Here is a 57671-nt window from a genome sequence, read left to right on the forward strand (position 1 = left end):
GCCGGCAATGAACGCCCGGCCACGCCCATACGCAGATGCAATACGATGGCTCACCCGATAAACCGATGACCATCGCATCGACGATAGCTGCGTGCCTTCTGGCAAAGACGGCAACAGCAGGCTGTAGATCGTTTCGGGGTCCGCTGTTCCAGTGCTTGCGAGCGAGGAGGCATGTTCATCGGGCACGATCATCGAGAGCCGGTAGCGCTTCGCGGAGGAGCGAACGGGCACAGCTACGAGGCTCGCTTTCGCCCGCGCGGGATCAGTCCATTCAAATCGATACAGGGGCCCGCGCGGATACGGCCAGTCCACGTCCACATCTGCAAGTGCAAAGGTCTGCGGATATTGATCGCCTTCGAAGCTTAGCAGGCTGTTGAAAAGAGCCTCGTCATGACGACCGAAGCAGTGTTCACGAGATTTGCGTATGCGATTTGCTGCTGAACTGCAGGTTCGCCGGGTGGTTTTTGCAGGCAATTCGCATGCTTGCAGCGCTCACGCTGCGGCGTCGCCGCGCCTTCGCGGCTCATCGCACCGCTCCTTGCAGCACCACACCTGGCATTCGCGCCAGGCGGGTCAGATTGCTCGCAACCATCGTCAGCTTGAAGTGCTGGTCGACGCGCCTGATGCCCTTATAGACCGTCTGCCGTATCCGGCCGACTGTTTTACCCCAACCGAAATGCTCTTCGATACGTTTGCGGATGACCTGACTGGCCCGGTAGCCCGCATGCCGCGACGTGCGACCGTCGATTGCGCTGCCGCCGTGGCGATCGTCGTTGCGCGCGACATGCGGCGTCACGTTACGGGCCCGGCAATCGTTCACGAAGTCGCGGGTGTCGTACGCCTTGTCGGCACCGACTGTCTTCGCGTGGCCGCCTGGCACGCAGTCGAGCAGCCGCAACGCGCTGGCACGCTCGGCGAAACCGTCCGCATGACTGACCACAGCGCCGACCACCAGCCCCGAGCGGTTCTCCATCAGGATGTGCCCGTGGTAACACAGGATGGCCGGGCTCTTGCGGCTCTTCTTGAACAGCCGCGCATCCGGATCCGTGCTCGACTCATGCGTATCGTTGCTGCGCCGCGTGCCTTTCCAGTCCGTGTCGGCATTGCGTCCGCCGCTTGCCGGCGGTCCACCGTCCGAGCCGTCCTTCGCGCGGAAGCTCTTGTGGCTGGCCCATGCCTGAATCAGCGTACCGTCGACCGAGAAATGGTCTCTCGAGAGCAGGCCCCGCTTGTCCGCCAGACCCATGACTTCCGTGAAGAACGCTTCCACGACATCATGTTCCAGCAGCCGGTCGCGGTTCTTCGAGAACACCGAGTGGTCCCACACGGCGTCCTCGATCGCCAGCCCGACGAACCAGCGAAACAGCAGGTTGTAGCGCATCTGCTCCATCAGCATGCGCTCGCTGCGCACCGAGTAGAACACCTGCAACAGCAGCGCACGCAGCAGCTTCTCGGGCGCAATCGAGGCCCGGCCGGTGTCTGCATAGATCACGCTGAACAGCCCGTTGAGCCGTTTCAACGCATCATTCACCAGCAACTGGATCGGTCGCAACGGGTGATCAGCCGGAACGAAATCCTCCAGCCTGACCGTTGTGAACAGGGGTTCCTGCATCTCATCGATTCCGCGCATCGTATCGGCTGCCAAAGATCATGAACATGATATCCATAACGCCTGTCCCTCAAACCCCGTTTACACGGGGCCCAAATTCAACAGCCTGTTAGGCGCAACGCCGACCGAACCTTGCTGTGCGCGCCGTCGCATCCGACCAGCCATCTGCAACGCACGGTGAGCGCCTCTCCCTGCGACCCCGTCATACGCGCCTCGACAGCCTCGCCGTTGTCGGTGAAGCTGTCCAGCGTACAGCCGTAATTCACTCGCCCCCCATGCTCTGCGAACGCCGCTTCGAAGAGCCGCTCCGTCTCGTACTGCGCGAGTGAAAGCGAGCCATAGGGCAGGCCGTCTTCCGGTATTCGCATCGAACGCTCGGGCACCATTGCCCCGTCGACCCACGTTTCAACTCCGGTGAGCCATGTACCGGCCTCGATTGCACGATCAGCGATTCCGAGGTCGTCGAAAATCTCGAGCGTGCGAGCCGTTATGCCGAGTGCTTTACTGAAAAATCCCCTGTTTGGCATCCGGTCGACCACCTTTACCGCGACTCCGTCGCGCTGCAGTTCGGTGCCCAGCAGCAGACCCACCAGGCCCGCGCCAATAACAAGCACGTCCACGTCTTCCATAGCTTGCTCTTACAGGGAATCGCGCTGTCGGCGAGACGGACGCGCACGGGCAGAGATCTGCGAGTTCGCTCAAGAGGATACTGACGCTTGACGCCGGGCATATTAGCTATGCCTGGAAGATAGCACCGCGGATTGTCGGCGATTCAAGTGATGATGGCGAATGACTCTTGTTGGCCGATCACTGACGGCTGTTTCGGCGATTGATGCTCTCTAAACACTGACGGCGGCTTTGGCTGGACGGTTTCCCGCAACGGCAGCGGACAGACCTCAGCGTGCATCGCTTGGACTGTGTAGATTTGCATTGCACGTCGTATGCGGTCTTTAAGAATGCCGCTCTTAGGTCACTGGAAGCGAGGGCGGAGTTCCATCGTTAAGAAGTTGACGAGTTAGCCATCTTGATTTGTCTTTACACCGGGTGCTGATGTCAATCTGTGAATCAGCCGCTCGATGGAAGGGTGTCCTTCGTCGACCGCTTACTGCACGTCACCCAGTCCGCATATTCCGTCAGCGGCACGACTTGAGCAGAACACTTTCGTCGTCATGCCTGTGAACGCGCTTCATGAGCGGATCGCAGCTATCGACGGTGCACAGAACATCGGCGACTTCGATGGCTGCGCCACAGTCCATCTACGATGACCTCAGCTTCCGAACCGGCCGCTCCGCACTGCATATCAGCCGGCTGGTATGCAGTGCCTGAGCCCAGCGGCTACCCATGCCGCAAACCGTCTACATCGGTCGAATGCGCCAGTTCCTTTTGGGCCTCGAGCATGGTGAGACGCTCAGTCAGGGCTTTATGAACGAGTGCGTACGCGTCACTCCCCAACGTCAGCCGCTTCGGCGCCGGCTGCTGGTCCGCCGATGCGATGATCGCCGAAGCAACCTTGCGTGGATCGCCCGGAAACATGGCGAGGCCGGCTGTCGCCGTCATGCGGCGAAATTCTCCTGCAGGCGTCTTGTCATACACGTCCAATGCCTGCGCCATGTCCGCGCTCGATGAGGCGAAACTGGTGCGCGATGCGCCAGGTTCGACCAGCGTCACTTCGATGCCAAACGGGGCGATCTCCGGCCTCGTACCTTCGAAAAAGCCCTCAATGCCCCACTTGGTGGCGGCGTAGACGCCCATGGTCGGGTACGCCGCCTGGCCGACTGACGACGAAATCTGGATGATTCGACCGCCACCTTGCCGCCGCAGGTTGGGGATCGCCGCACGCGCAACCTGAATCGAACCAAGCAGATTCGTATCGAGCTGCCGCTCGATCTGCGCGTCTCCGACTTCTTCGGCGGCGCCGAACAAGGCATAGCCCGCGTTGCTTACGACGACGTCGATACGCGCCAGCTCCGAAAACGCGCGGTCGATGACCCTACGCACCGCTGAACTGTCCGTGACATTAAGGATCGCGACCCAAAGACGTTCGCCATGTTGCGCGGCAAGGTCCTCGAGAGCATTGGGTTTGCGAACCGTCGCCGCGACGCGGTCGCCGCGCTGGAGAAGGAGCTCTGCAAGCTCGCGTCCAAAACCGCTACTTGCACCTGTGATGAACCATGTCTTCGACATTCGATTGTCCTCCGTATGGTTAAGTCGTTCCCGCTGTCAGTCTGCCCTTGCAAAGCTGACCCGCTGCAGGGCTACGTTTGAGATCGCAACGCAAGGTACTGTCGATTCGAACCGCACAGTCGACGAAACAGCCAGAAAAGCGATCATTCAAGCGAAGATGCCGTCCCATTGTCGACCTTCATCTGCGCAAGACTGCGACGCAGCACGGCCACATTTTTCGGCCCGTTCATGACGCTGAACTGATGCTGCGCCTCACGCCAGAGCGGCGCCGCCCGTTCAAAAAGATCCGTTCCCTCCGGGGTGAGTTCGACGATACGAATGCGACCGTCCGTGGGAGACGGCCGCATCGTCACAAAACCATCGCGCTCCAGAAAACCGATCATTTTTCCCATCGCGGTCCGTTCGATGTCGAGGCGTTCGGCCAGGGCATTGACCGAGGCGCTCCGCTGTTCATTCAAGGTCGCCAGGATAAGAAATTGCGTGATGCGAAGGCCGGATGGCTGGAGACAGGCGTCGTAAAGACGCGAGATCTGACGTGCCGCCTTCCTCACCGCAAAGCAGTTGCATTGATCGACCCCGGGTTGGTTTTCCGGCGGCATCTCGTTTCCTCCTCAACGTTAGTTAAATTGCCCACGCTCTTTGCGCGTTCGTCAGGCGAAAGCGCTGCGATACTTCTCAATGAAAGCTGGGACGGAAAGCGCCGGCGTGCCGGTGATCTTCTCGACGGCATCGTTAGTACCCTGAAACACCCCTTCCCGATAGTGCTGCGCGACTTCGACAAGGTGCTGCACAAGGAACGGAGGGAACTTGTACACCTGCTCCATCTGTCGCTTGAAATCTTCTATCGATGTCGGAACGTATTCGATCGCCACGCCGAGCACCTCGCTCATGGCTGCAGCGATTTCCGTATGGTTCATCTCCACCGGGCCGTGGAGAGTGTAAGTCTTGCCGCCATGGCCTGCGGGATTCGCCAGAATGTGGGCAATAACCCGTCCCTGGTCGTCGGTGCTGATCGGGGCATGGCGGCCGTTCGCAAAGGGAAAATCAATCTTCTTTCTGGCCCAGATTTCCTTCGCGAAATGCGGGTAGACGAGCCAATCCGCAAAGAAGGTGGGCCGCAGATGCGTCGTAGGCACACCCGACCAGTCGAAGACCTGCTCCGAAATCCAGTGGTCCTGTGCCGCATGGCTGGTCGACTCTCGCCGCGCCGAAATCTGCGACATGTTAACGATCGCAGTGACGCCAGCTTCCTTCGCTGCCTGCGCGAAATAGGCTGCAGCGCCAAGAATCCCAGGTGCGATCGGGTGAAGGAAGTAGGCGGAACTGACACCCTCCATAGCCGCACGGATGTCATCGATGTTGGAGAAATCTCCGACGGCGATTTCAACGCCACGTGCCCTCAGCGCCGCTGCCCGCTCGTCGTCCGAGCGCACGTAAGCGCGTACACGCCTGCCCATGTGGAGCAGTTCGTCGATGGCCGCACCGCCGGTACGGCCGGTTGCTCCGCTTATAAGAATGGTCGCTTCGTTCATGATCTTCATCCTTTAAAATTAAGAGCATATGCTCCTTTCAGTCAATATAGAAGCATATGCTCCTAGTTGCAAGTTCTTTTTGACGCTGATGGCTGGGCAGGCAATTTTCGGGCGGAATCGTAAGACCTTGCCGTTCTTGAATGAGAGCCGCGCTAGGACGCTCCCCTGCCACGAACGACGCCGGGCCGAGCGTTGATCCTCGTGAGCCAGGCATTGAGCAACGGCAATCCAGGCCAGTCGATTTCATACCGCACTGCAAAGGCGCTCGTGTAGGCCCCGATGTCGACGAGTGTGAAGCCGTCGCCCGCCATATATGGGGCGTCACTGACGAATCGTTCGGCCTGAACGAGAGCCTCGAGCGAGCGGCCGGCTAAAAATCCGGCGCTGTGTTCGTCACCTTCTCGTGTCAGGGAAAAAGCGCTGCGGTTGGGTGCGATAACTTCAGTGACGAAATAGAACAGGCGCTCGAAAAACAGGCCTGCTGCCGGGCCCGAATCAGGTATTAGCCTTTTGCGAGATCGACTCGCTGCATACAGCATCATCGCGTTTGACTGGGCGAGGATGAAATCCGCCTGCGCCAAGGCAATGGCCGCTCTTCGGCTGTTGCCTGTTTGCGCTCCGTGAAGACGGACTGCTGCCACGAGCGGATCTCCCACAACGTTCAGGGTCAGCGCCTTAGTTCATAAGCGCGCCCTTCCAACATCAACTGACACCGTGGCCGAGCGCGAAAGAGAGGAGCGCAGAAACGCGCTTCGCGCGCCACATCTGTCGTGTCCCAGGCAGAGTGCGCGCTAGCGACGCGTGATGTCAGCTTTCAAACGGAGCATGATTTATCAGATCGCACACGTTCGGAATGTCGAAACCATGTACGTGGCGACGCCCGATATCGGCGATGCCAGTGCCCACAGTCGTATGGGGTTTCTTTCTCGCAACTTCAGCCAACGCTTCCGTAAACGCCGCTTTAAATCCGAGGCGGGGGTAGAGCGCGAGCGTGTCATCGATGAGTGAGGGCGTGACTTCGTCCAGAAAGAGTCCAAAGACATCGAGATGGGCGCCCATATAGACGAGAGCGATTTCTGGCTGCTTGCGGTCGGCGAGGCCGCCAGCAGAGTGAAGCGCGATTGCGTCCCACACGAGTTCGGTTTTCGATTCCGGGTAGCCATGGGCCAGCAAAAGGCGGCTGGCCGCATCGGCGCCGTCTACTTCAAAGCGTTGGTCTGCGGCAAATTCATCTGTAAGGCCCAGATCGTGAAGCAGGGACGCGAGGTACACCGCTTCGCGATCGTATTTCAGACCTCGCCTCCTGCCGAGGAATTCGGCGAACCACCATGTCCGATGCACGTGATGCATCATCGCTGTGGAATGGACCCTTTCGACGAGCGAAGCGGCTTTGGCGGCGATGTCCGAGTCCGGAGCACTAACTCCTCCGACAATCACAGGTTCACGCATGGCATGCCCTCCGGACATGTGAAGTTGCATAGCAGGTCCAGTCTAGATAGTTGGAGGACGGCGGAAATGACAGTTTCTGGGCGATTCGTGCCACAATTGCTGCCTATGCATGAACATGCGAATGCGCCTCTATGAGCAAACGGACGAAGCCGCTCGACCCGCCTGCAGGCGCAACGGCCAAGCGGGTTGTGATATTGGGCTTGCCTCCGGTGGACGCGCTCGACGTGATCGGCCCAGCGGAAGTATTCGCGTGGGCGAATCAGTTGCACGGCGGCAAAACTGCCCCCTATGCACTCGAACTGGTCTGCGCGGCTGCCGATGTGCATCTGGAGAGCGAAACAGGTATTGGGCTCATGGGGCATCGCACTCTCGAACAGGAGCGTAGTGCGAACAAACCGATCGACACGCTGCTCGTGACTGCGGGCTCCAGAACATTCGATCAACTTGATCAGACAGCCATAGAGTGGATCCGAATGCGTTCGCAGACAGTACGGCGCGTGTGCTCGATATGTGTCGGAGCGTTTGCCCTGGCTGCTGCAGGCGTTCTGGATGGACGCAGGGCGACGACTCATTGGGGCATGGCACGGCGCCTGGCGGAGCGCTATCCCAAGGTACAGGTTGATCCGGATCCGATCTGGGTGAAAGACGGCAATGTGTACACGTCGGCGGGCATATCGTCGGGAATAGACCTCGCGCTTTCCCTTGTGAGCGAAGACCTGGGAAATGACTTCGCTTTGGAGATTGCCAAAAATCTGGTCCTGTTTTTACGCCGTCCCGGAGGACAGGCGCAGTTTAGCGTCGCACTTCAGTCACAGCGTACGCATAATTCAAGTCTGGACGAATTATGCCTCTGGATCGGTGAGCATCTGCATATGGACCTTACGGTCGAGATTCTGGCAACCCGCCTATCAACCAGCGTCAGAACGCTGATGCGCATCTTCCAGCGGGAATTGCAGACCACTCCCTCGAGATACGTCGAAGGCGTCCGGCTCGAATCGGTCTGTCGTTCGCTTGAACTCGGGGAGCGATCGATGGAAGAGATCTGTCGTCGGAGCGGATATCACAGCGTCGACGTCCTAAGGAAGGCATTTGCACGCCGCTTCGGGGTAAGCCCAAAAGATTACGCGCGGCGGTTCGCGACAAGCAGCGAGCTATCTCAGGTCGGCTAGCATTGGCCGGTTGGGCGTGAAGATGCTTAAGTTCTGCGCAGCGCATGCTACGGAATCGGCGCTCGTAGCCTGCTGTATGGCCCGATCTGATAGCTACCCGGAGCTAATCGTTCCCGCGAGCACGCGAGTGCTGCCGCGACAACTCCGCTATGCAAACGCTCACGCCGCGAATGCAAAAAAAGTAGAAATGCTATTAGCTCATCGGAAGCGGATCCTGAAACTGGACCGTCTGCGACGACGAGGACTCAGCGGTGCGCGCGATGAGTTCTAGTTGGCAGCAACAGCAAAATCGGCGACGAATGATAAAGATGTTAATGTCGGTCAGCAAAAAGGCAGAAGCAGCGGGCATCGACATCGAAGGCGAGCTTCTTCCAGGAGGATCGACCGGTCGCCAACGTGCAGGCGTTCGCCGCCTTTCTCACGTCGGCCGCACAAGCCGAGTGCTTAGCCTATGCGAAGCCTCCCTTAAGCGACACCCGACACGTACTCGACTATCTGGGCCGCTACACCCGACCCACCGACGCTTGGCTATCTGGTCATGCTCTAGCAATTCGTCGTTCAGCTTTCGCCAGCCGGCGAGTGTACGATCGCTGTCACGTGGAGAGTTCGCGCAATCCGGAAGCCAAGCTCTCTGTACAGGCGAATAGCAGGAGTATTCGTCGTGAAGACGTGCAAGAACGGGATGCGGTCGTGTTGCTGGATCGACGCCGATACATGCTCCACCAGCAGTCGTCCCAACCCCTTACCACGCCAATCCGGATGCGTACATACGGCGCTGACCTCCACGTGCCTGCCCGCGGCCATGCGCTCTCCCGCCATGGCCACAAGTCGCCCTTTCTCGCGAATACCGAAGAAGTTGCCCAACTCATTCGTGCGCGAATTGAAAGGACCCGGTCGAGTAATCTCGACCAGCTGCAACATATCCGAAACGTCGTCGGGCCCAAGGCGGACAACTCGGGCGTCGGAAGACTGCCGAAATTTTTTTTCTGCAATCATCTGGTGGCCGTTGGCGTCGAGCGTCACAGCGTAGCCAGAAGGTATCTCTGGTTTCATCGCAGTAAAGAGGATAAGGCTCTGACCGGGCGGCAACATGGCTGCGATTTGGGCGACGCTCTCTGCACTATATTCACGCGCAGCGCCGAAGGGCGCAAATTCTCGCCGGTATCTCGCGCCACCTTTAAAACGTTCGACACACTCCTGCGGCGCTTCCGACAAAGACGCCCAGACTACGTTGGCGAGATACTCATCGGATTCGAAATCTGCTGCTCCGACTACGTCAGTTTTAGGTGGCTCCATGGCGTACTCTTGAGGTTTGATGGATTTTTTGAATTCGGTCGGTATCTTTGATACGGCTTGCATCCGCTCAAAGGCAGCGGCGCGCTCCAGAGTAGAACGCTGAAGGGCGTCGGCCGCTCGGTCGATCTCAAAGAGGCCTCACACGATGACTCAACGCCTGGCAACTTCAGTAGCCCGATCGATCTTTCCTTTCTGAATCAACGTCCGAACATGTCACCAGCCCTCAGAACGAGCCGGATGCAGCCCCGCCAGTAGCTTTCCGCAGTCGCCCGAGTACCTCTCTCACTCCAATTCGGCCAGGCTTGGCTGAAAGTGAATGACGGTTTTAGGGGCACGGCGCGAAATATGCCACCGTCAATGCCGGACTCGCGGCCATCGGGGCAACCGCTGAGTGACCGGAATCGGACCCCTGAGAAGATAGATGGGCCCGGTAGGCAGCGCTTTGCCGGACCGTCACGCCCGCTTGTTTATGCTGGCTTCCGGGCTGGAACGTCTCGCACTACTTCAGTCAACTCGCCGGTGTCAATGTTGTAGAACAAGCCATATAGATTGAAATGTTTCGGCACACCTGGGCTAGCGCGAAGTAGCTCAACGTCGTATTTGAGCGATTTCTCGTAATCCTCAATGCAGAGGCTATCGTGATCGTACGACTTCGAGATATCCGCGCCATGATCGTGATGGAACGCGTCGATAATGCCATCCGCGGTGAAGGCCGTCGCGCCGCAGAAAGAGTGGTGCACCACGACGACATTCTGCATCCGGAAGAGAAACTCCATTGTCGAAACCGATTGCAGCGCGGCGACAGCCCGGCCACCCGCGTTAGATACGGTAAATAAGGTTGCCGTATGTCCGACCCGGCTGCCGTGTTCGTCGATGATGTTCTCGCCGGGGTAAACCTCCCCAAAATACTCGGCAACCTTCTTCGGAATTTCGCTTGCCCGAGGATCGAAGCAGTAGACCACGATCGTCTTCATCGGGATGAACGTGGGTATCAGGTCACGGATAGTGGATGCGTCGTACCAAGGCTGCTTCCTGAATTGGAAATCATTGAAGTTCGGCATATATTTGCTCCAGTTACCTGCTTCTCAGTGTGTGGTGAAGGCAGTCGTACCCTCTTGTGTATCGATAATCTCCATGCTCCGCGTTTGCTGCAATTCGATCGCACGCAGAACGCAGCCGACGCGCGCCTTTGCGACCGTGCAAACGTCAAGGTCGCTACCGCGGCAAGCGCAAGAAACGGCAAAATCGTTGCGTTCACTACCGACCAGCCGAAGCGCGCCAGCATCTGTCCCGCGCCCGGCGATCGAGCGCGGTGGCATCGGATCGTATTGATAGGGCTGCTGAGGTCCCAATCGTCGCATTAACGGCATTGGCTGAAATGACAATTTCGCGTCAGTTCCTGCCTACTGCTCCCGGCGTCGTGTCTACACTGCGGCCTTCTTCGCTCAACGGATTTCTGCACTTTTCGCCACTTGGTCATAGCCCGCGACAGATGCTGGCGAACATCATGGGATCCTTGAGAAGAGGCGCCGTCCCGGGGGATACGGCGATCCAGATTCCCATGACGCACAAGAAGGAAGCGATCGGAATTGCCAGCTTCTGGCCCTTCGGCAGGATTTTTTCGGCGAACATGAACAGCGTCAGCAACGCCATCCAGGTCAGGCTCATTGCGCCGACAGCGAACATCACTGCCATGAGCGCCCAGCAACAACCGACACAAACCAGTCCATGCCGGAAGCCCATCGTGACAGCACCGAAATTGCCTTCCCGCCAGTAGCGCGCGAAGAACGAGAGAGGCGTGCGGCATCCCGTCAGGCAAACCTGCTTCAGGGGCGAGACCTGAAAAAGACCCGCAATGATCAGCACCGAGCCGGCCAGCGACGGTCCTGCGCGATTCCACGCAATCATCTCCGGGCTGACGGCCCGAATGGCCAAGTCCAGAAGATAGGCACCAAGGCCGTAGGCGACCCAGGCTATGCCGTAGCCGGCGACAAAGCTGGTCATGACGCTCGGACGCGCGGTGGATGCCCTGTCGCGCGACCTGAGCACCGCACCGAACGCTGCAATGTAGTTGAGTTCGGACGGTAGCATCATTGCGGTCAGCATCACCACCCAGCCTGCGAGAAAGACCGGCAGATTGTGCAGCGGCGTTCCCGGCCCTTCGTCCATGCCACCCATGAGCACTAGCGCGCAGAGCCAGGCCGAAAGGCTGAGTGCCAGGACAGCCATCGTCCAGCCGAGGGCCGGCTGTCCCCGTCCCAGCGCGGACGCCGCAGATCGCGAGGCGGAGAGTACGGCCCTCATGGCGCGTCCGGTCCATGCCAGTTGAACGGGATATGCTTGCTGGCCTGACCGGCCGGGATGTTCTGATCAAAGCCGAACGCCTTCCAGCGGCCCGCCACGCTCTTGCCCCAGGTCACCGGGGCGTCGGTCGGACCCACCTCGCTCCCCGGCGGGTTGTAGCTCTGGAGACGTTTCGTCGGATCGGAGGTCGGGCCGCTCATGGCCCTGCCGCTCGCCTCGACCTTGTCCTCGACCGCCACGCTCCACCGTTCGAGCGCACTGTCGACCTCGACTGAAATGTTGGCAAACTCGACGCCCTTGATTCCGCTCACATGTGTCGGCACGAACTGCTTCATCCACCCCCCGGCCTGGCCGGTGAAGATCGCCACCAGCGCCTGCCGCTGGTCCTCGTCGGCCGCGGCGTCGAAGAACACGCCGGGGTTCAGCATCGCGCCGTCCCAGAGATTCCCGGTAAATCCGGCAATCAGGACAACCTTAAGGCCCGCCATCGGCGTCGCGCCGTAGTGCCCCTCATTGATCCTGTAAGCCCAAAGCACCTCGCAATGATTATTGGTCGGGGGCTGGGCGAAGGTGCAAGGACACGGCGAATTGCACGAGCACACGTCGAACCACTCACCGGCGATCTGCCATTCTGGAATCACATCTGTGTTTTCAGATATCTGGTCTGTCATTGCCTGCCCCTCTGGCTGGTCCAAGAAATTGTCTGGACATCATGAGGCTGACGCCTGATTATCATCAGTGGCGAAATCGACATTAACCAAGGCAATATCGACATATGGCATCACATCCTCCAATCGAAATTGGCATCGTCGAATTTCCAGGCGCGCAGCTCGCAGCCATACATGGTTTGATCGATTTATTTGAGGTTGCAGAGCGGTTCGCCGCGCAGCATCACGAAGAGCAAACGGCCTTCCTTAGGGTGAGCCAATGGCGTCCTGATGCGCCCGGAAAAGCTCCAGTCAGAAGCCACAATATTGCCGGGGACGCTAACAGGTCACCCGCAGTGCTCATATTGCCGCCGCGCCTTGGCGGACCGCTGTCACGGGAAGACGCAGTGCCATTCGTTGACTGGCTGCTGAGCCATCATCGTGCAGGGGCAACGCTCGCCTCCATATGCGGAGGCGCGTTTCTGCTGGGTGAAACTGGCCTTCTGGCCGGACGATCGGCGACGACACATTGGGCTCATGCAGAGATATTCCGGCAGCGGTTTCCCAATGCACGTCTGGATACCGACAAGCTCGTCATCGATGACGGCGATATCATCTGCGCCGGGGGAATGATGGCGTGGATTGATCTTGGTTTAAAACTGGTCGACCGTTTTCTAGGGCCGACCATCATGGCTGAGACTGCGCGCTTTTTGCTGGTGGATCCTCCCGGCCGCGAGCAACGCTACTACAGCGTTTTTTCTCCCAACCTGACCCATGGCGATGCCGCCGTACTGAAAGTCCAACATTGGCTTCAGGCCACCGGCGCCAAAGATATGGCTCTCGCATCGCTCGTCTCGCGAGCCGGATTGGAAGAACGGACCTTCCTGCGGCGATTTCGAAAGGCGACCGGCCTGACAGCCATCGACTACTGTCAGAGGCTGCGCGTTGGAAAGGCGCGCGAGATGCTCCAGTTCAGTAATTTGCCTGCGGAGACAATTGCCTGGGAGGTCGGTTACGGCGACGCGGGGGCGTTCCGCAAGATTTTCAACAGGGTTACAGGGCTCACACCGGGCGAATATCGTCGACGATTTAGCGTAAACCGAATCTAGAGCCGGGGATCCAGAAACGGGATTCACGGCACGGGATGTAATTCGCTTTCCCGTGATCGCGAAAGTGGCTTGCCACAGGCGCGCGGAACGGGGTCATCGCGGCGCCGACTCGCGCTCGGCGTTCGCCGCATTCATATCCTCGACGGACGTCGGGCTGGCTGGCACCGCAATGAGGCCTCTGAGCCCTTTGATGCACCGGTTGGCAGGAGGTGCTGACGTAATGCCCGGTTCATCGTTCGCGACGAATTCGATTCGATCGCCAGTGGCAAGTCCGAGCTGGTTGCGCACTCCCGGAGGAATCGCAACGCGTCCCTTCAACCGCAGTTGCTGATGTCATAGCGGTCCTTACGGCCCTTGCCCTGCTCGATGCGCGTCATACGTTGGCTGTCGACATCTCCGACCTTCAGCCCGCCATTTCGCTGACGCGTAGCCCGGCGCCATAGGCGACCGAGAGGGCCGTCTGGTGCTTGAGGTTGCCGTTGCGGCGATCAGCCGCCCACTCCAACGGGGCTGAGCACAACGGGCAGTGGGCGGGGCACGCGCACGGGTTGCATCCGGGCCATCAGTTCCGCTTCGTGGAGCGTGGTCTCGAAGAAAAACTTCAGACCGGTGATCGCGGAGTTCAACGACGCCGGTGACGTGCCGTGATCGATGCAGCTGGTAACCCCGCAGGTCCCGACGGTGGCAGTATCAGGCGAGCGTCCAAGATATCGGCAGAACTCGCGCACGGTGCGCTGATAGTTGGCCTGCGTCTTGGGGGAAAGCTGGCGCATGCGCATGTCGTCGATCATGCGCTGACGCAGCGGGCTGCCGTTCGGTTGGCAGGTCATGATTCGGCTCCTGCTGGGGAACGAGGCGAATCGCCTCATTCTCCAACATACAGAACCGCGCAGCCGCCCCTCCACGAACCACCGCGCTTAGCCGGAGCCCCTACCGCGCGAGCAGTTCCGTTCTTTAACCCACAACGATCCCGCGGGACCGCGCGCACTCAACCGCAGCTTCCAGGCTACGACGACCATTCGGGCGATCATGTTGGTCGGCGGTTCATCGGTCTCAACCGACGGTGGCCGATCAGGAAGGTGCGGCCGGTACAGGTCGCGCTGCCGACATTCGCGACTACATGTCCGCGAATGTCAGTTTTCGATATTGACGAATGAGTCTTCTCGACCCTCAGCAGCCAATTGCGGCCAGCCTGCCAGCGTCCCTTGACAACAACATACCGGACGCTCAACTCGAACATTCCGGTTGGCTCAACGATCTGTGATTCGATCGGCTGAGAACCTCGAATGACCGTCAACTTGTCGATGTCCAGTCGTCCGCCTGGAGCGCGTCAATAATCTTCGATACCTGGACGAAGACCGCCAAGGTATATTTTTCGTGTGCGTTTGCTAATCACCCTGGAGTTCCTGCGCGGCTTTCGCAAGATCTCTGGAGGGCGGCAGGCCGAACAAACGCGCATATTCCCGGCTGAACTGGTTTGGACTTTCGTAGCCGACGCTGAAGGCGATCGATGTCGCGCTGCCCTGACCGGAGATCAGTTGTGACCGCGCGTGCAACAACCGGATACGCTTCTGATACTGCAACGGACTCAATGCCGTTACCGCCTTGAAATGGCGATGAAATGCCGAAACGCTCAACGCCGCCATCTCGGCCAAGGCATCAACCCTTATCTGTTCGGTGAAGTTGCGTCGTATCCAGTTAATCGCAACGCCGATACGCGAAAGCGCCGTGTCCGGCGATGCGATATCTCGCAGCATCCAGCCGAGCGGCCCCTGAAGCACCCGAAACAGAATCTCGCGCTCGTACGAGGGAGCAAGCACCGCGATCTCGTCCGGCCGCTCCATCAACCGGAGCATCCGAATCCAGGCGTCGAGCAGTTCATCATTGACCGGTGCGACTGAAAATCCAGAGTCGAACAGCGTCCTGCAGACCTGCACCGGCAGATCGCGGATGAGCGCCGCGACGATGGTGGGATCGAGCGTCAGGCTGACTGCAAGATACGGTTCGCCGGTCGCGGTCGGATGGACGGTACCGACCGCGGGTAGATCCACGGACATGACGAAGTAGGTCGCCGGATCATAGTGAAAGGTCCGGTCACCGACCGTCATCGTCTTCGATCCCGTCAGGATCAGGTTCACCATAGGCTCGTAGACGGCAGCGAGCAGGTGCTCGGGGATTTCTCCCTGGACCATGGCGACACGCGGAATACCCGTCTCGGTGCGCCTGTTTTCAGCCCGGGACGTTAGTGCTCTTAGTTCCTGCAGTTGCTTTTCCATGGCCCCACGCTAGCAGAGGCCATCCGGGCATGCAATCCAAAAGCAGAAATAGGCAAGTTTCGAGGAGGATCGGGTGAGTGCGCGGTGCTCGATGGTCGTATCTTCACTCTCACCAGACAGACGGGAGAGACCCAGTGAAGATTGTCATTGTGACCGGAAGTAGTCGTGGCATTGGTGCCAGCACCGCACTCGAATGCGCCAGGCGTGGAATGGGTGTGGTCGTCACCTACAACAGCAATCCGGAACAGGCGACACAGGTTGTGAAAGCAATCGCCGGGATCGGCGGGAAGTCGGTTGCCCTGAAGCTCGACGTCGGCAACAGCAGCTCGTTTCCCGAGTTTCGCGAAGCGGTCTCCGCACGGATTAATGCCATCTGGGGCAGGCAGACCTTCGACTTCCTCGTGAACAACGCCGGGCACGGCCTCTACGCTCCAATCACCGACGTGACCGAAGACCAGTTCGATGGGCTGTTCAACGTGCATCTCAAGGGACCGTTCTTTCTGACCCAGGCACTTCTGCCGCTGATCGAGGACGGCGGCCACGTCGTCAACGTCACCAGTGCGACCAGCCGCGTCGCCACCGCAGGCGTCGCGCCCTATGCCGCGTTCAAGGGCGGACTGCAGGTTCTGACTCGCTACATGGCCAAGGAATTCGGGGAGCGGCGCATCAGAGCGAACTCGATTGCGCCGGGAGCGATCCGCACAGAGCTGGGCGGCGGATTGAACGATGAATTCGAGGCCATTCTTGCGGGCCAGACGGCGCTCGGGCGGGTGGGCGAGCCCGAAGACATTGGCGGCGTCATCGCAAGCCTGCTATCCGACGAGAGCCGCTGGATCAATGCCCAGAACATCGAAGTGGCGGGCGGTTACATCATCTGAATCGGGGAGAAATCATCATGCTCGACCACGTCTTCATATCCGTCAGCGATATCAATCGCTCGATCGCTTTCTACGAGAAGGCGCTCGCACCGCTCGGCATCGTACATGCGATCGACTACGACGGCAGCCAAGGCCCCGCCGGCCACCCTGATCTCAAAGGTTTTGGTGCGAACGGGCGCGTGTTCTTCTGGTTGCGCGAAGGTACGGTCGAAGGTCGCGCCGCACACGTCGGTTTCATCGCCGATGGCAAGCGCGAAGTCGATGCGGCTTTCTCAGCGGCGATGTCCGTAGGTGCCACCGAAATCCATCCGCCCGGGCCGCAGCGTCACTATGACCCGCGCTATTACGCCGCTCAGGTGCGCGACCCCGACGGCTACAGCCTCGAATTTGTCTATAAGGAATGGCAGCACTGATATGAAGAAGCTCATGATTTACGGCGCGACGGGATATACCGGTCGCATGGCGGCAGAACATGCCTCAGCAGCAGGTACGTCGATAATCCTCGCAGGACGCAATGAAGCGACGCTCGTACCGCTTGCTGCGAGGCTCGGGGTGGAGTATCGGGTCTTCGCGCTCGAAGACTCTTCTGTGATTGACCGATCACTCTTTGACGTCGGTGTCCTCCTCAACTGCGCGGGGCCATTTTCCAGGACCGCCAATGTCCTGATGACGGCTAGCATCTGCAACGGCGTGCACTATCTCGACGTCGCCGCGGAACTCGACGGATATCGTCTGGCCGAAGTGCTCGATGCAGAGGCCAGAACTGCTGACGTCATGCTTCTGCCCGGCAGCGGCGGCAGTGTCGCAATGCTCGGGTGCCTTGCCGAGAATGCTGTTGCGAGAACGAACAATCCCTCGAGCATCAAGGTGGCGATGCACGTCTCGGGCGGTCTGTCACGAGGCTCGGCCGTCAGCGCCATGGGGAGCGTCACCGTCGAAACTCTGGTGCGGGCCGACGGGAAGCTGGTCCCCCGGCCTGCAGGAGCCATCCGAGGGTTCGACTTCGGAAAGGGTGCCGTCGACTGTTTTCAGGTGACACTCCCCGATCTCATCACGATCTGGCGATCGACGAACGTGCGAAACATTGAGACGTTCGTCCACGTGACGGGCGATGGATTTCCACAAGGTGATCTCTCTGCACTGCCAGACGGACCGAGCGTGGAGGAACGACTGGCCAATCGGTACCAGGCGGTCGTTGAGGTAACTGATTCCGACGGCAGGATCTTCCGCTCGGTTCTCGATACGGTCAACGGCTACACATTCACGGCAACTGCTGCGGCCGAAGCCGGCCGGCGCGTTTTGGCCGGCGAGGCCCGCCCGGGCTTCCAGACGCCCGCGATGCTGTTCGGCAGCGGTTTTGCCAGGACAATCGCCGACACCACCATCGTAGACGTTTGAGGAGCAGGCCATGGAGAAACTCATTGCTACATTTATCCAGACCCCCAATTCCTTCGACGTCGAGGGCGTGGTGACCCTTTTCACAGCCGATGCAGTTATCGACGACGTTTCCGTTGGCGATGCCTTTGTTGGTGCCGAAGGTATTCGCCTCTACCTCAGGCAATTTTTCGTTGGCTACAAAACCGCCAGCAAGCTTCTGTCCCTGGAGCAACTGGACGACTTCACTGCCGTCGTTCGCGTGGATTTCACAGGCGACTTTGGCCACGAGATCGGGACTCTCAAGATCAAGCGCAACACCGATGGTCTTATCGAGCGAATCGACGCGAATCTCGAATAGCGATCACGGAATACAGCCATTGCTGCTTGCCTGGGCGCTGATGCCGCGATGGCTTCACTTCGCAAACTTCTGGAATAGGAAGGACAACACTTATGACCATGTCAACATCACTCACCAACGAAGCCGCAGACAAGCTTGCGGTTGTCGATGCCCTCTACCGGTTCGCCGCGGGTATTGACCTTCGCGATAGGAACCTTCTATCCTCCTCACTCGCAGAAAACGCCGTATCGGACTTTCGCCAGGCCGCTGCTAAAGCCGGGTTCGACTATCCGGTCATCGAGGGCAGAGACGTTATCGTCGAGGCCCTCACGGTATCTCTCGCGACTCTGGATACGACGCACTCCGTCACAAACCCGCGGGTCACCATCGCCGGGGACACGGCCCGCCTCGATGCACTTGTAGAAGCCCAGCATGTACCACGGGGCGATCATACTCGTCACTATCTGATGAAGAACCGCTACGATGTCGAACTGGCAAGAAAGGGCGATGTCTGGGTCATCACGCGGAGCACGATCGACAACGTCTGGCGCTCTGGAGATCCTGCGGTTCTTTCTGTTGTGTAGAGTGTGTTTGGCTGGAGACTGAACTGCGGCGTGATCGAGTTAGCGTCGCCACGACGCTGCGCACTCGGTCACTCCATCCGGAGCACATAGTAGGCCTTGCGGTTATGCCTGTTTATCACCCAATGACCGAATTGCGCCAGGCAGCGGGCGTCCGCGCAGGCTTGGCGATTGACTCTTCCTGGCCGGTTGCCGAAGATCGCTCGCGACGCGCACGCATCTCCGGCGACTTCGGCTCTAACGTTCGGACCCGACTCCTATCTGCCATTCGACGCCCGACGGCCGGCGTCTCTTGATAGAAGAGAAGCGGTCGTCGGTCAGCCGCTGCGTCCTGGCACGCGGCTCGTCCAGCGTACCTACGCACCAGTAGCCGGCCCGATCCGCTCAGCGGCTGCCCGTTGCAGTGGCCGCCCGCTCGATCACCCGGGCGACTTCTGCCGGATGCGACAGATAGGCGACATGGCTCGACGGAACCTCCACGAGCGAGCTCTTCGCGCGGCTCGCCATCCAACGTTCGAGATCGGGATTCACGGTTCGGTCCTGAGTCGCCACGACGGCCCAGCTCGGCTTCGTTTTCCAGGCCGGCTGGCTCACCGGCGCGGTGAACGACTCATGCGCCGGCATGACCTGCGAACTCGCCATGAATGCGGCCTCCGCAGCGGGTACATCAGCAGCGAAGTCGGCTCTGAAGTGCTCTGCGTCGAAGTAGAGGTGGTCATCGTTGGTTGCTTTGATGGCTTTTGTCGCGGCCGGCATTTTCGTCGTCAGGTCCTTGAGGTTTTCTCCAACGTCCGGTTCGAACGCGGCGATGTAGACGAGGCCCGTCACGCGCGCATTGTTGCCCGCCTCGGTAATCACCGCTCCGCCGTAACTATGGCCGACGAGGATTGTCGGGCCGTTCTGCGCATCGACGATACGCGTAGTCGCGGCGACGTCTTCCTTGAACGACGTCTCCGGCTCCTGAACCACCGTGACTTTATAGCCGTCCCGCGTGAGGATCTTTGACACGGCTTGCCAGCCCGAGCCGTCGGCGAAATAGCCGTGAACCAGGACGATGTTCTTGACAGGTGCGGCTTCGGCGAACTGCGTGGCGAATGCGCTGGCGCCAATGGTCAAGGCTGCGGCAAAACGGCGAATGTTGTGGATGGTTTTCATTTTCGACTCCAGAAGTCAACGATGATTGGACAATTGGTTGCAATGGTTCAGCTTGCAGGCTGCCGCTGATGACCCGTTAGAGTACGGGTCATGCGAAAGCCGGTACGAATGTTTTGGATGCCTTAACGATACGCGAGATGATCGGGCGAACCTGGGAACGCAGCGCTTCCCGTCGCAGTTGTCGGGCGGGCAGCGGCAGCGTGTGAACATTGCACGCGCGCTGTGCGACGTGCCGCGGCTGCTCGTCGCCGATGAAATCGTCTCCGGTCTCGACGTCTCGGTGCAGGCGCATATCATGGAATTGCTGCTCGCGCTGCGCGAGTCGCACGGCGTCGCCGACGACAAGATCAAGCCCTGCGCGGGTGAATCGTCGAACGGTCACCGCGTGCAGAAGCTGCCGCCTGGCGAGGTGAAAGGCCAGGGCGCCTATCGCTCGATCGGCTACCGTTCGATTTCCTACGGCGCACCGCCCTATTCCGGCGCCATGGCGCTCAAGATGGCCGTGCAGAAGCTGGACGGCAAGGACTTCCCGCAACGCATCACGCTCAAGCTGCCGCTCGTCGAAACGCCGCAGTTCAAGCTGTGCAAGACCGGCAGCATCGACGAACTGAAGGCGGGTGCACGGACTTCATGCTGGACAAGGTGCCGCCGGGCTGGTTCGCGGACATCTATTCCGAGGAAACCAGAGAGGTCGGCTTCAATGCGGCGCTCACGGGCAACCAGGACTGAGGACGTTGTCATGAACGACGCATCTCTCGCCATCGACCTGTCGAACGTGACCAAGCGCTTCGGCGCGACCGTCGGGCTCGACGGCGCGTCGTTTCGCGTCAAGCGCGGTGCCGTGCACGCGTTGCTCGGCGAGAACGGCGCGGGCAAGTCCACCACCGTCAAGCTGCTGTCCGGTTTGATGCAGCCGGACGCGGGCACCATCCGCGTGATGGGCCGCGACCTGACGATGCGCGGCCCGCAGGACGCCCATCGCGCCGGCGTGCAGACGGCGTTTCAGGAGATGACGCTGGTGCGCGATCTCACGGTCGCGCAGAACCTGCTCCTGTCGTACGAGCCGACCGGGCTTTTCGGGCGCATCAGAATGCGCGAGGCACAGCGCATCCCGGCGCAATGGCTCGAAGAGCTCGATCTCCCGGACGTGCGCCCCGGCGCGTATGTTCGCGACCTGTCCTTGCCGGTCAGGCAAAAGATCGAGATTGCGAAGGCGATCTTGCGCGGCCCGCAAGTACTGCTGCTCGACGAGCCGACTTCGTCGCTGTCGGGCGCGGACGTGGCGTGGCTCTCGCGCCGGAGCGACGCGTTAAAGGCAAACGGCGTCACGTTCGTGTTCATCTCGCACCGCATGCAGGAAGTGCGCGAGTTCTGCGACAGCCTCACTGTGTATCGCAATGGCCGCGATGTCGGCTCGTTCGACACGCCCGACATCTCGGACGACGAGGTGATCCGCCTCGTCATCGGCCGCTCCATGGAAGCTAAATATCCGCCAAAGGTCGCGCCGCCAGCGCTGGCGCAGGGCCAAATCCGGCCGCCCGCAATGCAGGCGCGCCGCATCCGCGTGGACGGCGTGGTGAGCGACTTCGACCTGACGCTGGTCGCCGGCGAAGTGCACGGCATCGCGGCGTTGCAGGATATGGGCCAGCGCGAACTGTTCGAGGCGCTGTTCGGCGCGACCTATATCGACGACGGCGAAATCCGCGTCGACGGCAAGCCGGTCACGCTGACCTCGACCGCCGATTCGCTGAAGTCCGGTGTGTCGACCAGTTTTCTGCGTGAAGACCGCAAGACCGAAGGTCTGTTTCTGCGTCTGCCCGGGGCAGAAAACGTGTCGCTGCCGGTGATCGGACGTTATGCGCGCTTTGGGCTGATCGACCGCAAGCGCGAGCAGGCCGCGATCGCCTGGTCGCTCGCGCAGATGGAAGTGAATCCTCGCGCACTCTACAAGCCGTGCCTGTCGTTTTCGGGCGGCAACCGGCAAAAGATCGCAATGGCCAAGTGGATGCTCACGCAAAGCCGCGTCTGGCTGATGTTCGATCCGACCCGCGGCATCGACGTGGGTACCAAACATCAGATTTTCGTGCTGATGCGCGCGTTCGCCGCGGCAGTCGACGCCGTGCTGTTTTATTCGACCGATGTTCCCGAACTCGTCAATGTGTGCGACCGCGTGTCGGTGATGTATCGCGGCCGCAACGTCGGAGAATTGTCCGGCGATGCGCTCACGGAAGAAGCCGTGATGCGCAACATGCTTTCCAGCTGAGAGGTTGGCCATGAAAATAGCTATTGCGTCCTCCGACAGCGGGATCGTGCGTAGAGGCGCGGGCGCAGGTTGGGCCGCGCGAGTCGATCATCATCGCGGACTGATCATCGCGATCGGCGCGCTCGTCGCGATGCTCGTTGCGTGGGGCGCGCTGTCGACCACGCCGGTGGGCGCCTACGACATTGGCTCCGTCACTTCCAGCGCGACGACGCTCGCGCTCGCCGTGCTCGGACAGACCATCGTCGTGCTGTCGGGCGGCTTCGATCTGTCCGCGTCGGCAGTCGTGTCGCTCGCCAACGTGCTCGCGGTGCGCTTCGTGCATGGCACGCCACTCCAGCAATGGATTGGCGCGGCGCTGATTCTCGCGACAGGCGGCGGCATTGGTTTGATCAATGGCGCGCTGATCGCGTGGTTCCGCCTGCAATCGATCGTGGTCACGCTCGCGACCATGTTCATGGTTCAGGGTATGACGCTGCTGATCCAGAACAAGCCCGGCGGCAGCGTCGGCGACGAGTTCGGCGCGTTCCTCACGTCCGATCTGATTGCCGAGAAACTGCCCATGTCGGCCGGAGTGCTGATCGCCGCGCTGCTTATATGGGCGTTTATCCGGCGCACGCGGTTCAGCGTCGGTCTGTACGCGCTCGGCAGCGATGCGGACAGCGCGTACGCCAACGGCATGCCCGTCACGCGCTATCGCATCATGACCTACGCGCTCGCAGGCATGTTCTACGCGGCGGCGGGTCTGTATGTGTCGGCGCAGACGGGCTCTGCTGGTCCCCTGGTCGGCCGTCCGCCGCTGCTGTCGATGTTTACCGCCGTGGTGCTCGGCGGAACGCTGCTCGGCGGCGGGCGCGGCGGCTGCGTCGGCACCGTGTTCGCCGCCATGACGCTGATGGTCACCGTGAATATCCTGCTCGTGCTGAACGTGTCGGCGTTCTTCACGACCATCGCGGAAGCGGTGATCCTGATTCTCGCGGTACTCGGTTCGTCGATCGGCAAACAGTCGGCCGCGCATGAATGCGCGCGTCACGCGGCGCAATGGCTGAAGGCGCTGCGAACCGGCACGCGAGTGAAGAACGATGCTCGCGCGCGGCGCGTGTCCTTCGAAGTGAGCGGTTTCCAGCCGATCGCCAACACGGAGCTGAAGGGCCGCGCGATTGCGGACTGGATCGAGCGCAACCGCGAGTGGGTGAAGTATGTCGTGCCGGCGTACCTGCTGTTTTTCGCAGTGGTGGTGATCACCGGCTTCGTGTATGGCCCAGCGGTGCTGACCAGCGCGAACTTCTATAGCAGCCTGCTGACGCTGACATTGTTCCTCGCGATTCTCGGCCTCGGACAGGGCGCGGTGATTCTGACCGGCGGACTGGACCTTTCGATGCCCTGGCTCATCACGCTGGCCGGCGTTCTTCTCACCGGCCTCACGCACGGGGCGAACGGGGCGGCGGCGTGGGCGGTCTCGGCCGTGCTCGGCGTCGGCTTGATCGTCGGCGCATTCAAGGGCGTGGGCGTCGTAATGCTCGGCCTTCCGCCGATCGTCGTGACGCTTGCCGCCAACGGCCTGCTGCAAGGTCTCACGCTGATCTACTGCAACGGCTCGCCGCAAGGCTGGTCGCCGTCCGCGATCAGCGAATTCACCAACGGCAGACTCGGGCCCTTGTCGTTCGCCGCATGGAGCGTGCCGGTGTTTCTCGCGCTTGCGCTGTTGCTGCTGCATCGCACGCCGTTCGGGCGGCGCGTGTACGCGGTCGGCAATTCCCAGGTCGCGGCGAAGCTCTCCGGCGTGCGTGTCGGCACAACGCTGATTGCCGTCTACTGCCTCTCGGGATTGTGCTCGGCGCTCGTCGGTTTGCTGCTCGCCGGCTTCAGCTCGCAGGCGTTCCTCGGCATGGGCGATCCGTATCTGCTGCCGTCCATCGCGGTGGTCGTCGTCGGCGGCGCGCTGCTGCTGACCGCTCTCGGCACGCTGCTCGCGGGCACGACCGTGCCGCCGGCCGTGCGCGACATCATCAATGGGCTCGTCGTGCTGGCGGCTGTCATCACGCTGCGCGACCGGCGCGCATAACATTGGGACACATTAATGCAGACGAAGACGACAGCGGTAATCGGGTCGGGGCGCATCGGGCGCGCGTGGGCGATCGTGTTCGCGCGCAGCGGCCTCGAAGTGAAGATACACGACGCCTCGCAACAGATGCTGAGAGACGCCATCCCGGCCATTCGCGAAAGCGTGGAGGACCTGGCGTCGTTCAATCTGATCGACGAGCCGGTGGAGGCGATCGTTGCGCGTATTACCGCATGCGAGACCCTTGCCGAAGCGGTCGCAGAGGCGGATCTCGTGCAGGAGAACATTGCCGAGATCGTCGACGTGAAGCGCACGCTGTTTGCGCAGCTAGACCGTCTGACAAGGCCCGAGGCGCTGCTTGCCAGTTCGACCTTGGGTCTGCCGGCATCCACGTTCACCGAAGCGTTGGAAGGCCGCGCGCGCTGTCTGGTCGCGCATCCGGTGAACCCGCCGTCGCTCGTGCCGCTCGTCGAGTTGTGCGGGGCGCCCTGGACGTCGCAGGACACGCTGGAACGTGCTCGCGTTTTCTATGAGCAGGCTGGCCAGAAGCCGGTTACCGTGAATCGCGAAATCTCGGGTTTTCTGCTTAACCGCCTGCAAGGCGCGGTACTCGACGAGGCGCTGAGCCTCTATGAACAGGGCTACGCGAGCGCCGCCGATCTGGACACGGTGATGCGTGACGGTCTCGCGATGCGCTGGTCCTTCATGGGTCCGTTCGAGACGATCGATCTGAACGCACCCGGCGGCGTGGCCGACTATGCGCAGCGCTACGGCGGCACGTACCGCAGCATCGCCGAAACGCGCCTGCCTTTTGACTGGGCCGCTGCCACGCTGGAAAGGCTCGATGCGGAACGGCGTGCCGCTGCCGCGCGAGCGCATCGAGGAGCGCAGCCGCTGGCGGGATCGGCGTCTGATGGCGCTGCTCGCTCATCGGCGCGCGCTGAAGGACAAGGAGTGAACCGAAGCGCCAACAACGTGCCAACAAGGAGACGACGATGCCTGAAGTACGCTTGCTCGTGGATGCGAACAATCATCTTGGTGAAGGCCCGCTGTGGGATGTCAAGGAGGAACGGCTGTACTGGATCGACAGCACCGCTGCGGAAATTTACAGCTGCCGCGCGGACGGCAGCGAGGTAAAGCGCTTTTTCGTGCCGCGTCATATCGGTTCGATGGCGCTGCGGGAGCAGGGCGGCGCGGTGGTGGCGCTTGCCAACGGCCTGCATCTCTACGACTTTGATGCGCAGACCGTGCAGTTCATCGCCGACCCGGAAAGCGACGACCCCGAGACCCGCTTCAACGACGGCAAGGTGGACCGGCGCGGCCGCTTCGTCGCGGGCACGATGTCCTACGATTTCGACCGCTACGATGCGGATCGCGGCCAGCGCTCCACGCGCAGCGGCGGTTTGTACCTGCTGGATATCGACGGCACGCTGACACGACTGGACTCGGGCATCAGCTGTTCGAACGGACCGTGCTGGAGCCTCGACAATCGCACGCTGTACTTCACGGACACGTATAGCAGGGAGATGTACGTGTACGACTACGACATCGAAACCGGCGCTGCCGGCAACCGCCGACTGTTCGCTTCGGCGCGCGACATGGCGGGCACCTTCGACGGAGCAACCGTCGATGAAGAAGGCTACGTCTGGTCCGCGCTTGTGTTCGGCGCCCGCATCTCGACACGCTCTACGTAACGACGATGGGCCGCCCGATGTGGGGCATTCCGCAGAAAGAGCGCGACAAGGGCGGATTGTTCGCGGTGACGGGGCTGGGTGTGCGCGGTTTGCCGGAGCCGCGTTTCGCTGGGTGACTGCGGCCCGGCGCGTACTTTCCGCCTTCGTTGGCGTTCGCGGCTACTCGACACTAAGCGTGCATCTGTCTCCGCTGTGGGGACGTTCGACCGACACCTGGATCACGTTTTCCAGCGAGTCGCTGAGCTTCGTCAGAATAAAACTGCACAGATTCTCAAGCGTGGACGAGCCGAGGTCGGGCACGTCGTCGAGCAGCCGGTGATCGAGCAGGCCGCGCACGTCCTCGATCTTCTGCTGAAGCGTGCCCAGATCCACGATCATTTTCGTGACCGGGTTCGGGGCGCCGGACACCGTGACCGACGCCCGGTAAGTATGTCCATGAATGCGCCGGCTGATCTCCGTATGAATCTCCCGTTCGAGGGTGTGCGCCGCGTCGAAATAGAAGCTCTGGCTGAGTTGATATTTCATGGAACTGTCCTGTTTGCACAAAGGGCCTGGTAGCTTCGCATCCGTCATTGAAGGCATTCTGACGAATACTCCTATCAGCTGACCGGCTGATGCGAAGCAACGCTGTGGCCCGCGAACGCGAGCTTCGCGATCTCCGCCGGCACGACCGCCTCGAAATGTCCACCCTGGTCCCAGACGACCACGGTGCGCGCATCCGGCTCTTTCGCGCCGATCTCATCGACGCGCATCCTGCCATCGAATTCGCTGACGAACGCGACGCGCAGCTTCGGCGACATGCCCGGATCGGCATTGATCAACTCAACCAGCCGCTTGGCCGCCAGCGAGAGTGCAGGGATCGGCGCGTTGCGGGCCAGCGGCGCATCTCGTACTTCCGTCATGATTTCGCGGTACTGACTGACCAGTTGCGCATGATCCGAGCCGTAATCGTGCGTGGCATGCTGCAAAAGGGAGATCAGCAGGCAGTTGTTGGTCGAGTCGTGCGCCTTGCCGTCGTTGGGAACGGGTGTCATGCCGGCCGCCTGCATGGCTTCGCGCAGGTGTACGCCGGCGGCGCGTGTCGCGGCGGCGCTTTCCTCATAGATGCGCCGGCCCTCCGCGGAAGCGTAGAGATGCGCGAACTCGCTGCTTTCGAGTGACCAGTCGCGCGTGGCTTCGTATGGCTCATCCGGGAGATGAGCCAGGTTGAGACTGTCCATGCACGCGAACAAGGTATCGACTCGCTCGCGTTCGAAGTCGTGATATGACGGCGCGTGCGGAAGCGCTGCCTGTGCCGGCCGTGCGAGCGGCATGGCCGTCGCAGTCGCCGGAACGGCCTGCATGACGCAGCGCCGCAGCGCCTCGTTCAACTGCGCGGCTTCCTCGTCCGCGGTGACGGGCCGTAGCCGGTATGAGACGAACGATGCATCCGGGCGCGGCCCGAGATGGGAGTGGTCTACGCCGGGCGCGAGCCAGCCGCGATGATGGCCCCCTATGTCATGGTGCAGTCGTGGCGCGTGTGCCTCGCGCGACTCGTTTTCGTCGGCAGCCATCGGCGCAGGCGGCGCCACGTTCCATCTCGGATAAGCGGGCGCCAGTCCGCCGCTGCAGTAGGAGTCTGGCAGCATGGAACGCACAGGGCCTTCGGTCAAGTTGTAGCGGCCGGCCTCGCCGAATATCGGCAACGAATACGCCTGCGCGTTCGCCATGCTGCCGAACGGCATCAGACCGGCGAGCGGCTGGCTCAGGCTTCCCGGCGGCAGGAAGGTGGATCCGTATCGCGGTGCGCCATAGACGTGCCCGTCACGCTGCTGGTACGAATCGGCACTGCCGCGCTCGGCGCCGTATGTGCGTCGGTCCAGCCAGTCCATCATCGCGTCGAGGTTGTCGAGAAGGCCCATGGCGTGCGTTTAAGCGATCCAGTCTAGTGTGCGGTGGAAAAGCGTCATCAACGGATCGACGATAACCGGGGCGACGCGGCGCCGGATTCGCGATGCGAGGCGTTGTCGCTTCACGCGAAGCCGCGCTCCTTATCGTCAGCGCAGTCCGCCAGGGCGAGCCTGTGCATGACCGGCGCGTTGGCATCGGCGGGGTTCCGGGTAATGGAGAACAGCAGTGCGTCTGCTGCTATTCGCCCCTGGTTCGGGCGTCCCTCCCAGTTCGTCAGGCGCCCTTCGAGCCTGAAGCCGAGGCGCGGCATGGTGCTTGCCGCCGGCCCTTCGGGCGCGCAGTACGCGTGAATCCGGCACAACTGCGGCTGCGAGAGCAGCCAGCCGATCAGTTTGAGCAAGGCGGCAAGGCTGGCGCGCCGTCGCCGATGGCCGCTCAGCCTGCTGATCACCACACCGATTTCCGCGCGCGGCGGCTCGGGGCGCAACTCGATCGCGGCGAGCAGCGTGCCGCTCGCGGCATCCTCGAGCGCCCACGTGTAGCGCGTATGGGATTGCCAGCCGGCTTCGCAGCGACGGATGAACGCGCGCGTTTCGTCGATGTCGGCATGCGTGGGCATCGGTAGCCATGCAGTCACCTCGGGATCGCCGAGCAGCACGCTGAACAGCGCTTGCGCGTCGGCGGGGGCGAAAGGCCGTAGCCGGATCGAGCCCGCTTCGACTATGCGCGGTGCGATGAATCCTGACATGGTTCGCTATCCGTATGAATGTGTCGACCATTCGAAGCGGTCTTTTCCGCAGAAAGCGCAAGAGCCGTGCTGCTCGTTCGCGGCAACGCCCGCCGCATCATCGGTTGCTGGTGGGAGCCGCAACGGTGCTATGCCGCCATCCCGCCGCCGAGCTATTCACCGTTCAAGCGTTTCCGACGGCGCTTCCTTGAACCGCTGCCGGTAGCCGTTGAGCAAGGTCGAGCGATGCTGGACGCCCCAGCGGTTGGCGACGCGCAACACGCTCGCCGCATGCGTCTCGTCCGATAGCAGCTCCTCGCGGATGTGCTCCATTCGACGGTTGCGGATCAACTGGCTCGGTGTGTAACCCAGGTTCGCCTTGAAGGCGGCTTGCAGCGCGCGCTCCGTGACGCCGATATGGCTCGCGACCTCGCGAACCGACAGATCGGCGCGGTCCAGGTGCTCGACGAGATAGCGGTAGGCGCGGCGATATTTTCCCGGCAGACGCGCGCTGATGTCGTCGGCGGCGGGCTGCACGCGTTCGGCGGGCGCGGCCGGCACGGAAATGCTGTCCGCCCGTACGTGGCGCAGCGACTGCAATGCGTAGCGCGCGTAAATCTGCGCGTAGTCGTGCAGACGTCCCTGTTGCTGGCGCACTTTCGCCTGGCAATAGAGAAATTCGTTGTACCAGTGCGAGTGCTGGCTGCCGTGCGCCGGCCGGTCGCCGAACACATGCAGCATCGTTTCGGCGATGTGCGGCAGCTTGCCGGCAAGCGACGCGAGCGTGACGTCCAGACGCAATTCGCGTTGATAGTCGTCGAGGCCGGCGCCCTGGCTCCAGCGCAAATGCAACTCGATCTGCGCGAGCGCAGCCTGGCTGCCGCGCGACAAGGCCTGCAGATGATTCATATAGTCGGCATGGCGCGTTAGCACCGCGATCGACGGGATATGGTCGGCGGGCACGGTGGTCAACGCGTCGTCGAGATCGGTCGAGCGTGCCTCGAGCGTCGCGGAATGCCAGTAGATGTGGTCGGCGAGTTGTGCACACGAACGCAGTTTGTACTGCGCGATCACGTCTCGACTCAGCACGTGCGCAAGCCGCAGCCAGCGGGAGTCCTGCGCGTTAGCCGCCCGCTCGCGTAGTGTGACGAGCAGGGCGCGCACGCCGTCGAGCCGGCCCAGTTGAAACAGCACGAGGATCGATCCGACCAGGCTCTCGAGCCGCAGGCCGTCGCTCGCGTCGTCGTCTTCTACTACTCGCTTGAAGCATTTGAGCGCGGTGCCCAGATGGCTCTGGAACAACGCTTGCCAGCCCGCGTTGCGCGACAGCGCCGCGCGCATCGTCTGGTGCTCGCCGCGCATGCACTTCTGAGCGCGCCGGTAAGTGTCCTCGGCATCTTCATGACGGCCCAGCACGAGTTGGACGTCCGCGTATGCCTGCAGGCTCGCATAGTCCGGCGCGGCCCCAGGCTGCGCGCGATCGGCGCGCGCAGCCGCGACCACCAGCGCATCGCGGAACTGGCCGGCCAGCATCTTGGTGAAGAACGTCGAGGCCGGTTCCGCCGATGCGAGGGTCGAGGCGACGGCAAAGTAGATCGTTGAGGACATGGTGCGCTCCGCGTGAAATGGGTGGATACGAAATGTCTTGCTGGTGAACGTATCGTTGCATCTCGTCCCGTCGCGGTCGGCAAACTGTGACGTTCTGTTACTTTCCGGCACGCGCCGCCTGGTCGCGCAGCCACAGCGTCCTGTAGCCGCGGAAACTGCCTTCCTGCAAGCGCGGATTGCGCGCCGATTCGAGCGTGAGCCGTGGCATGCGGGCGAGCAGCGTATCGAACACCACTTCGAGTTGCATGCGTGCGAGCGGCACGCCGATGCAGCCATGCATACCCGCGCCGAACACGAGGCCGTTATGCGCGCGTTCCGGACGAACTTGCGAAGGCATATCGAATTCGGCGGGATCGCGATTGGCCGCGGCCGCGACGATCGCCACGGCGTCGCCGGGGGCGAGCGTTAGCCCGTCGAACTCGACCGCATGCCGCGCGTAACGGAACAGCAAATGCACCGCGGGTTCGAGGCGCATGAGTTCTCGAATGGCCGCCGGCACCAGCGTGGGTTCGCCGGCCAGCCGTTGCCATAGGCCGGGGCACGCGAGCGCGTGCCTGAGGGTGTTGCCGATCGACAGCATCGTCGTGCCGTAGCCGGCGATGAACATGAGCAGCACGTTGACCAGCAGCTGATGCGGTGTCAGTTCGCGATCTTGCGGCGGGCGTTCCGCCGGCGTGGCTGGAGCGGTCCGCAGCAGTTCGCGCACGGCCGGCATGTGGCTTTCGAGGTCGCGCATGAAAGCCACGGTCCGCCTGATAGCTTCGCGGCGCTCGTCCGGCCGCAGCGGGGCGGCGCTGATCAGGCGGATCGCGGACATCGAGCCCGCGACGAGTTCGGGCGCATGGGCAACGTCGAGGCCGATCAGACGGCAGATCGTCATTGAAGGCAGCCGCTGGGCGATGTACGCCATCAGGTCGAAACGATGCGGATCGGGCAAGCTTGCGAGCAGCGCATCCAGGTCCGCGCGCAGCCCATCGCGCAGGGACGAGAGCCGCGTCTTCGAAAACAGTGGCGCAAAGGCGTGGCGCAGCCGGTGGTGATCGGCGTCGTCCTGAAACAGCATCATCTCCAGAATGCCCGCCTCGTCGTCAAGCACTCCGGTTGCGACGAGCGGGGAGCGAGACGAGAGCGCTGGATGATTCAGGATCGCACGCGACAGGCGGTACGTGCTGACCATCCATGCGCCGCTCGGGTCGCGATAGACCGGAGCGGCTGCAGAAAGTCCGCTATAGAGCGCGTCGCGGTCGTCTGCCGGATCGGTGAGCAGTTCCAGAAGTGTCTTGCTGGCAAGCGTGCGGGGTTGGGTCAGCAGCATAAAGTCCTCGTCGTGATCATCTGGTCGTCATGCGACGCGCGATTAGCGCTTTCTCGAGTTCTCGACCGCATAGTTCGCCGCGGTGAGAAGCGTCTGCATGACCGTCTGCAGCACGCTTAGAACGATCTGCGCGGCCATGCCGCCCATCTGATTGAGCTGCCCGAAGGTCTGCATCCATCGTTCGGCGCGCCCGGGCGGCGGCATCTGATAGGGATTCGCGACATACGGCGGCGGCGGCCCGTCCGGACGCTTGATGTCCGCAGGGAATTCGCCGCCGGATTTCCCGCCTGCGCTTTCCGCCGGTTTCTCAACGAGTTTTTCCGCTTGCTTAGCCGCCGGTTTCTCCAGCGGCTCCACCTGGGATGTGCTTTCGCCCGTTTGCGTGGACGGCTTCGCGAGACGCGGCTGCCCGACGCCATACTCGTGGCGCTCCATGAAGGTCGAGGTCGGCGACAGCGACGGACTCGGCGGCCCGTCCGTGTCGCTGTCCGTGCCGGCGATGGATGGCGGGGGACGCCGCATCGGCTGCATATGCGACGGGACCGTGCGGAGTGAAGGGGACGTCGCCGGTGGCATGCCATGGTTCGATGCAAGGTCGAGCAGAGAGATGGTGGACGCGTCCGACTGCGAGCGCATTCTTGAGCGCCAGCGCGCCGGTGTCGTGCCGCTCGCGGATATGACGGGTGAGACATCATGCTCGGTATCCTGAGCCCGCTGCACCTTGGCGGACTCTGACAACGCATCTAGCGATGCGTGGCTCGCCTGTCTCGTCGATTTCGGCGATACGGCGCCGGCCGAGTTTTGCCCGGTCTCGTGCTCCGCCTGCCGGTCGCCATCCACATAGCCTGGATGGCGCTGTTCTGAAACGCCGTGTGTCTCGTCAAACATTTCCTGGCTCTCCGAAAGAGTGTGGCACCCGCTGGTCCGATTACATCGGAAAGGGCCACTTACACGAGGGCGTTTATAGCGCGCCCCTGCCGTTCGGCGCCAGGCGACAGGCGAAGCAGGCGGAAGGAATGCGAAGCCCGCTGCGCCCGCCAATCGTGCTGACGCACGACCGCCGAAGCGATACGCGCGAATCCGAAGCATGCAGTCGCAAGGCGGTGGCCGCCGCTGGACGCGCCGTGCGCGGCCCACTAACTTGCGATGCACGCGGGGCGCGGCAACGGTGGCCCGCCGAGTCATGCCGCGCGAGGCGATGGGCTTCGCCGGTATCCATCCTTCCAACGGAGGCCCACGATGAATCATCGTTATCACGCACATCCAGCGGGACGGCCGTCGTTCTGTCCGGCCCCGGCTCGTCGCTCGGGTCGCCTTAGATGCGCGTTCGCCGTGTCCTTGCTGGTGCTGTCGTGCATGAGCGCGCCCGCGTTCGCCGACTGTTTCGACACCGCGGCGTCGTACCACGGCGTGAATCCGCTGATCTTGCGCGCGATCGCCGCGGTCGAATCGCATGGCGATCCGCACGCCTTGCACAAGAACAGAAACGGCACCACGGACATCGGCGAATTGCAGATCAACTCGGTGCATCTTCGTGAACTGGCGCCTTATGGCATCCATGAAAAGGACCTGCTCGACGAATGCGTGAACGTGTATGTCGCGGCGTGGCACCTGAAGAAAAAGATGGTCGCGTACGGCAATACGTGGAACGCGGTGGGCGCCTATCACTCGCAGAGCCCGCGGCTTCGCGACGCCTACGCTCACATGATCAGGACGACGCTCGCACGCTGGGGCCTGATTGCGCCGGTCGCGGACACACCGGCGGGAGACCTGCGATGAGTCCGGTCGACGAAGCCGCGCTGCGCGACGACGCGCTCGCAACCTCTCGCTACTGCGCGACGCTCGGCCAGCGGCCGGTCACGGTCTGGCTGACCGGCCTGAGCGGCGCGGGCAAATCGACACTCGCGCGCGGCGTACGCGAACGGTTGCGCGGACTCGGCAAGCTTTGCTGCATGCTCGACGGCGATGCGCTGCGCAAGGGTCTTTGCAGCGATCTCGGCTTCACGCCGGATGAGCGCGACGAAAACATCCGCCGTGCCGCGGAGTCGGCGCGGCTTCTCAACGAACAAGGGCTGATCGTGATCGCGTCGTTCATCTCGCCGTACCGGCGCGAACGATCACTCGCGCGCTCGATCGTCGGCGCGTCGCGTTTCGTCGAGGTTTATGTGAACACCCCGGTTGCCATATGCGAGGCGCGCGATCCAAAAGAGTTGTACCGGCGCGCGCGAGCCGGCGAATTGCGCGGCTTCACGGGCGTCGATGCGCCGTATGAGCCGCCTGCGTCGCCTTCCATCGTGATCGACACCGGCGGGCGCGACCGCACGTTCTGTACCGAACAGCTACTTGCGCGACTGCTGCCGATGATCGTGCGGCCGGTTCGCCAGGTTGCCTGACGCCCGCCCCGCGCGGGTGCCCATCTGCTTTTGTGAAACCTCTCATGACACAACTGCTGTTGAGCTTCTGTTATGCCAAACCGTCCGGTTACGTGCTGGCGCGTTTCGACACGCGGACGAACGTTTTCCAATGGGTCGACCTGCGCGACGTGGCTGGGCCGGTCGTCGGTGCAACGGGCCTGTGCCGCTTAGGCGAGCATTACTACGCGGCGTTACAGATCCGGGTGCCGGGGACGGTGGGCACGCTGCTCGCGGAAATCGACCGGACCGGCCGTGTGCGCCGCGCCGCGCGGCTCGCCGAGGTATTCGACGCGCATTCGCTGGTGCCGTGGCACGGCGAACTGCTGATCGTCAGCAGCGGCTCGAATCAGGTCTTCGCAGTCGACTGGCAGCATGACGCCGCGCCGCGCGTGCGGGTGTTTTTTGAACGGGAACCCGGCGCGGATACGCTGCATATGAACTCGCTGCAGACGTTCAACGGCCGCGTGTACCTGTCGCTGTTCGGCTGCAAGCCGGGTGCGTCCTGGCGCGAGGCGCGCGATGGCCAGATTCTCGATCTCAGCGCGGGTGGCGAGGTGGTGCGGCGCGGCTTGCGTCACCCGCATTCGCTATTCGTCGATCGCGCGACGCTCCTGTGCCTGAGTTCGCGCGACGGTAGTCTCGTTCATGTGGCGGGAGCGCCGCGCGGCGCGGATCGTCCGCTCGACGGCTACGTGCGCGGCGCGCTGGCGGCCGGCGGCAACCTGTTCGTCGGCACGAGCATGCCGCGCACGCATAGCAAAAGCCGCGGTGTGAGCGAGGCGGCGCATGTCGCGACGCGATCGCCGCCTTCGGCTGCCGAGCCTCGACAGGACGAGCGGAGTGCGCATGCGGGGCACGCGGGCGGCGGCTGCGGCCTGCATATCGTCGACGCCGCGACGGGCGTTTCAGACTGGCTCGATCTAAGCCCATTCGGCGCTGAACTCTACGACATTGCGGAATGGAGCGGCGAGGGGGTATGCGGCGAGCGCATCGACGCGATGGCCGAGCGGCTGCGCGCGGTGAACGCCGAGTTCGGAGAACTGATCGGCGCGGTCTACCGCATGCGCAATCAACACGGCGCCGTAGCGCGAATGCTGCGCGAGATGATGGATGCCGGCTGCGATATGAGCAGCGCGCGCGGCGTGCTCGAATCGCTCGCGAACGACCTGCCGGCGCTGCCTGAATGGAGCTATCTGCACGCGCGGATGCTGCTCGACGGCAACAGCAACGGCCGCTCCGCAAGCGATAGCCGCAACGCTCCCGCTGCGCTGCCGTATCTCATCGCCGCGCTCGACGGCGGCTACGACAGCTTCGACGTGTTGCACCACCTGGCTCGGCTTTACGACGCCGCGCACGACCACCGCGTCGCCGATACCCATGCGCGGCGGGCGCTGTCGCTCGCGCCGCCGGACGCGTCACCGCACGTGATCGACGAACTGCGGCGCATTGTCCGGCCGGCGCAAGGCTGAGCGCCGGCCGCGAACGGCACGGCGCTTCGCATGTGGATCGCTCGCTTCGCGCGCCTCGCGTGAGCCCCCTGCAAGCTGCCTATTCTCGGCATTTTCACGGAGGTCATTGAAATGACAAACGAAGGAGCAGTGAGCGCAAATACGCACGACGTGGCTGCGTATGAGCAACCCGAATCGTCGGCGAGCGCAGACACCCGAGCGAACGTTCCGCGTTCGAGCCGTCCGGCGAGCACGGAGCACATGGGCAACGTGCCGCCGGCTCGCCAGAGCGCGGCCCCGAAGCCGAATTCGTTCAAGAAGGTCATCGGCTCGGTCAACAATAACTGGGAAACCGGCGCAAGGTTCGCGGAGGATCTGATCACGCTGCCGGGCAAAGGCTTGACCGACCAGCAGCAGGCCGAGTCTATTCACTACATGGCGCATCACGTGCCGCCGGTTGGCGAGCATGGTCTTGCCCGAACGCTGCACGGCACCAAGCAGGCGCTGGACACCTTGCACCGTGGCGGCGCCGAAATCGCCGTCGTGACGGATCTGGCTTCGCACGAGGGCTTCGGCGAACTGCGCGCGCACGTCGAAAAATTCAACCCCGGCATGCAACTGCTGGATGTTCCGCAAATCGCCATGCAGCGCGTGGCGGAGCGCGCGCCGGCTGCGCGCAACGTCGGCCTGCTCGTTCCGGGCCATATCTACGACGCCCGCGTGTTTCAACGCTACGGCAAGGACAAGCACTGGGTGCAGACGCAAGGCGACACCTCGCGTCTGGATGCCGCGGAGCACCGCGACGCGAGCGCGCAGGACGTTGCCACGGGCCGTGACGAGTTGCGCGCGGCGGTCCGGCATATGGCGGAGAACTCGAACGTCGACGCCATCGTGGTCGGCTATCCCTCGATTTCCAGCGCCCTCGAAATGGACCACGTGATGGAGGGCGAGCGCCGCATTCCGATCATCGACAGCAACAAGGAGGCTGCGTCGCGCGCGCTGCATCTGTCGAGCGCCGAGCATGCCGACCATGTCGAAGAGATGCAGTTCGGCTGCGCGGGTTGCCTGCCGTTCCTGCAAAAACTGTCGATGGATCACTTCGATCACACCATCGCGAAACTGCGCGAAAGGCCGGTTGAGCGTCGCGATCCGCAGGTCGGCGCGATGGGCGGGATGGGCGCGCTCGCTGGCGCCCAGTTCGTCAGGATCTATGGCGAAAACGCGAAGGGCGAGATGGTGCTGCACCAGGCGACGCACGTACCGGACCGCACCAGCTGGATCAAGAAGCGCAGCGGAGATCCGGCAATGGTGGACGCTCACAACCCGCAACCCGAAATGCAGAAGAGCGTCGAGCGGATGCACGCGATGGGTATCACCCGATTCTCCAAGATCTGCAACACGGCGCATGACGAATACGCCAACACGACGGCCTATATCCACTCGAAAGGCTACGACATGCATATCGAGCACATTGCCGGCGCGGCGGTGCAGGACATCGAGCAGGTGCCGGGCGCGAATCACGTCGTGCTTCTCGCAACCGACGGGACGGTTGCCCAAGGGCTCTATCAGAACCACGCGAACAACCGGCTTTCGTGGGTCACGCCCGACCGCGAGCATCAGGAAATGACGATGAGCGTGATCTACGAGGGTGTCAAGGTCGGCAACATGGATCTCGCGCGAACGAAGCTCGCGAAGGTGATCGATCATCAGGTCGCGTTGCACAACGAGGCGCATCCGGGAGAACCGGCGGTGTTCGTGATGGGCTGCACCGAACTTCCGCTGCCGTTCAAGGAGCCGGAACTTCGCGCACGCTGGCCGGGCGTCAGCTTTGTCGACCCGATGGCGTCGGCCGCGCGCCGTCTGTTCTCGGCGGAAGATTCGCCGGTGGCGGTGACGCCCGAGAACGTCCGCACCGGGGCCGCCGTGCTCGCGCAAGCGCATCCGGATATTCAGGATCGCCAGGCAGCCTGATCGTCAACTGAAGCGAAACGCCGCTCGTGAGGACGGCGGCGTTTCGCACGACTCTCACTTTAATTGCAGGGAATGGAAAACATGGAAATGGATATGCTCGACACCGCTCTCAAAGTCTCGCCGCGAGACGTCATGGAACGCATCTCGCAACGGCTCGGCGCCGTGCTGGGCGACTCGAAGGAGCCGATTCTTGCGTTCGTCATCGACAACCAGGTGGCGGTCAATGTCGCCGTCGACGGCGATCGCCTGTCGGTGTTCTGCCGTATCGCGGACGTCTCGCAGATGAGTCCGAGCGCATGGGTCGCCATGCTCACGGAAGCCGCGAACTGGGGCGTGGACGGTGAATCAATGCGTTTCGCGGTGATCGACCCGTTCGTCGCGCTGATGTGGAGCGAACCGGCGACGGACCCCGAGGCGATGCTCGAACGTCTTCAGCTCGTCATGTCGCGCGCCGTCGCGGTCGCACGCATGGTCCGCCGGCTGAAGACGTCGCACTGAACGAAACCGTCGCGCCGTCGCCGGCATTCTGGAGAACCTAATCATGAACCCATCGGAAGTCACGGACGCATCGCACGATGCGCACGCGTACGAACTCACTATCGATCCGCAGCCGTCCACCTCGGCGGCGGGCGCGGCCGGCACGCTCGACAAGGGCAAGCTCAAGTCCACGAGCCTGCCTCACGCCGGCGTGCTGGCGTCGATGCCGGCGACACCCCACGGCATGCGCGTGGACGTGCGCACGCCGTTCACTGAACATTCGCGGGTGCGCAATGTGGACGGATTGAGCCTGTTCGCGGCCCGCCAATCGGCCTTGTCGATGTCGGGCGAGGAGAAAGGCATTGTCGCCGCGGTGGCTGAAATGTTCGGCCTGCCGCGAGGGATGGACCTGATGACGTCGCTGTCGTCGGGTGCGGCGACAGGCCTGGTTGCCCAGACGGGCAAGATGGACGCGGATCTGTCGCGGATGCAAAGCGCCGTGATCAGCGCGGACTTCAAACAGCACGGTCTGACGGTGGCGTCCAGTCATCTGCCCGCGCTGGCCCGCAACAGCGAGACACCGATCTCGTCGTTCTGGAACAACGCGGATATTCCGCAAGGCGTGCGCCGGCCTGCGGGCGAGGTGCTGCGCCGACTCGACCGGCGCGCGGGTGGCGAAGAGAAGTTGAGCTCGCTGGCACTTTCGTTTGCGTTCCAGAGGGCGATCGAACCCGGCCATACCGGCGCGGCGCAACTCAGCGTTCTCAAACGCCTCGTTGAGTGCGACATACGGGACGAGGTGCCGCAGCTCATATCCGCTCATCTCGGGCCCGGCGCGAGACGCCCGCTGTCCGGTGAGCCAAAGCTGCTCCTCGACGTGCTCGGTCACGCGGCAGAGAGCAATCAGTTTCCCGAGATGCTGAGCCTGCTGGGTCACGACAATCTCGACGAGCGCGAAGTGGATGCGCTTCGCCACACGATGCAGGCATACCGGGCGTCGCAGCAGCCGGCGCACGCGGGCGGGGGTGCCGGGCGCGTGGAGGCGGGCGAGCCGGAGGGTGGGCCGGTTTCGTTTGCCCGCAGCGTCATGCTTGCGAACACCACGCGGCTGATGCACGGCGACGAGAGCCTTAGCGCGCAGCAGAAGGCGCATGTGTTCGCCTGGCAGAACGGCTTTCGCGACGACCTGCCGGGTGGCGATCTCGCGAAAGCGAAGGAGTGGCTGGCGAAGATCGCCGATGTGTACGGGCAGGAAGACGGCGAGCGCGCGGCGCCGCTACACGCGACTAAGCTCGGCCTCGGCGGGGCCGACTTGCGCACGCTCAAGGAGGAAGCCGCTACGTTATTGGGCAATGCCGACTCCACGGTGGTCCGCTCGCTTGTGCAGGAGGTGCGCGAGCAGACCCGGCAGCGCATTCAGCAAGCACCGAACGACGGTGTGAGGGCGCCACTGATCGCGCAGCTCGTCGCGCTCGATGTCTGGAAGCCGGAGAATCGCGAGAGCCGCCAGTTCGAACTCAACGACGTGGTCAATGGCCGAGGCTTCAATTTGCAGCAGCCGAACGTCGTGGAACTAAGCGACATCGACCGGTACTGCCGGCACGTGTGCGCCGGCCAGCCGGTGCCGCTCGACGGCGCGCATGGCGATGTCCCCGAGGTCGATGCGCCGCAGCGTCTGAACGCGCTGCGCATCAAGACGGAAACAGAACTCGCGCGAACCCAGATCAACCTCGACAAGCTGCACGCGCTCGCCGATGAATACGGCATCGACGAAGGCGCGCTGACCCGCGCGCCCAACGACCCGCCGCTTGCGCAGATATTCGATCACGCTACCCGCGTGATAGACGGTGTGACAAAGCAGGCTTCGACCGGGCACATCGACGAAGCCGTGACGATGATCAGCGACTTCTACAAGGACGCGCAGTTCGGCAACAACTTCCGCTACTCGTCCACCTCGGTGCATGGCGGCTCCACGCGCGGCACGGCGTTCAACGCCGCGCCGTACGCATACCATGACCCCGAGGAGGCCGAACACCGCGCGCTTCTGCAACGCTTCAACTTCTCGCACGAAAACGGCACGTCCTTCGTCATGCGCAACGGCGTCGCGACGCATGGCAGCGAGTGGTTCGTCGGCGAGGAGACGCGCAAGTCGACCTACGGCGGCGTGGGCGAGCAGGGCGGGCACTCGTGGGGACCTGAAGACCAGCCGGGTCTCGGGCGCGTGTCGGGCGGGGGCGACTTCGGAGGCGGGCGCGATTCGACGGAATTCAAGGGCATCGTGATCCGCTCGTTCAGACGCATCAAGGAAGACGGCGTCGATCTGGAAGCCACGCCGCCGCGCTTCCAGCACGACGACGCCGCGGTACACAACGAGTCGTCGCAGCTGCATCTGGACGTGCGCTCGACCGCCGTCGAACTGCAGCGCGCGAAGGCGGCCGGCGAAAACGTCGACGCGGGGCAACGCATGCTCGAACTGCTCGCCTCGAAGGGGATGGCCTCCGGCCTCTCGCTCGGGCTGACGCATCAGGAAACCACCACTATTCGCGGCGACATCGCGGGACTGTTGGGCGGGTCGGTCACCACGTCTCCTTCGGCGGGCGCGCGCTTCGGTCTGGGCGCCAACGTGACCGGGGAGATCGCCAGCACGAGCTTCCGGCAAAACGAGACGACCGGGGCGGTAAGAGTGGTGAGCCGCCGTCAGGGCACCTATTTGCGCGGACGCACTGGGGCCTCGCTCAGCGTGAATCCGTACATTCTGAGTGGGGGGCTGCCGCCGGTCGATCTGCTGGGCGGTACGCTGCACGTTGGCGAAATCGGCGGCAACGCGAAGGTGCGCCACATCTACCACAAGGACAAGCTGGTGCCGCGTTTCTGTTTTTCCGACGCTGAGTTTCCCGACAGAAATTCGTACGACAGCTATTTGAGCGAGCACGCGCAGGCGTACAGCGAGGCGTTCAGCTTCCGCCACGGCCGCGATCTGGAGAAAGGCATGAGCGATCTCGACGATCACCGCGCGCTGGTGGCGGGTGTGCGTTCGACGAACCACGTCAATTATGCGCGGGCGCGGATGATCGGCCCGTATGCGACGCGTCACGACGAACTGCGCGGAATCGGCGAACTGGTGCCGCCCGAAATGGTGCGCTTCAGCGCCGAACTGGAGCAGATACGCGCGGCGATGGCCGTGGCGCCCGGGTCGACGCAAAAAGTATCGGGTATCACGTACGCGCCGCAGCTTGCGCAGAACGGCGTGGGCGTGACGTTCCTCTACCGTGGCAGATTCAGCCTGATGGAGATGAGCGCCGAACGCGAGATCGTGTTCGACAGTCCCGGCTGGGCGGCAATGCAACTGCACGAGCAGCACATTAGCCCGCAACTCGACGTAGCGGGCAAACCAGTGCCGGCGGCCGAGACGGCCACCGCTTCCGGCAGCAAGACGCCGGCGACCCGCTGAGCGCCTGCTCCGGAACCCATGCGGCCCAAGGCGGGCCTCGTCGCATCGCCTCTCCAGACCGCTCCACGCATGCCGTTCAACCGGCTGCGGGAGCGGTTTTTTCTTGCGGCCGGCTTACGATGAGCCTTGCCAGCCGCGCTTTACGCGGCGTTATGCGAGACCCGCATACCTCGATGCCGGACTCGCATCGTCCGTTTTTTTTTCGCCACTACTATCCGCTGACGATGTCCGGCCGCTTCGGCGCCGCCGGCATACGAACCACGAACGCCTGAAACCATCGACGACCGAACAGGGGAAGACAGTGAAGAAACGGATTACTTATGCAATCGCAGCGGGGATGCTCCTCGGCGTGCTGGTCGGCTATTTCTGCCATGCCAACGCCGATGCCGAGCTGGCCAAAACGCTCGCCGGCTACTTCTCGATCATTACCGATATTTTTCTGCGGCTGATCAAGATGATCATTGCACCGCTCGTCTTCGCGACGCTCGTGTCCGGTCTCGCAGGGATGGACAGCGGTTCGGCGGTCGGCCGTATCGGCGCGCGCACGGTGGGCTGGTTCATCTGCGCATCGCTTGCCTCGCTCGCGCTCGGCCTCGTGCTTGCAAACCTGCTGCAGCCGGGCGCTGGTCTGCATATGGTGGCGGGTGCGTCTGAAGTGAACACCGGTCTCGATACCCAGGGCCTGAACGTCAAAAACATCGTCACGCATGCGTTCCCGACCAGTCTGCTCGATGCGATGGCGCGCAACGACATTCTGCAGATTCTCGTGTTTTCGCTGTTTTTCGGCACGGCGCTCGGCGCCTTGAAATCGAACCCGCGCGTCAAATTCGTCGTGGATGCGATAGACGGCATGGTGCCCGTCATGCTGCGCCTGACCGATTACGTGATGCGCGCCGCGCCGCTCGGCGTGTTCGGCGCGATTGCATCCGCGGTTACGTTGCGCGGTCTCGGCGTGCTGTTCACGTACGGCAAGCTGATCGGCTCGTTCTACCTGGGGCTGGTTCTGCTGTGGGCGGTGCTGATCGGCGTCGGTTATGTGTTTCTCGGCAAGCGCGTGTTCACCTTGCTCGCCGGCGTGCGTGAGCCGGCGCTGATTGCGTTTTCGACAGCCAGCAGCGAAGCCGCGTATCCGCGACTCGCCGAAAAGCTCGAGGAATTCGGCGTCGACAAGAAGGTGGTCGGCTTCACGTTGCCGCTCGGCTATGCGTTCAACCTCGACGGCTCGATGATGTACCAGTCGTTTGCCGCGATCTTCATCGCCCAGGCGTTCGGCGTGGACATGCCTTTGTCGCAGCAGATACTGATGCTGCTCGTGCTGATGCTGAGCAGCAAGGGAATGGCGAGTGTGCCGCGCGGTTCGGTCGTGGTGGTCGCGGCCGTCGCGCCGATATTTCACCTGCCGGCCGCGGGCGTGGTGCTGGTGCTCGCGATCGACCAGATTCTCGACATGGGCCGCACGATGACCAACGTGATCGGCAACAGCGTGGCGACCGCCGTCATCGCCAAATGGGAGGCACGACGAGCCGGTGCGGGCGCGGAGCCAGAGGCGGCGCGAGCCGGGGCGCCGGAGACGCGGCGCTTCGAACAGCTGCAGAGCGAAACCCGATGACCCGGGCAGCCATGTCCGCGCGCCGTTCGCTGGGTGTCGTCGGCGGCCTTGGACCGCTTGCCAGCGCGGACGTATTCTTCAAGCTCGTCAAATCGACACCCGCGCGCAGCGACGGCGAACACTTCGATGTCGTGTTCGAGCAGCACCCGTATCAGGACCCCTCGGGCGGTATCGAACCAGTGAGCGCGGAAGGCAAGCTGCGTATCTACGACACGATCCGCGACTTCGAGAGACGAGGGATCGCGACGATCGTGTTGCCGAGCTTCGTGAGCCATACGTTCATCGACGAGTTGCGCGAAAACGTCCACACGCCGATCGTCGATATGCTCGACGCATTGCGCGCACATCTGCGCCGGCGTTTCCCCGGCGCGCGGCGCATCGGCGTGCTGACATCGGACTACGTGCGTAATCAGCGGCTCTTCGAGAAATATTTCCCGCAACCGGAGTTCGAAGTGCTGTATGCAAGGCCGGCGCCCGACGGGCGGCCGGACCGTGTGACTCGCGCCGTCTATGGCGAAGAAGGCATCAAGGCCGGCAATCTGCACGGCCGGCCGGTCGAGCTGTTACGCGAAGCCTGCGAGGATCTGATTGCGCAGGGCGCCCACGTGCTTGTGCCGGGCTTGACCGAGATCGGACTCGTCGTGAGCCAGATCGATCTGCTCGACGCGCCGCTCATCGACTCCAATCTGATCTACGCCCAATACGTGGTGAGCGGGGAATATGGCGGAGGCAGCCGCGCGTTCAAGGTCGGCGTGGTGGGCGGCGTGGGGCCTGCGGCGACCGTGGACTTCATGCGGAAGCTCGTGCGCAACACGCCTGCTACGCGCGATCAGGATCATCTGAAGGTGCTGGTCGAGCAGAATCCGCAGATACCGGATCGCACGGAGAATCTGATCAGCGACGGCCCCGACCCGACCATCTCGTTGTACGCAACGTGCCGCAAGCTCGAGGACGGCGACGCGGACATCATCGCGATTCCATGCAACACCGCGCATGCCTATGTCGAGCGTATCCAGCCTTACCTGAATGTGCCGATCGTCAACATGCTGACGGTAACGGTCGATTATCTGCGTTCGACGTTTCCGGCGCTGCGCGAGGTGGGACTCCTCGCCACCTCGGGCACGATCGCGAGCGGCGTCTATGAAAAGGCACTCGAAACAGCGGGGCTCACGCAAGTGGTGCCAGGCCCGGCGTTGCAGGCACGCGTCATGAATGCGATCTACGGCCCTCAGGGCGTGAAGGCCGGCTTTACGAGCGGCGCGTGTATGGACGACATCTGCTCGGCTGTCGATGCGCTTGTCGAGCGCGGCGTCGAAGTCATCGTGCTCGGCTGTACCGAACTGCCTTTGTTGCTGCCCGAAGGTGAATTCACGGCGGGCAACGGCCGCACGATCCGGCTCGCGGACCCTACCGCGATACTCGCGAGACGCTGCGTCGCCTATGCGCGGGGCGAAGAGTCCGTCGATAGCGGGCATGTACAGGGCTGAGACCTGAAGCCTCTGGCGAGGCGCTCAGCCGCCCGTATTCGCAGGCCTTCGTCGACTCGTTATCAGGCGGGTCTCAAGGGCGTTGCATCGCTGCCGCTTTGCGCTTTGCGCTTTCCGCTTTCCGCTTTCCGCTTTCCGCAGACGCCGTCCTTGCGTCGTGCCACGTGCGCGACGCAAGGACGGCGCTCGCGCATGCGCTGAACACAACATGCGGTGCCGCGCGGCGCGAATCGTAACAGATTGTCACAGTTTCCAGACACCTGGAAAACGTCTGGTCACAATGCGCTTACCGGACTCCCAGTTGCTGCAGCATCTCGTGAAGTTCGACACGGTTATAGGTGGCGCGTAGTGCATCGCGCGCGGTGATCACGTTCCTGCTGACGAGTTGCAGCAGATTTTCGTTGAGCGGGCGCGACATGTTGTCCTCCTTGCGCCGGACGAAATCCGTCAGCAGGTGCGTTTTCGAGGGGTCGGTCAGCAGCGCGCTGATCTGTTGATTGTGGTTGAACACCAGCTCGCTCGCGAGCACCAGTTGTTCGCCGCTTTCGCTCGGCACGAGGCTTTGACAGATGATGCCGATGAGCGCATTGGCGAGCGATGCGGCATGACGTTCGCGCTGTTCGAAGGGAAAGAAGGACAGCAGGCGGGTCACCGTATTGAGCGCGCTGCCGGTATGCATGGTCGCGAACACCAGGTGGCCGGATTCGCTTGCCTGCAGTACCGCCTCGGCCGTTTCGAAGTCGCGTATCTCGCCGACCATGATGACGTCGGCGCGTTCACGCAGCACTTCACGCATGCCGGCCGAGAAGCTGCGCGTATCGGTGGGCACCTCGCGCTGCGAGATGATGGATTGCTGACTGTCTATCGCGTATTCGATCGGCTGTTCGATGGTGACGATGTGGCAGTTGCGAGTGCGATTAATGTGATCGAGCAGCGAGGCGATCGTGGTGGTCTTGCCCGAACCCGTCACGCCGGTAACGAGCACGAGCCCCTTGCTGCTCTCGGCCATCGTTCGAACGTAAGCGGGCAAGCCGAGCTTGTCGAGCGGCAGCGGCGCGAGCGGGAGCCGCCGGATCGAGATCACGGTCTTGCGCCCACCCGATGCGCGATACACGTGTGTGCGCAGGCGGCAACTGGTGAGCACGAACTGGCGGTCCAGCGCGCCTTCGCGCAGACGGTTGTCCCATGCCTCGTCAATGGAGTTGAGCAGCGGCTCCATTTCCTCGAGGACGACCGGACCGCCCTCGGCTTCGATCCAGCCGCGCGGGGTTTTGATCATCATTGGTCGGTCCTGCTCGATGTGCAGGTCCGTGAAAGAGCGGCGTTGATCGACCAGGTTGAGAATTTCCTGGGTGATGTCGCGAAGTTCAGTGGGATGGCTCGGCATATCGTGCGTCGGTGAGGGCATGGTGGTGGCGTGATCCTGTCAGGCAACGACGCGATTGTCCAGCGTGATCGTGCAGTGCGCGGGCAGCGATGTGAGAGACGTCAACGTGTCCAGGACGCACACCGGCCATGAGCGCGGCGGCGGGCGAGGCCGCCTGTGAAGCAGTCTGTCGGTCAGCCACGTGGTACGTGGCGGCCGAAAAAATAAACGGCATCTCAAGATGCCTTCGGCTAAGAGGACAATTCTGGATGCGTACGTTCATTGTATGGATGGCGGCGTTGTCGGCGCTCGGCAGTGGCTTTGCCGCGTCCGCGAACGCGGCTTCAGGCGCCGCCGCGCTCGACGACCAGGTAAGCATCGCCGGCGAGGCGCCCGACACGCCGCGCGTGACGGTCAGCGGCAATGACGTGCCGCTGCGCGCCGCGCTGCGCCAGATCGTGCCCCCCGCATACAGCATCAACCTTCCGAACGCCGGCGCGTGGGCCGCTACACCGGTGACGTGGAGCGCGGGTCACTCGCTTTCGCAGACGCTGCGCGATATGTTGGCGAGCCATCCCGAACTTGCTGCGCAAGTCGATACCGATTTCCAGCTCGTGACTGTTCGCTATCGGCCGCCGTTCGGCGCGGATACATTGGGGGTGGCTTCCGCTGCGCCTGCTGCGCCTGCTGCGTTGGCGGCGCCCCCTGCATCGTTGGCTGTGCCTTCCTTGCGGGCAACGGCAAGCGCGGCGGCCGTCGAGGTGGGCGCTCCAATCGGCGGTGCCGCGGCGAACGCGCGGCCGCTCGAAGCCGGACAGCCTGCCCCGGCATCATCGAGCATGGCCGCACCGCGCTCCCCGCAGATGCCTGCATCGTCACGCGACGTGCAGGCGGCGGACAGCGGCGCGAGTCCTATCGGCATGGCGCCGCGGCTGACGTCGCAACCGTTTGCGTCTTCGATGGTGCCGGCCATGCAAGCCGTTCATCCGCCCACCCAGGCGGAGCGCGTCAACGATGGCGCCGTTGCAGCGCCCGCGGTGGCGTCGGGCAGTCCGCGTGGCGGAGCGGCCAACGCGCCGCATGCGGTTGCGGCCACGGCTCCCGCACCGAATGCGGTGCAGGCCAGCCAGTCCTCTACAGCACAGGAACCAGGCAGCGCCCGGCAGCCCGTCATCGCGCAGGAACCCGCGCCTCTTCAGGTCTGGAGCATTGCGCTATCCGACCGCACGGTGCGCGGCGCGCTCACACGCTGGACCCAGCAGGCGGGCTGGCGGTTGATCTGGGAAGCGCCCGTCGATTTCGCGGTAGACGCTCCCGCCACATTGACCGGCACGTTCGACGAGGCGCTGCAATCTGTCGTAGGCGCCCTGGCGGGAACCGAATCCCCGGTGCAGGCCATCCTGTATCGCGGCAACAAAGTGCTTCGTATCGTTGAGAAGGGAGCAGGCTAATGCGCAATACCGTCACCACCCTCGCGTTGGCCGCGGCGATTCTCGCCGGCTGTACCGGGCTGTCGCAGCACATTTCGAACGCGGTGGATCACGATCACGCGGAGTCGAAGCAGATGATGGACGCCGCGCATGCAGGCGACGCGCATCCGCGCAGCGGCGCGGACAGCGTCATCGTGAAGAACGATCTGTGGCTTTCGGGCACCACGATCAAGCTCGACCGCAGCGGCACGCTGCCGCCGGTATTCCTGCAACCAGCGACGTTCGACAGCGACGTCAATTCGCTATCCGAATTTGCGGAGCATATTGCGCGTCTCACGCATATCCCCACGCGCGTGTCGCCGAGCGCCAACGGCGACGCGCAGTCGTCGCGCGGTACTGGCACCGCGAGCGTGCCGGTGGTCGGGAGTGTGCCGCCGTTGCCGACCCTGCCGGGTCTCGACGGTCAGTCTCGCGGCGGTTCGTCCGCGGCGGCGGCCGTCGCCAGTCTTGCGACGCCGACCCATATCTCTTACCGTCACGGCGATCTGCGCGGCCTGCTCGACGCCGCCGCCGCACGCTTCGGCGTATCGTGGAAGCTTGCGAACGGGACGATCCTGTTCTATTTCACCGACACGCGCACTTTTCAGGTGAGCGCGATTCCCGGCGACGCGTCGGTGAACGCGAACGTGATGAGCGGCGCGACGAGCGACAACTCGAGCGGCAGCGGCGGCTCCGCGTCGTCCGGATCGGGCGCGAACTCGAATGTGCCGAACGTATCGGTTAACAACACCGCTAACACGGTCGTCAATTCCCAGCTCTCGGTGTTCACGAGCCTCAGCGCGTCGATCCGCTCCATGCTGTCGCGCTACGGCACCGTGGTGTCGTCGCCAGCAACGGGCTCGATCACTGTCACCGATACCCCCGACGTGCTGGAGGCGGTTGCACAGTTCATGGAGATGCAGAACCGCTCGCTGTCCAAGCAGGTGCTGATCAACGTGACGGTGCTCTCGGTCGATCTGTCCGCGGACGACAGCTATGGCATCAACTGGGGCGCTGTCTATCAGGCGCTCGGCACGTCGTTCACGCTCGCCAACACGTTTTCCACGACCGCGACCAATCCGGTCACGTTCACCGCGCAGGTCATCACGCCGTCGAGCCGCGCGGCGGGCACGCAGGCCATGATCAGCGCGCTGTCGGGGCAAGGCAAGGTGCGGCGCAAGACGTCCGCATCGATCACCACGCTCAACGATCAGCCGGTGCCGGTTCAGGTCGCGACACAGCAGGGCTATCTCGCCTCCGTGTCGATCACGAACACCGCCAATGTCGGCTCACAGACGGCGCTTACACCTGGCACCATCACCACCGGCTTCAATATGACGTTGCTGCCCCACGTGCTCGACAACGGTACGGTGCTGTTGCAGTTCTATACGAACATCTCCTCGCTGCTGCAATTGCAGACGGTGCAAAGCGGCGGCCAGCAGATCCAGACGCCAGAGGTCGATACGCGCAACTTCCTGCAGCGCGTTTCGATGAAGTCGGGCCAGACGCTCGTGCTCAGCGGTTATGAAGGCACGAACGACAACCTGACGAAGTCGGGCGTCGGCACGCCGGACAACTACGCGTTCGGCGGCGGCTATCAGGGCACCCATGACCGTCAGGAGATCGTGATCCTGATCACGCCGATCATGATGAACGGCGCCTGAACGTTACCCGAGCGGCACGTACCCGGAAATCACGTCATGGCTACCCACGTCATCCAGATAGGGCGTCAGCGCTTCGTCTGCGGACTGTTCTGGCAATCGCTTTCGCGCCGGCACGAGTTGCGCAAGGAGGCGATCGAGCTCGCGAAGAAACTGAACTTCGACCTGATGGTGCTGCGTATCGAGCGCGGCGTGGCCGCGGTCGGCTTCGCGAATCTGCGCGAGGGCGCGCAGTCCGGGCTGCCCTCGCTCGGCGTAATCGTCGCGAAGACGATCGCGCAACAGGGCGCATTCTATGAAGGCCGTCAGCAATCCGCGCCGAACTGGCTTGGCGCATTCAAGCTGTCGGATGGCCGTTGGGCGTATTTCGCAGTGCGTGACGGCTCCTTTCTGCCGAATGGCGACTGGGTCGGCAGCGGCGAGGAAGTGTTCGAACGCCTCAATTCAGACTATGGGTTGGGCGGCTGGAATACCGTGATCGGCGACCCCGAAATCGAATCGATGGGGTTTCACAACTTCTATCCGCGCCGCATCGGCGATCTGATCGAGAGTCGCCACGGCCGCATCAGCGTGCCGCGCTGGACGCGGCTCAGACCGGTCAGAACCACAGTCTCGTGGCCGGTCATGGGACTCGCAGCGGGACTCGTCGTGGCGGCGATAGGCGGCTCGGTCTGGTTTTCGCATTACCGCGCGCAACAGGAAGCCGCGCGTGAACGCGCGCTGTCGCTCGCGCGCGCTCAACTCAAGCTCGCTGCGCAACCGTCGATCGCGCATCCGTGGGCGAGCCTCGCGGTGCCTACCGAATTCGCCCGCGAATGCCAGCGTCATTTGCGCTTCATCGCACCGGGCGGATGGTCGCTCGAACGCTACGTATGCGGGGCGAAAGGCGTCGATTACACCTGGTCGCGCAATGGTTCCACGGCGGCGTTGCTGCTCGCGCGCGCGCCAATGGCGCAGTTCGATTCGAGTGGCGAACATGCTTCGTTAAGCGAAGCGTTCGACATGGGCGCAACGCGCGATGAACCACTCCTGCCCGGCCGTGGTGTGAAAACCTTGCTGTTCACCCGCTCGCAGATGCTCAATCTGCCGCTGACGCTCGCTCCGATCGCGACGCCAGCCGCCCAGGGAGCGCTCGCGCCGGTCGGCAGTTCCGCTCCCGTCGCGCCGCTCTGGAGTCAATGGCGGATGCAGGTGAAATTCGGCGGCCTCGCGCCCGAACACTTCATGCCGATGTTGAGCGCCCCCGGCGTTCGCCTCGTGAAACTGACCTACCAGGCGGGCGAGTGGTCCGCGGAAGGAGTGATCTATGCAAATTAGCGCTTTTTATCGCCTGCGTTTCCTGCTGTTGAGCGCGCTCGCCGGCGGCACGTTCAGTTGGTCGGCCACGGCTTGCGCGGCAGCGCCGGCCCTCGCCGCGCAAGCTGTGCAGCCGCCCGCGCCGCCGCCGGCGGCCGCCCTGCCTGCCGACAGCGGCTGGACTTCGGACGCGGCGGCGCAGCTTACGCATCTGGAGGAAGAGACGATGCTGCTCAAGGCGCAGATCAAGAAGCTCGACGCCCAGGCCGAAGTCGCCCAGCGCACAGCGGCGCTGTCGCGTCTCGGCAGCGGCGCGGCGCTCGATCCCGCGGGTCAGTCGTTGCGCGTCGTTTCAATCGAGGGATTCGGCCGCCGATATTCGGCGGTTATCCAGACCGGCGACGGTCAGCGCTTCGATGTCGCTGCGGGCGACGTATTGCCGAACGGGTTGCGCATCGTCTCTATCGGCGCGAACGAGGTGATTGGCCGCTGGGGCGGCGGACAGACCGCGCGAATGATTCCGGTGATGGCCTCGCGCAGCGGCGCGGTGCTCAACCCAGGCACAGGCGCGGCAGGCGCGCTCGCGCCCGCCGATCGCAACGCGGTGCCGGGCTTGCCGCCCGGTTATCCATCAGCGCAATAGGTGACGAGATGAACTCCGCGACCAGCATCAAGTTCGACATGTCCGCGCAACGGACCGAAACGCACCGCATGGGCACCGCTCATCCGCTTTCGGGCGACGGACCGTGGGCCGCGAGCGCAGAGGAGCGCAAGCTGCTGTGCCTGCTCGACGACGGCCGCCTGCTGGTGGCCGAGGGCCACGAACTGAGCCCTTACGTGCTGTCTTACCGCGCCCGGCTCGACCGGCTGCAGCACCCGTACCGCTTGCAGGCGGTAAGTCTCGACGACGTGCGGCGCGCATATGAAGGCATGCGCCGCGACGGCACGGGCGAGCGGGTAGATCACACCGCAATGCAGGTACTGGCGAAGGAACTGATTGCGCAGGCCTGCCGCGAGCGCGCGTCTGACATTCATATCCGCGTCAAGCGGTTCAGCACTGAGATCCTGTTTCGCATTCACAACGAACTGGTGCGCGTGAGCGAGCAGACCCGCGAGCAGGGTGCTCGCCTGCTCGCTACCCTCTATGCGGCAATGGCAAGCGTGTCGGACAACACATATAAGCCGAACGAGCGGCAGGATGCGGCGATCGGAGACCGTGACAAGTTGCCGGAGGAACTGTTCGGGGTTCGGATCGCCACGGCTCCCACCAGCACGGGCAGCGTGATGGTCATGCGTCTGCTCTACAACGACGCCGGCGAATCCACCGACTTGCGCCTGCTCGGTTACTCCGATACCCAGTCGGGCTCCGTCGACGATCTGAAGCGCTTGCCGCACGGCATGAACATCATCAGCGGGCCGACCGGGTCGGGTAAGTCGACGACCTTGCAGCGCGTGCTGGTGGGCAAGATTTCCGAATGCGCGGGCTCTATCCATGTGATTACCGTCGAGGACCCGGTCGAGTATCCGATTGCGGGAGCGGTGCAGACGCCCGTTGTCAACGCGCCGACGGAAGAAGCGCGCTCCCAGGCGTTCGCGAGCGCCATCGCGAACGCGATGCGGCTCGATCCGGACACGATCATGATCGGCGAAATCCGCGACCGCGCCTCGGCGCAGAGTGCGCTGCGCGCGTCGATGACAGGCCATCAGGTGTGGACGACCGTGCACGCGAACAGCGCGCTCGCGATCGTCGACCGGCTGGTCGACCTTGGGTTGCCGCTCGGCATGGTGACCGACGAGTCGGTCATCACGGGTCTCATTAGCCAGCGCCTCGTCAAGCTGCTGTGTCCGCACTGCAAACGGCGCCTCGCCGGTGCGCCGCAGGAAGATCAGGACCAGGCGCTTGCCGCGCGCGTGCGCCGGGCGGTCGGCGCCGCATTCGACCAGGTTTTCGAGCAGGGTCCGGGCTGCGCGCGTTGCGCGGGGCGCGGCACGACCGGGCGCACCGTGGTCGCCGAGGTCATCCGCACCGACGCACAGTTCTTCGCGTACATGCGCGAAGGCGACAAGCGCGCAGCGCTGGCCTATTGGCTCGACAACCTGGGAGGCCGGACCATCGTCGAGCACACCATTGAAAAGGTGTCGGCGGGGCTCGTCGACCCGCGCTCGGCGGAGCGCATCGTCGGGCCGCTGATGCCGCGCAGCGAGCCGGTGCGGCTGCGTTCGGTGGAGACGGTCGAGGGCGGGCGTCCGGCCGCGCCGGGAAGCGCGGCAGTCGGAGCGGACTATGACGTTTGATCCGCACCGGCAGTGGGCGAAGCTGCAGGCAACCGCGCAGGCGCGCTTGCGGCTCTACCGGAAGATCGAAAAGATGCTGTCGAACGGTCTGCCGCTGCTCAAGGTGCTGCAGGACCTCGAAATGCGCGCGTCGCACGACGGCCGCAAGCCGACGCTGCCCGAAGCGGTCCTGATCGGGGAGTGGCGGCGCGTCGTGCAAAACGGCGGCGGCCTCGCCGAAGGCATGGACGGCTGGGTGCCGCAAGCCGAACAGATGATCGTGATGGCTGGGGAGCAGTCGGGCCGGCTCGAAGCGGCGCTGCGCTCGGTGACCGGCATCGTGATGTCGGGGCGGCGCATCCGTAATGCAGTCGTCGGCGGACTGGCCTATCCGCTCGCGCTGTTCGCGATGATGCTCGCGTACCTCTATCTGTTCGGCGCGAAGCTGGTGCCGCAGTTCGCGGCGATCGAAGATCCCGGGCGCTGGCATGGCTCGGCCCGCATGCTCTACGTGCTGTCAATATTCGTCCAGTCGTGGCTGCCCGAGTGCGTGATTGCCGTGCTCGTGTCGACGGCGTTGCTCGTGTACTCGATGCCGCGTTGGGCCGGCCGGCTGCGCAGCCGCTTCGACGAGTTTGCGCCGTGGTCGATCTATCGGCTCATGGTCGGATCGAGTTTCCTCACGGCGTTTGCGTCGATGCAGGCCGCCGGTTTCACGGTCGAGCAGTCTCTGACCCGTCTTGCCGATCGCGCGAAGCCGTGGCTGCGGGAGCGAATCGACGACATGCTGTTCGGCGTGAAATCGGGGTTGAATGTCGGTGAGGCCATGCGGGTTAGCGGCCACCGGTTTCCATCGAAGGAAATCGTGGAGGACCTATGCGTCTACGCGCAGTACAAGGGATTCGCGGAATCGCTGAAGACGCTCGCGGACGAGTGGGTCGAGACAGGTGTCGAGAAAGTGACGGCGCAGATGCGCATCCTCAACGGGTTCGCGATCGTCGTCATGGCATTGATGTTGGGGCTGCTGATTATCGGCTTCTTTGGTATCCAGCAGGAAATTGCTGCGATGAGCAGGGCGATGCATTAAGCGTGAAGCTTTAACCAGGGGATTTGACATGAGTGCTGCAAAACAACGGTTTGTCGTCGTCGCGGGCATGCGCCGTGGACGTGTGCTGAGGCGTCAGCACGGCGCGTCGCTGCTGGAAGCCATTTCGTATCTGGGCATTGCCGCGATCGTGGTGATCGGCGCGGTCGCGCTGCTGTCGAGCGCATTCAGCAGCGCCAGTACGAACTCGGTCAACGAGCAGGTCAGCGCCATTCAGAGCGGTGTAAAGAAACTTTATATGGGACAGGCCGCGAGTTACACGGGCTTGACCAATTCGGTGCTCGCCACCGCAGGGGTGTTTCCAGCGGCGTTGACGCCGGCCTCTGACGGCACGATCACCAACACCTGGAATGGCAACGTCACAGTGGCGGTAGCGGCCGCAAACAACGAGTTCACGATCACCTATACGAACGTGCCTCAGAGCGTGTGCGTGAATTCCATCAGCGCAGGCGGCAGCTGGATCGGCATCCAGGTCAACTCCGGCACCAGCTACACGTCGATGCCCATTTCGCCGGCAGACGCGTCGACTGCCTGCAGCAGCACGGACGCCAACACGATCGTGTGGACTTCGACCTGAACTGAGCCGCGCAATGCCGCCACGGACAATGACCCCCGTTCGCACCGACGTTCGGGCCGCTTTACAGGAAGACGTCTGAATGTACGCGCTCTGGATCGCGTTAGCCATGGCTGCGCTAGCCGGTGTCTATTCGCTCGTCGATGTGCATTATGTGCAAGCCACGCCGACGCTTGCGAGCGCCTCGCTCGCGCAAAGCATGGCGGCATACCGCCAGGCGGCGATCCGGTTCGCGCTTGCAAATCCGCAAACAAGCGGCGCCGTATCGGCGGATGCGCTCATTCCCTATCTGGCGGCGGGCACGGCCAGCCCGCTCTGGCGGGTTTATGTGACGCCGAACGCGGAGGTCGCCGGCAGCACGGTGGTCGTCTACACGACATCGGCGAGCGCGGCACCGGCGATTACCGGAATCGAGCAACTCGCGTTTCATTCGGCGTTCGCGGGCGTCGCCAGCAATGGCAGCGTTGTTTCGCCCGGCAATGCTGCGGTCGCTTTGCCGGCTGGAATCGCGGCGACCGTGCCGAACGGAACTCCGGTATGGATCGCGCAGGCATATTGACGGGCCGCGCTCGCGTCGCGTCAGCACCTACCCGCTACCTTCGGGGCGAAGCGTCTCGCGTCGTAAGCGGGTGCGCTGCCGCGCTAGGGGCATCGGTGCGAGGCCGGTCATGACGAACTGGAACATTACCGCAGCGTACCGAGGCAAGACATGAACAACACACGGTCCCGGCAACGTGGCTTCACGGTCGTCGAGCTGCTGGCCGCGCTGGCGATCGCATCGCTGATGATCGCCGGCGTAAGCGCGATGATCGCCACTTCGCTGGAAGACGTGAAAGGCCAGCAAGCGGCGCTATATCAGTCCCAACTGACGCGAGCGGCGGCGCAGCTCATCACGCAGAACGCCAACGCGCTGCTCGGCACCGCCACGACGACGGTGCCGGTAGTCGTGCCGTTAAGCGGCTCGCCGTATCAGCTCGCCACTTACCTGCCGAACGGTGTACGCAATACCAACGCGTATGGCCAGACACCGTGCCTGCTGATTTATGCAACTGGAACGGGCTGGTTGCAAGGACTGCTGGTGACCGAGGGCGGCACGACGATAGCCGATGCTCCGCTTGGTTACATCGCGGCGAACGCGGGGCAGGGCGGCGGATCGATACCGAAGACCAACAACGCGGCAGCGGCAGCGTTCGGCGCATTTGGCGGCTGGAGCGTGGCGTCGCCGAATCCGGCAGGCAAGTCGTGCTCCGGCACGAAGACCGGCGTGGGGCACCTGGTCAGTGAGGTGTTTCCCGACAACGATCAGGCTCAGAACGGCGACTTCCTGTATCGCGTCAGCGTGCCGGGCAATGCCACCGCTAACACCATGCAGGTGCCGATCGTGCTCGCGCAGGAGACCGACTACAGCGCGTGCACGGCAAGCGCCGGTGCCGTGGCGGCGGATGCCAGCAGCAACGTGGTGACGTGCCGCAACGGTCTATGGACACCGGTCGCGTCGATGCACTGGCGAGATCCGGTGGCCTCGGCTGCGGATCTGGGCAATCTCACGCTGATGCCGAATCCCCGTCTCGGCGACGTTGCGATGACGACCAACACGGGCCGCGCCTATACGTTCAACGGCACGGCCTGGCACGCAATCGCGGTCAACGAGCAGGGCTATCTGGATCTGGGCAACCAGTTCACAGTAGGCGCCGCGTGCGCGTCCGACCTCTCGAACACGACGCCGGTGGCGACCGATTCGACGGGCCGGGTGCTGTCGTGCCGCAACGGCACCTGGCAGACCCAGACAGAGATCGAACCCGCCAACAACTACACTGGCTGCACGATCCTGATGGCGTCGCCGAACGCGACCGACTATCAGGGCTGTGGCGGTGTGCCCGGCGGCGCGTGGACGAGCGGTCCGTTTTCGTACAACGCGGCGAACGGCACATACTCGTACACCAGCTATCTGCCTGTGACCATGACCAAGCCCGGCATCATCGCGGCATCGACGTGGGGGCATATGAACGACGGCTCAAGTACTGGCGCGACCGGCGCGCGGGCGCAGATGTCGCAGGACGTTGACGTGCTCGACAGCACGGGCGCATCGCTCGCTCATACCGAGGCGCAGGGTCCGACTCTGACAGACGACTCGGGCGGGATTGCAACCGCGTTGACGCAAGCCGTCAGCGCGGGTACGTACCGCGTTCGTATCGTGACGAACTGGGCCACTTATTCGGTGATCACGACGCCGTGGACGAGCAGTCTACTGGGTCAGCAGGGGCAATCCATCCCGAACACGCCGCTTGTCGAAGGCTGGGCAGTTAATACGTATTACTGATCGAACAGGGAGCGCGGACCTGTGGCGGGACGTGTCTGGCGCGCAGTCTCGCGAACCCAGGTGCGGCAATCGGAAGTAGTCGGCAGGCCTTTGCATGACGGTCGTTGACGAAGGGCCGGGCGGAGCGAATCATCAGTATCCGGAACCGCCCTTTTCTTTCAACGTGAAGATCATGCGAAAACTAGCCTGCACAATTGTGTCGATCATCCTTATGACGTGTTGCGTGGCCGCTTTGCATGCGGCGCCCGTTCACTGGAATGTGAAGGTGATCGATTACGCGGCCGATTCCAAGGACATCAAGGACGTGCTGCGAGACTTCTCTGCGAGCCAGGGTATTCCGGCCAATGTCTCCAAACAGGTGCAAGGCACGGTGACGGGAAAATTCCATATGCCGCCGCAACGCTTTCTGGATACGCTTGCATCGTCGTTCGGGTTTGTCTGGTACTACGACGGCCAGGTGCTCGACATCGTGACCCCGGATGAAATGAAAAGCACGCTCATCAAGCTGGATCATGGCAGCACGGGTCAACTGCGCGCGACCCTCGCGTCGATGCATGTCACCGACCCGCGTTTCAACATCACCTACGACGAGGCGCAGGGCGCGGCCATCGTCAACGGTCCGCCGAACTATGTGAAACTCGTCGGCGACATCGCGCAGCGGCTCGACAACACCACGCAGCATCGGGCCGGCACGGTGGTCCAGGTGTTCCCGCTGCATCATGCATGGTCGATGGACCGCGCGGTAAATGCCGATGGTCAGACGGTCACGCTGCCTGGCGTCTCGACGGTGCTCAACAACATCTACCATCCCCAGCAGAAGAAAGATTCTGGAACGGGCGGCGGAGGCGGAAAAAACACGCGGGCGTCGAACGTGCAGCGTTCGCAGCCGATGACAAGTCTTGGCGGCGCCAGCGGCTCCAGCTCGGGCGCGCCGTTGCCGCAAGGCACGACGCTCGCGAACGGCGAATCGTCGCTCGGCGTGCTGGCGGGACTGAGCGGCCACGCGTCGCCGCAATTGTCGTCGGCGGTGTCGAACGCGTCGAACCAGGGCGAGGCGAGCGGCGACGGCGCCGCGGAAGATGACAAGCTGCCAGTGATCGAAGCGGATCAGCGGACGAACTCGGTGCTGATCCGCGACACGCCGGATCGCATGTATCAATACCCCGAACTGATCCAGCGCCTCGACGTCAAGCCGCGTTTGATCGAGATCGAGGCGCACATTTTCGAGGTCGACGACTCGGCGATCGGCCAGCTCGGCGTGAGTTGGACCGCGCACAACAGCCATGTGGA

General features: G+C 63.0%; 47 protein-coding genes and 4 pseudogenes (1 of these 51 running past the window's edge). 29 read left to right on the plus strand and 22 right to left on the minus strand.

Annotated elements, in window-relative coordinates; translation table 11 throughout:
- From ACZ9H4_RS34575 to ACZ9H4_RS34610, 8 genes and pseudogenes are all read right to left on the minus strand, one after another.
- Window positions 1–474: pseudogene (locus tag ACZ9H4_RS34575) on the minus strand (hypothetical protein); the annotation flags it as partial.
- A gap of 49 nt (window positions 475–523) precedes the next feature.
- Window positions 524–1630: an IS5 family transposase gene (locus ACZ9H4_RS34580; protein WP_408150512.1), complete on the minus strand. Its 1107-nt coding sequence runs from the start codon at window positions 1628–1630 to the stop codon at window positions 524–526.
- Window positions 1631–1707: 77 nt separating this feature from the next.
- Window positions 1708–2238 carry an FAD-dependent monooxygenase gene (locus tag ACZ9H4_RS34585; protein ID WP_476122641.1) on the minus strand — a complete coding sequence of 177 codons (531 nt, stop codon included), beginning with the start codon at window positions 2236–2238 and terminating at the stop codon, window positions 1708–1710.
- Window positions 2239–2944: 706 nt separating this feature from the next.
- Entirely contained in the window at window positions 2945–3793 is an 849-nt protein-coding gene (locus ACZ9H4_RS34590; protein ID WP_408150686.1) for an SDR family oxidoreductase, read from the minus strand.
- A 143-nt stretch (window positions 3794–3936) separates the two neighbouring features.
- Window positions 3937–4392, minus strand: a complete 456-nt coding sequence (locus ACZ9H4_RS34595; protein ID WP_408150688.1) for a MarR family winged helix-turn-helix transcriptional regulator — start codon at window positions 4390–4392, stop codon at window positions 3937–3939.
- Window positions 4393–4443: 51 nt separating this feature from the next.
- Complete coding sequence (locus tag ACZ9H4_RS34600; protein ID WP_408150690.1) at window positions 4444–5325, minus strand: NmrA family NAD(P)-binding protein; 882 nt, start codon at window positions 5323–5325, stop codon at window positions 4444–4446.
- Window positions 5326–5477: 152 nt separating this feature from the next.
- Window positions 5478–5966, minus strand: a complete 489-nt coding sequence (locus tag ACZ9H4_RS34605; RefSeq protein WP_408150692.1) for a glutathione S-transferase family protein — start codon at window positions 5964–5966, stop codon at window positions 5478–5480.
- 166 nt (window positions 5967–6132) lie between these two features.
- Window positions 6133–6774 carry an HD domain-containing protein gene (locus tag ACZ9H4_RS34610; protein ID WP_408150694.1) on the minus strand — a complete coding sequence of 214 codons (642 nt, stop codon included), beginning with the start codon at window positions 6772–6774 and terminating at the stop codon, window positions 6133–6135.
- A gap of 131 nt (window positions 6775–6905) precedes the next feature.
- Between ACZ9H4_RS34610 and ACZ9H4_RS34615 the strand changes: the two genes are divergently transcribed.
- A complete protein-coding gene (locus tag ACZ9H4_RS34615) occupies window positions 6906–7943 on the plus strand; it encodes a GlxA family transcriptional regulator (protein WP_408150696.1) in 1038 nt (345 codons plus the stop codon).
- A gap of 558 nt (window positions 7944–8501) precedes the next feature.
- Here ACZ9H4_RS34615 and ACZ9H4_RS34620 read toward each other — a convergent pair.
- From ACZ9H4_RS34620 to ACZ9H4_RS34635, 4 genes are all read right to left on the minus strand, one after another.
- Window positions 8502–9302, minus strand: coding sequence for a GNAT family N-acetyltransferase (locus ACZ9H4_RS34620; protein WP_408150698.1), 801 nt, complete (start codon window positions 9300–9302; stop codon window positions 8502–8504).
- Between the two features lie 404 nt (window positions 9303–9706).
- Entirely contained in the window at window positions 9707–10300 is a 594-nt protein-coding gene (locus tag ACZ9H4_RS34625) for a carbonic anhydrase (protein ID WP_408150700.1), read from the minus strand.
- A gap of 415 nt (window positions 10301–10715) precedes the next feature.
- On the minus strand, window positions 10716–11468 hold the full coding sequence (locus tag ACZ9H4_RS34630) for a DUF2182 domain-containing protein (RefSeq protein WP_408150702.1): 753 nt from the start codon (window positions 11466–11468) through the stop codon (window positions 10716–10718).
- 71 nt (window positions 11469–11539) lie between these two features.
- Window positions 11540–12214 carry a DUF1326 domain-containing protein gene (locus tag ACZ9H4_RS34635; RefSeq protein ID WP_181324906.1) on the minus strand — a complete coding sequence of 225 codons (675 nt, stop codon included), beginning with the start codon at window positions 12212–12214 and terminating at the stop codon, window positions 11540–11542.
- A 104-nt stretch (window positions 12215–12318) separates the two neighbouring features.
- On the opposite strand from ACZ9H4_RS34635, the gene ACZ9H4_RS34640 reads away from it, so the two are divergent.
- Window positions 12319–13299 (plus strand): GlxA family transcriptional regulator, encoded by a 981-nt coding sequence (locus tag ACZ9H4_RS34640; RefSeq protein ID WP_408150705.1) that lies wholly within the window; start codon window positions 12319–12321, stop codon window positions 13297–13299.
- A 335-nt stretch (window positions 13300–13634) separates the two neighbouring features.
- Here the strand turns inward: ACZ9H4_RS34640 and ACZ9H4_RS34645 are convergent.
- Window positions 13635–14129: pseudogene (locus tag ACZ9H4_RS34645) on the minus strand (tyrosine-type recombinase/integrase); the annotation flags it as partial.
- A 558-nt stretch (window positions 14130–14687) separates the two neighbouring features.
- On the minus strand, window positions 14688–15575 hold the full coding sequence (locus tag ACZ9H4_RS34650; protein ID WP_309911378.1) for an AraC family transcriptional regulator: 888 nt from the start codon (window positions 15573–15575) through the stop codon (window positions 14688–14690).
- Window positions 15576–15709: 134 nt separating this feature from the next.
- On the opposite strand from ACZ9H4_RS34650, the gene ACZ9H4_RS34655 reads away from it, so the two are divergent.
- The 5 genes from ACZ9H4_RS34655 (at window position 15710) to ACZ9H4_RS34675 (ending at window position 18751) form a co-directional block, all read left to right on the plus strand.
- A complete protein-coding gene (locus ACZ9H4_RS34655) occupies window positions 15710–16453 on the plus strand; it encodes an SDR family NAD(P)-dependent oxidoreductase (RefSeq protein ID WP_408150707.1) in 744 nt (247 codons plus the stop codon).
- A gap of 17 nt (window positions 16454–16470) precedes the next feature.
- The gene (locus ACZ9H4_RS34660) at window positions 16471–16866 is read left to right on the plus strand and encodes a VOC family protein (RefSeq protein WP_408150709.1); all 396 of its coding nucleotides are present in this window, start codon (window positions 16471–16473) and stop codon (window positions 16864–16866) included.
- Window position 16867: 1 nt separating this feature from the next.
- Window positions 16868–17851: a saccharopine dehydrogenase family protein gene (locus tag ACZ9H4_RS34665; protein ID WP_408150711.1), complete on the plus strand. Its 984-nt coding sequence runs from the start codon at window positions 16868–16870 to the stop codon at window positions 17849–17851.
- A gap of 10 nt (window positions 17852–17861) precedes the next feature.
- Window positions 17862–18188: a nuclear transport factor 2 family protein gene (locus ACZ9H4_RS34670; RefSeq protein WP_408150713.1), complete on the plus strand. Its 327-nt coding sequence runs from the start codon at window positions 17862–17864 to the stop codon at window positions 18186–18188.
- 92 nt (window positions 18189–18280) lie between these two features.
- A complete protein-coding gene (locus ACZ9H4_RS34675; protein ID WP_408150715.1) occupies window positions 18281–18751 on the plus strand; it encodes a nuclear transport factor 2 family protein in 471 nt (156 codons plus the stop codon).
- 381 nt (window positions 18752–19132) lie between these two features.
- Here the strand turns inward: ACZ9H4_RS34675 and ACZ9H4_RS34680 are convergent, their stop codons facing one another.
- Window positions 19133–19903, minus strand: a complete 771-nt coding sequence (locus ACZ9H4_RS34680; protein WP_408150950.1) for an alpha/beta hydrolase — start codon at window positions 19901–19903, stop codon at window positions 19133–19135.
- Window positions 19904–19955: 52 nt separating this feature from the next.
- Here ACZ9H4_RS34680 and ACZ9H4_RS34685 point away from each other — a divergent pair, with 52 nt between their 5' ends.
- The 4 genes and pseudogenes from ACZ9H4_RS34685 (at window position 19956) to ACZ9H4_RS34700 (ending at window position 26035) form a co-directional block, all read left to right on the plus strand.
- Window positions 19956–22166, plus strand: a complete 2211-nt coding sequence (locus tag ACZ9H4_RS34685; RefSeq protein WP_476122678.1) for a sugar ABC transporter ATP-binding protein — start codon at window positions 19956–19958, stop codon at window positions 22164–22166.
- A gap of 10 nt (window positions 22167–22176) precedes the next feature.
- Window positions 22177–24228: an ABC transporter permease gene (locus ACZ9H4_RS34690; protein ID WP_408148604.1), complete on the plus strand. Its 2052-nt coding sequence runs from the start codon at window positions 22177–22179 to the stop codon at window positions 24226–24228.
- 15 nt (window positions 24229–24243) lie between these two features.
- Window positions 24244–25183, plus strand: a pseudogene (locus ACZ9H4_RS34695) (3-hydroxyacyl-CoA dehydrogenase).
- Window positions 25184–25220: 37 nt separating this feature from the next.
- Window positions 25221–26035 (plus strand): annotated as a pseudogene (locus ACZ9H4_RS34700) (SMP-30/gluconolactonase/LRE family protein).
- Between the two features lie 43 nt (window positions 26036–26078).
- Here ACZ9H4_RS34700 and ACZ9H4_RS34705 read toward each other — a convergent pair.
- From ACZ9H4_RS34705 to ACZ9H4_RS34730, 6 genes are all read right to left on the minus strand, one after another.
- Window positions 26079–26444, minus strand: coding sequence for a 6-pyruvoyl trahydropterin synthase family protein (locus ACZ9H4_RS34705; RefSeq protein WP_408148606.1), 366 nt, complete (start codon window positions 26442–26444; stop codon window positions 26079–26081).
- 74 nt (window positions 26445–26518) lie between these two features.
- A complete protein-coding gene (locus ACZ9H4_RS34710; RefSeq protein WP_476122649.1) occupies window positions 26519–27820 on the minus strand; it encodes a hypothetical protein in 1302 nt (433 codons plus the stop codon).
- A gap of 110 nt (window positions 27821–27930) precedes the next feature.
- Window positions 27931–28557 carry a GNAT family N-acetyltransferase gene (locus ACZ9H4_RS34715; protein ID WP_408148610.1) on the minus strand — a complete coding sequence of 209 codons (627 nt, stop codon included), beginning with the start codon at window positions 28555–28557 and terminating at the stop codon, window positions 27931–27933.
- A gap of 156 nt (window positions 28558–28713) precedes the next feature.
- Window positions 28714–30144, minus strand: coding sequence for a helix-turn-helix transcriptional regulator (locus tag ACZ9H4_RS34720; RefSeq protein WP_408148612.1), 1431 nt, complete (start codon window positions 30142–30144; stop codon window positions 28714–28716).
- A gap of 97 nt (window positions 30145–30241) precedes the next feature.
- A complete protein-coding gene (locus ACZ9H4_RS34725) occupies window positions 30242–31459 on the minus strand; it encodes a cytochrome P450 (protein ID WP_408157077.1) in 1218 nt (405 codons plus the stop codon).
- Window positions 31460–31501: 42 nt separating this feature from the next.
- The gene (locus ACZ9H4_RS34730; RefSeq protein WP_408328493.1) at window positions 31502–31981 is read right to left on the minus strand and encodes a hypothetical protein; all 480 of its coding nucleotides are present in this window, start codon (window positions 31979–31981) and stop codon (window positions 31502–31504) included.
- An 834-nt stretch (window positions 31982–32815) separates the two neighbouring features.
- Between ACZ9H4_RS34730 and ACZ9H4_RS34735 the strand changes: the two genes are divergently transcribed.
- The 8 genes from ACZ9H4_RS34735 (at window position 32816) to cuyB (ending at window position 44316) form a co-directional block, all read left to right on the plus strand.
- Complete coding sequence (locus ACZ9H4_RS34735) at window positions 32816–33238, plus strand: lytic transglycosylase domain-containing protein (protein WP_408148726.1); 423 nt, start codon at window positions 32816–32818, stop codon at window positions 33236–33238.
- The gene (gene cysC, locus ACZ9H4_RS34740) at window positions 33235–33852 is read left to right on the plus strand and encodes an adenylyl-sulfate kinase (protein WP_408148618.1); all 618 of its coding nucleotides are present in this window, start codon (window positions 33235–33237) and stop codon (window positions 33850–33852) included. The genes ACZ9H4_RS34735 and cysC overlap by 4 nt, the downstream gene beginning before the upstream one ends.
- 44 nt (window positions 33853–33896) lie before the next feature.
- On the plus strand, window positions 33897–35342 hold the full coding sequence (locus ACZ9H4_RS34745) for a DUF4915 domain-containing protein (RefSeq protein WP_408148620.1): 1446 nt from the start codon (window positions 33897–33899) through the stop codon (window positions 35340–35342).
- A gap of 111 nt (window positions 35343–35453) precedes the next feature.
- Window positions 35454–37292, plus strand: a complete 1839-nt coding sequence (locus ACZ9H4_RS34750) for an aspartate/glutamate racemase family protein (RefSeq protein ID WP_408148622.1) — start codon at window positions 35454–35456, stop codon at window positions 37290–37292.
- A 93-nt stretch (window positions 37293–37385) separates the two neighbouring features.
- The gene (locus ACZ9H4_RS34755; RefSeq protein ID WP_408148624.1) at window positions 37386–37790 is read left to right on the plus strand and encodes a hypothetical protein; all 405 of its coding nucleotides are present in this window, start codon (window positions 37386–37388) and stop codon (window positions 37788–37790) included.
- 43 nt (window positions 37791–37833) lie between these two features.
- Complete coding sequence (locus ACZ9H4_RS34760) at window positions 37834–41220, plus strand: hypothetical protein (protein WP_408148626.1); 3387 nt, start codon at window positions 37834–37836, stop codon at window positions 41218–41220.
- 301 nt (window positions 41221–41521) lie between these two features.
- Window positions 41522–42829, plus strand: coding sequence for a dicarboxylate/amino acid:cation symporter (locus ACZ9H4_RS34765; RefSeq protein WP_408148628.1), 1308 nt, complete (start codon window positions 41522–41524; stop codon window positions 42827–42829).
- A complete protein-coding gene (gene cuyB, locus ACZ9H4_RS34770) occupies window positions 42826–44316 on the plus strand; it encodes a cysteate racemase (protein WP_408148630.1) in 1491 nt (496 codons plus the stop codon). Before ACZ9H4_RS34765 ends, cuyB begins: the two co-directional genes overlap by 4 nt.
- Window positions 44317–44602: 286 nt before the next feature.
- On the opposite strand, the gene ACZ9H4_RS34775 is transcribed toward cuyB, so the two are convergent.
- Window positions 44603–45703, minus strand: a complete 1101-nt coding sequence (locus ACZ9H4_RS34775; protein ID WP_408148728.1) for a type IV pilus twitching motility protein PilT — start codon at window positions 45701–45703, stop codon at window positions 44603–44605.
- A 248-nt stretch (window positions 45704–45951) separates the two neighbouring features.
- Here ACZ9H4_RS34775 and ACZ9H4_RS34780 point away from each other — a divergent pair, with 248 nt between their 5' ends.
- The 10 genes from ACZ9H4_RS34780 to sctC form a co-directional block, all read left to right on the plus strand.
- Window positions 45952–47133, plus strand: coding sequence for a toxin co-regulated pilus biosynthesis Q family protein (locus tag ACZ9H4_RS34780; protein WP_408148632.1), 1182 nt, complete (start codon window positions 45952–45954; stop codon window positions 47131–47133).
- A complete protein-coding gene (gene pilN, locus ACZ9H4_RS34785; RefSeq protein WP_408148633.1) occupies window positions 47133–48815 on the plus strand; it encodes a PilN family type IVB pilus formation outer membrane protein in 1683 nt (560 codons plus the stop codon). The genes ACZ9H4_RS34780 and pilN overlap by 1 nt, the downstream gene beginning before the upstream one ends.
- A 36-nt stretch (window positions 48816–48851) precedes the next feature.
- Window positions 48852–50129, plus strand: a complete 1278-nt coding sequence (gene pilO2, locus ACZ9H4_RS34790; protein WP_408148635.1) for a type 4b pilus protein PilO2 — start codon at window positions 48852–48854, stop codon at window positions 50127–50129.
- Complete coding sequence (gene pilP / locus ACZ9H4_RS34795; protein ID WP_408148637.1) at window positions 50119–50751, plus strand: type IV pilus biogenesis protein PilP; 633 nt, start codon at window positions 50119–50121, stop codon at window positions 50749–50751. The genes pilO2 and pilP overlap by 11 nt, the downstream gene beginning before the upstream one ends.
- A gap of 38 nt (window positions 50752–50789) precedes the next feature.
- Entirely contained in the window at window positions 50790–52403 is a 1614-nt protein-coding gene (locus ACZ9H4_RS34800; RefSeq protein WP_408148730.1) for a GspE/PulE family protein, read from the plus strand.
- Complete coding sequence (locus ACZ9H4_RS34805; RefSeq protein WP_408148639.1) at window positions 52393–53469, plus strand: type II secretion system F family protein; 1077 nt, start codon at window positions 52393–52395, stop codon at window positions 53467–53469. The genes ACZ9H4_RS34800 and ACZ9H4_RS34805 overlap by 11 nt, the downstream gene beginning before the upstream one ends.
- 28 nt (window positions 53470–53497) lie before the next feature.
- Complete coding sequence (locus ACZ9H4_RS34810; RefSeq protein ID WP_408148641.1) at window positions 53498–54064, plus strand: type 4 pilus major pilin; 567 nt, start codon at window positions 53498–53500, stop codon at window positions 54062–54064.
- Between the two features lie 79 nt (window positions 54065–54143).
- A complete protein-coding gene (pilM, locus tag ACZ9H4_RS34815) occupies window positions 54144–54620 on the plus strand; it encodes a type IV pilus biogenesis protein PilM (protein WP_408148643.1) in 477 nt (158 codons plus the stop codon).
- Between the two features lie 150 nt (window positions 54621–54770).
- Window positions 54771–56381, plus strand: coding sequence for a shufflon system plasmid conjugative transfer pilus tip adhesin PilV (pilV, locus tag ACZ9H4_RS34820; protein WP_408148645.1), 1611 nt, complete (start codon window positions 54771–54773; stop codon window positions 56379–56381).
- Window positions 56382–56553: 172 nt separating this feature from the next.
- Window positions 56554–57671: the 5' portion of a type III secretion system outer membrane ring subunit SctC gene (gene sctC, locus ACZ9H4_RS34825; protein WP_408148647.1), read on the plus strand. Its footprint extends 655 nt past the window's final position; 1118 of the gene's 1773 nt are visible here — the first part of the coding sequence; it begins with the start codon at window positions 56554–56556; its stop codon lies beyond the right edge, outside the window.

This window comes from Paraburkholderia sp. TE9906, from assembly GCF_056279605.1.

Coding starts and splice junctions, on each gene's coding strand:
- ACZ9H4_RS34580 (WP_408150512.1), bottom strand. CDS start 1,630: ATGCGCGGAATCGATGAGATGCAGGAACCCCTGTTCACAACGGTCAGG.
- ACZ9H4_RS34585 (WP_476122641.1), bottom strand. CDS start 2,238: ATGGAAGACGTGGACGTGCTTGTTATTGGCGCGGGCCTGGTGGGTCTG.
- ACZ9H4_RS34590 (WP_408150686.1), bottom strand. CDS start 3,793: ATGTCGAAGACATGGTTCATCACAGGTGCAAGTAGCGGTTTTGGACGC.
- ACZ9H4_RS34595 (WP_408150688.1), bottom strand. CDS start 4,392: ATGCCGCCGGAAAACCAACCCGGGGTCGATCAATGCAACTGCTTTGCG.
- ACZ9H4_RS34600 (WP_408150690.1), bottom strand. CDS start 5,325: ATGAACGAAGCGACCATTCTTATAAGCGGAGCAACCGGCCGTACCGGC.
- ACZ9H4_RS34610 (WP_408150694.1), bottom strand. CDS start 6,774: ATGCGTGAACCTGTGATTGTCGGAGGAGTTAGTGCTCCGGACTCGGAC.
- ACZ9H4_RS34615 (WP_408150696.1), top strand. CDS start 6,906: ATGAGCAAACGGACGAAGCCGCTCGACCCGCCTGCAGGCGCAACGGCC.
- ACZ9H4_RS34620 (WP_408150698.1), bottom strand. CDS start 9,302: ATGCAAGCCGTATCAAAGATACCGACCGAATTCAAAAAATCCATCAAA.
- ACZ9H4_RS34625 (WP_408150700.1), bottom strand. CDS start 10,300: ATGCCGAACTTCAATGATTTCCAATTCAGGAAGCAGCCTTGGTACGAC.
- ACZ9H4_RS34630 (WP_408150702.1), bottom strand. CDS start 11,468: ATGGCTGTCCTGGCACTCAGCCTTTCGGCCTGGCTCTGCGCGCTAGTG.
- ACZ9H4_RS34635 (WP_181324906.1), bottom strand. CDS start 12,214: ATGACAGACCAGATATCTGAAAACACAGATGTGATTCCAGAATGGCAG.
- ACZ9H4_RS34640 (WP_408150705.1), top strand. CDS start 12,319: ATGGCATCACATCCTCCAATCGAAATTGGCATCGTCGAATTTCCAGGC.
- ACZ9H4_RS34650 (WP_309911378.1), bottom strand. CDS start 15,575: ATGGAAAAGCAACTGCAGGAACTAAGAGCACTAACGTCCCGGGCTGAA.
- ACZ9H4_RS34660 (WP_408150709.1), top strand. CDS start 16,471: ATGCTCGACCACGTCTTCATATCCGTCAGCGATATCAATCGCTCGATC.
- ACZ9H4_RS34665 (WP_408150711.1), top strand. CDS start 16,868: ATGAAGAAGCTCATGATTTACGGCGCGACGGGATATACCGGTCGCATG.
- ACZ9H4_RS34670 (WP_408150713.1), top strand. CDS start 17,862: ATGGAGAAACTCATTGCTACATTTATCCAGACCCCCAATTCCTTCGAC.
- ACZ9H4_RS34675 (WP_408150715.1), top strand. CDS start 18,281: ATGACCATGTCAACATCACTCACCAACGAAGCCGCAGACAAGCTTGCG.
- ACZ9H4_RS34680 (WP_408150950.1), bottom strand. CDS start 19,903: ATGAAAACCATCCACAACATTCGCCGTTTTGCCGCAGCCTTGACCATT.
- ACZ9H4_RS34690 (WP_408148604.1), top strand. CDS start 22,177: ATGAAAATAGCTATTGCGTCCTCCGACAGCGGGATCGTGCGTAGAGGC.
- ACZ9H4_RS34705 (WP_408148606.1), bottom strand. CDS start 26,444: ATGAAATATCAACTCAGCCAGAGCTTCTATTTCGACGCGGCGCACACC.
- ACZ9H4_RS34710 (WP_476122649.1), bottom strand. CDS start 27,820: ATGGGCCTTCTCGACAACCTCGACGCGATGATGGACTGGCTGGACCGA.
- ACZ9H4_RS34715 (WP_408148610.1), bottom strand. CDS start 28,557: ATGTCAGGATTCATCGCACCGCGCATAGTCGAAGCGGGCTCGATCCGG.
- ACZ9H4_RS34720 (WP_408148612.1), bottom strand. CDS start 30,144: ATGTCCTCAACGATCTACTTTGCCGTCGCCTCGACCCTCGCATCGGCG.
- ACZ9H4_RS34725 (WP_408157077.1), bottom strand. CDS start 31,459: ATGCTGCTGACCCAACCCCGCACGCTTGCCAGCAAGACACTTCTGGAA.
- ACZ9H4_RS34730 (WP_408328493.1), bottom strand. CDS start 31,981: ATGCGGCGTCCCCCGCCATCCATCGCCGGCACGGACAGCGACACGGAC.
- ACZ9H4_RS34735 (WP_408148726.1), top strand. CDS start 32,816: ATGAGCGCGCCCGCGTTCGCCGACTGTTTCGACACCGCGGCGTCGTAC.
- cysC (WP_408148618.1), top strand. CDS start 33,235: ATGAGTCCGGTCGACGAAGCCGCGCTGCGCGACGACGCGCTCGCAACC.
- ACZ9H4_RS34745 (WP_408148620.1), top strand. CDS start 33,897: ATGACACAACTGCTGTTGAGCTTCTGTTATGCCAAACCGTCCGGTTAC.
- ACZ9H4_RS34750 (WP_408148622.1), top strand. CDS start 35,454: ATGACAAACGAAGGAGCAGTGAGCGCAAATACGCACGACGTGGCTGCG.
- ACZ9H4_RS34755 (WP_408148624.1), top strand. CDS start 37,386: ATGCTCGACACCGCTCTCAAAGTCTCGCCGCGAGACGTCATGGAACGC.
- ACZ9H4_RS34760 (WP_408148626.1), top strand. CDS start 37,834: ATGAACCCATCGGAAGTCACGGACGCATCGCACGATGCGCACGCGTAC.
- cuyB (WP_408148630.1), top strand. CDS start 42,826: ATGACCCGGGCAGCCATGTCCGCGCGCCGTTCGCTGGGTGTCGTCGGC.
- ACZ9H4_RS34775 (WP_408148728.1), bottom strand. CDS start 45,703: ATGCCGAGCCATCCCACTGAACTTCGCGACATCACCCAGGAAATTCTC.
- ACZ9H4_RS34780 (WP_408148632.1), top strand. CDS start 45,952: ATGCGTACGTTCATTGTATGGATGGCGGCGTTGTCGGCGCTCGGCAGT.
- pilN (WP_408148633.1), top strand. CDS start 47,133: ATGCGCAATACCGTCACCACCCTCGCGTTGGCCGCGGCGATTCTCGCC.
- pilO2 (WP_408148635.1), top strand. CDS start 48,852: ATGGCTACCCACGTCATCCAGATAGGGCGTCAGCGCTTCGTCTGCGGA.
- pilP (WP_408148637.1), top strand. CDS start 50,119: ATGCAAATTAGCGCTTTTTATCGCCTGCGTTTCCTGCTGTTGAGCGCG.
- ACZ9H4_RS34800 (WP_408148730.1), top strand. CDS start 50,790: ATGTCCGCGCAACGGACCGAAACGCACCGCATGGGCACCGCTCATCCG.
- ACZ9H4_RS34805 (WP_408148639.1), top strand. CDS start 52,393: ATGACGTTTGATCCGCACCGGCAGTGGGCGAAGCTGCAGGCAACCGCG.
- ACZ9H4_RS34810 (WP_408148641.1), top strand. CDS start 53,498: ATGAGTGCTGCAAAACAACGGTTTGTCGTCGTCGCGGGCATGCGCCGT.
- pilM (WP_408148643.1), top strand. CDS start 54,144: ATGTACGCGCTCTGGATCGCGTTAGCCATGGCTGCGCTAGCCGGTGTC.
- pilV (WP_408148645.1), top strand. CDS start 54,771: ATGAACAACACACGGTCCCGGCAACGTGGCTTCACGGTCGTCGAGCTG.